Genomic DNA, 57,671 nt, shown 5'->3' on the forward strand with positions numbered 1-57,671 from the left:
GGACGGGCGCGGCCCACGCTGACCTGCAGCTGCGCGGCGCACCCCACGCCGACCTGCAGCTTCGTGCGGATGTCCAGCTGCGTGCCGCCGCGTTGGAGCTAGCCGATGTCGTCGGCGGCGCGCTGCTGGACGGGGAGGGATTCCCGGTGATCACCGAGCTTGCGCGGCAGCGCCGGTAGTCGAGACGCCCCCGCAGTCCTCGATCGTGTCGCACTCCACGGCGCCGAGAACGGCTCCGGTCACAACGGTGCCGGTCACGACCAGCTTCCCCGGCGCCGCCTGCACGGTCGCGCCGCCGGCGACGCCGCTGAAGTCGATGACCGCCTGGTCGAGCCGCAGCGCGTTGCCCGCGATGACGTTCACGCGGTCGTGCGTGTTCAGCATCAGAGTGAGCTGCGCGGTACAGCGGGAGTCGGGGCAGCGCTCCGTGAGGTAGAGCGTCTTGCCGATCACGTTGGTCGAACGCACCGGATCATCGAACACTGTCGAGGTGTCGACTGCGTTCACCGTCACGCCGGTACGGCCGTCCGTCTGGCCGAGTACGGACACCGAGATGTCGCCGTCGAGGACGACGTCGACCACGTCGATGTTGTTGAAAGTCTGCGAATTCGAGCTCGTGTGCCGGGTGACGTGCAGGACCACGTCGGTCGCGCCGCCGAAGATCGCCAAAATGATCAGCGTGGATGCGAGAGCGACTGCCGATCGCAGCAGGGCGCCGAACCATATTCGTGCCTTGCCGCTGGATCCGGTCATGAAGAAGCTGCCCTCCGAGTGGGTATCGGTGGAGGGCAGCCTACTCCAGTTGTGCCAGTCTCCTACTTCACCGAACGCAGCAGCAACTGCGAGACATCAACGACCTCCATCGATTCCGGCACCTCACCCGCCTGCTTACGCGCGGTGATCGAGTCGCCGAGCATCACCAGGCAGTAAGGACAAGCCGTGGAGATGACGTCAGGATTCGTGGACAGCGCCTCGTCGACGCGCTCGGTGTTGATGCGCTTGCCGATCCGCTCCTCCATCCACATCCGCGCGCCGCCCGCGCCGCAGCAGAAGCCCTTCTCCTTGCAGCGGTGCATCTCGGTGTTGCGCAGGCCCGGCACCTTCGCGATGATCTCGCGCGGCGGGGTGTAGACCTTGTTGTGCCGGCCGAGGTAGCACGGGTCGTGGTAGGTGATGTTCTGCTCGATCGGGGTGATCGGCGTCAGCCGGCCCTCGTCGACCAGAGTGTCTAGCAACTGCGTGTGGTGGATGACGTCGAAGTGGCCGCCGACCTGCGGGTACTCGTTCGCGAGCGAGTTGAAGCAGTGGGGGCAGGTGGCGACGATCTTCTTCACGGGCTTGTCCCCGAAGACCTCGTTGAGCATCTCCACGTTCGCCATCGCCTGCATCTGGAACAGGAATTCGTTGCCCAGCCGACGTGCCGGGTCGCCCGTGCAGGACTCCTCGCCGCCGAGGATCGCGAACTTGACCCCGGCGATGTGCAGCAGCTCGGCGAACGCCTTCGTGGTCTTCTTCGCCCGGTCCTCCAGGGATCCGGCGCAGCCGACCCAGTACAGGTACTCGACCTCGTCGAGGTTCTCGACGTCCTCGCCAAAGACCGGGACCGGGAAGTCCACCTCGGAGATCCAGTCCAGGCGCCTCTTCGCGGGCATGCCCCAGGGGTTGCCCTTGTTCTCGATGTTCTTGAGCATCGTGCCGGCCTCGGACGGGAACGCCGACTCGATCATCACCTGGTAGCGGCGCATGTCGACGATGTGGTCCACGTGCTCGATGTCCACCGGGCACTGCTCGACGCACGCGCCGCAGGTGGTGCAGGACCACAGCGCCTCGGCCGCGATCACCGCGTTCTCCTCCGGCGAGCCGACGAACGGCCGCGCGGCCTCGGCGAGCACGTCGTGCGGGACGCCCTTGAGCATCTCCTCGGTGGCCTTCTCCTCGCCGGCCATGTCCAGGCCGCCGCCCGCGAGCACGTACGGCGCCTTCGCGTGCGCGTTGTCCCGCAGCGCGAGCACCACCAGCTTCGGGCTCAGCGGCTTGCCGGTGTTCCACGCCGGGCACTGGTCCTGGCAGCGGCCGCACTCGGTGCACGTGGAGAAGTCCAGCAGGCCCTTCCAGCTGAAGTCCTCGACCTTCCCGACGCCGAAGACCGCGTCCTCGTCCGGGTCCTCGAAGTCGATCGGCACGCCGTTCGAGAGCATCGGGTTCAGCGCGCCGAGCGCGGTGGTGCCGTCTTCCTTCTTCTTGAACCAGATGTTGAAGAAGGCGAGGAAGCGGTGCCAGGCGACGCCCATGTTGGAGTTCAGCGAGATGGTGATCATCCAGGTGAAGGAGATCACGATCTTGAGTGCGGCGACGGCCCAGATCACGTTCTGCAGCGTGTCGACGGAGGCGTTCTTGAACAGCGCCTGGGCGATCGGTGCGGAGAAGAAGTACTCCATCGAGAACTTCGAGCCGTTCTCCAGCGCCGCCTCGGCTCCGCGCAGCGTCAGGATGCACAGCATCACGCCGAGGATCACGTACTCGACGAAGTACGCCTGCCACATCACCGAGCCGAAGAACCGCGACTTGCGGCCCTTCTTCGAGGGCAGGTTCCTCAGCCGCACGCCCATCAGGAACACGATCGCCAGCAGGCCCGCGACGGTGAAAAACTCGCTGACGAACTGGTACGGCCACCAGTGCCCGATCACCGGGAGCTGGAAGGTCGGCGAGAACAGCTGGCCGAACGCCGTCACCAGCGTCAGGAACAGCAGTCCGAACGACACCATGACCAGCCAGTGCGCGGCGCCGATCGAGCGCTTGCCCTTGCGCGCCAGCCGGGTGTGCGCACCGAACTCGATCACGAGGTTCCTGGTGCGCGCCCACGGGTTGCCGGTGCGCCCGGGCGCGGGCTGGCCCATCGTGATCGTCCGGTACATGCGGACGAGCACCTGGCCGAAGAGGGCGATGCCCACCGCGGCGATGCCCAGCGAGACGATGATCGCGGCGATCTGCATTTCGGTGCGGACTCCTTCGGGGACAGGTCTGCCCGGAGGCAGGTCTGCGTCGACGTCCGCAGTCTACTCACGAGTAACTTATTTGGCGACCATGGACTGAACGCTCATTCAGTCTGACTTATCGGACAGAATAGGACACCTCGCCACGCGGTGCCCTGGTCCGAACCGGTAGCCAGGGGCGATGCGGGGCGAGGTGTGACTAATGCCACTCGTGAGAGCGGCTGATATTCAGTTGTTCGAGCGGTCGCCGCCAGGTCGGCGGCGAGGATGCTCAGTTGCTCGGGAAGAAACCGAAGGCGTCGAGGACGACCTGCGCGGTGCCCGTGCCGCCGATGTACATGCCGAGGTCGTAGGAGTCGAAGTTCTTGTCCAGGACCGTGCCGGCGGAGACGACGGCGGTGTTCGGGATCGTCTGGCCCTTCACCCAGTTCAGCGTCGAGGTGCCCGGCAGGGCGGTCGCGCTGCTGTTGTACGGGTAGAGCTCGAGGTATCCGGCGCCGGTCGTGCTGGTGACCGTCGCGTTCAGCACGAACGCGGTCTCGCCCGTGTCGTAGGTGATCGGGAAGGGCACCGTCTTGCCGGCCGAGAGCGGGCCGTCGAAGACGCCGTTGCCCTTCACCCGCGAGTCGTAGAGCCGCGTGGGCTCGTACAGCGGGACGTAGGTGCTGCCGCCGTCGGCCGAGGGCAGGTAGTACCCGGACACGTCGGCGATCAGGTCGACGGTGCCGCCGCTGCTGTTGTACAGGGACAGCTCGCCGGTGCCGGTGCCCGAGGTGCCGAGCGGCACGATCGCGCTGTTCGCGACGGTCTGGCCGATGGCGTAGTTCACGTTGGACGTCGACGTCGGCGTGCCGTTGCCGGCGTACGCCGTGATGTTGCCGTTGTGCGTGCCGTTGGTGACGGTGATGTTCAGCTGGACGGCCGTCGCGGTGCTGGGCACGGTGCCGTCGCCGGCGACCTTCAGAGTCACCGTGCCATCGGAGGCGACCTTCGCGACCTTGCCGGTGCCGGTTCCCTTGCGGGTGTCCAGGATCCGCTTCGGGGTGACCGGCTTGTAGGTCGACGCCGCCGAGGTCGTGTAGTAGCCCTCGACGTCCGCGACCATCTGCGTCACGCCCGAGGAGTTGTTGTAGAGGTCGACCACGCCGTCCGCGCCGACCGGCACGACGACCAGGTTGGCGACCGTCTGGCCCTTGCCGAAGTTCAGGTTCGAGGTGGACGGCGCGGTGAGCGAGTAGCCGTCGGCGTCCTCGTCGTTGTACGCCGTGACCACGCCGCTGGCGGTCGGCTGGGTCGCGGTGACGTTGAGCACGACGGCGGTGATCCCGGCCGGGACCGTGTTGCCGGAGGTGCCCGCGCCGGTGACCTGGAGCTTCACCGTACCGTGCGCGGCGACCGCGCCCTTGGTCGCGCCGGTGCCGATCCGGGTGTCCAGGATCCGGACCGGACCGTACGGCGTGTACTCGGAAGCGGTCTGCACGAGGACGCTGTTCGTCGCGGTGTCGCCGCCCGAGCCGTCGTCCAGGGTGGCCGTGATGGTGTACGTGCCGACGGCGGAGTACGTGTAGGGCTCCTCCAGGCTCGTGGTGCCCTGGGCGACCGTGTAGGTCTTCGGCGTGCTGCCGTCGCCCCAGTTGACCGTCAGCGTCGCGCTTCCACTGTTCAGGCCGGAGATCCCGGCCACGAGCTCCATGCCGTAGGCACTCGTCTGAACGGCGCCGATGGCGATCGTCAGGTCCGGGTTCGTCGTCGCGGCCGTCGTGTTGGCCTTGATACCGCTGGACGACACGGCGTGCCGGGAGTAGACCGACTTGCTGGCGGGGCTGCTGAAGTTCAGGGCCCCGTTCTTGGATGCCGCCGAGCCGAAGACGCTCGAGGCGGCGGAGTGCGGCGTCGTGGACGCCGCGGCGAAGCTGGGCGCGAGGGCGATTCCGAAGGAACCGGCCAAGGCCAGCGGTACCAGAATTCTGCGGTGCTGCACCGCGTCCCTCCCCAGGGAACGGTCCTGCGCGACAGAAGCACAGGACAAGGAAACCAAGCAACTGACCATATCGCTCTTGAGCTCCCCTCACCACGAACTCATGTCACAGTTCCTCGACAGCCAGAGAACATATCGGCGCAGGTAAGACGCATGATTTCTCATGAATGCGAAGGGCGCCCGACCCCGAGGGGTCGAGCGCCCGGTGTTCACGGGTGGCGCGGCGGCGTCACTGGCTCTCGAAGACTCCGAAGAGGTCGAGGATCAGCTGGGCGGTGCCGTTGCCGCCGAGGTAGATGCCGAGGTCGTACGCGCCGAGCGAGGTGTCCTCGACCGTGCCGGGAGAGGCGAACGCCAGGTTCGGCACCGTCTCGCCCTTGAGGTAGTTGAGGTTCGACCCCGTCGGCAGCGCGGTCGGCTTGTTCGGGTTGTACGGGTACAGCGCCAGCACGCCGTTGCCGGTCGTCTGTGTCACCGTCGCGTTGAAGACGAACGCGGTCTCGGTGGCGACGTCGGTCAGACCGAGGTAGTACGCGAAGTCCGTGTACAGCGGGACGCTGCCCGTGCGGGTGTCGAGCAAGCGCTGCGGGCTGTCGAGCGGGAGGTACGCGGCCGCCTTGGTCGACGTCGTGGTGGAGCTGTAGTAGCCGTCCACGTCGGCGATCAGGTCGACCGGGCCGGCGCTGGTGTTGTGGAAGGTGACCTTGCCGCTGGACTGCAGCGGGACCACGGACATGTTCGCCACGGTCTCGCCTGCCGCGTAGTTGACGTTCGAGGCGGTCGGCATCGACTCGTCCGCGGGGTACGCGGTGATGTCGCCGATGTGCGTCGAGTTCACCACGGTCAGGTTCATCGCGACCGCGGTCACGCCGCTGGACGGGATCGTGCCGCCGTCGGAGCCGGCGACGCTCAGCGTGATGCTGCCGTTCGCCGGGATCTTCGCGACCTTGCCGGTGCCGATTCCCTTGCGGGTGTCGAGGATCCGGGCCGGGGTCACCGACACGTACTTGCTCGTGTTGGCGGTGGTGAAGTAGCCGGCGACGTCCGCCACGAGGTGCGTGGTGGCGGCCGCCTTCGCCGAGGAGTAGTAGAAGTCGACGACGCCGTTCGCGCCGACCGGGACGACCACCAGGTTCGGCACGGTCTGCCCGGCGCCGAAGTTGAGGTTCGAGGTGCTCGGCAGGCTCTCCGCCGCGCCGGAGGAATCCTCGTCGCCGTAGACCGAGACGTAACCGCTGCCGGTCGAGTCGGTCGAGGTCACGTTGAGCACGACGGCCGTGATGCCGCTCGGGATCGTGTTGCCGCTGGTTCCGGCACCGGTCACCTGGAGCTTGAGCGTGTGCTTGTTCGCCAGCGGGGCGGCGGACGAGGTGCCCTTGCCGATCCGGGTGTCCAGCAGGCGGGTCGGGCCGTACGCGGTGAACTCGGAGCCCGCGGTCTCGGCGCCGGTGATCGAGTTGGTGGCGATGTCGCCCTCGCCGTCGCTCACCGTCACGGAGATCGTGTAGGTACCGAGCTTGGAGTAGACGTGCGTCTCCGTCGGCGCGGTCTCGTTGTCGACGGTGGTCGTCTGGCTGTCACCCCAGTTGATGGTGACCGAGAGATCGCCGGTGCTGGACGTGTAGTTGCTGACCGTGGTGTCCAGTTCGACGCCGAACGCGGAGATGTCGCCGCCGGACAGCGAGACGCCGAGGTTCGGGTTCGGGGTCGCGATCTGGATGGCGCCGCGCGACTTGTAGCCGGAGTCGCCGTAGAAGTCCGTGGTCAGCTCGCCGGGAGCACTCAGGTTCGCCGAGTTGGCCGCCGGCGACGAGGACGAGGGCGCGGCCTGGATGTTCGCCGACTCGTTGTCGCGGATGTACACGCCGCCGAACGTCGTCGTGTCGTTCGTGTCATGCGTGCCCTGATTCGTCGCGGACTGGAAGCTCGCGACCGTGGAGTAGGTCGCCCCGCCCCAGGAATACGGTGCCGTGGCGGCGTCGGTGCTCGTGACGTCGAAGTCGTTGTAGTCGCTCACGGTCGACGCCGTCGACCCTGCGGCGACGGTGATGTCCGGCGACCAGGTCGAGCAGGTCGAAGGGTAGCCGCCCATCGCGTAGTCGAAGGACGCGTTGGTGTCCTCGAGCACGTTGTTATAGAGGTAGACGGCGGTCGACGAGCCCTCGACGTCGATGCCCGAGGCGCAGCCGCGCTGGATCGTGTTGCCGGTCACGTCGAGTCCGGCGACGCCGGTCGCGATGATGCTGGAGTCCGCTATCAGGTCGCTGGCCAGCGTCACGTTCTGCGCGCCGGAAGCGATTCGGACTGCGGCGTAATTCGCGCTCCAGCCGCCGGTGTCCACGTACGTCCGGCTGACCGTGACGTCATCGGAGGTGCCGTCGATCGTCACGCCGTCGTGGTTGCCGTAGGCGTATCCGCCCAGATAGTCGGAGTCGAGCGTGATGTTCGAGGAGTTCTCGATCGCCACGTCCGCCGAGTTCTGGGACGCGAGCATCATGTTCTTGATCGTCACGTTCGTGACGCCGTCGAGCGTGATCGCCGCCCCGGTCGTGTGCGCCAGCCAGGACTGCGTGCTGGTGCCCACGATGGTGAGGTCCGACGTGGTGATCGTCACCGGCGACTCCGAGAAGTACCCGACTGAGCCCTCGACGTCGATCGTGTCACCGGGCGAAGCGGCGTTGACCGCGTCCTGCAGAGCGCAGTACGGGTTCGCCGACGTTCCGGTGCCGGTGTCGGTGGAGCACGAGAAATCGCCGGTCGTCGCGTAGATCGTGGTGCCGGTCGAAGTCGCCGATGTGGCTTGGGCCGTGGCGGCCTTCTGCACACGGACGGACTTCTTCGCGGGCGAGCTGAAGGTCTTGAGCCCGGCCGCGTTCTCGGCCGCGGTCGAAGCGGAGTGAGTGGTCGTGAGGTGTGATCCGGTCGTCTGGGCCGGAGTCGCCGCCTGCGCGAGGGCAGGCGTGAATGCGATACCCAAGCTGCCCACCAAGGCCATGGGTGCCGCGAGTCGGCGGTGTCGCACCGCGTCCTCCCCTATGTGAACCCGCGCTCAGAGAGCGCTGAGCAACGTTGCAAGAAGGCGGACTCTACCGCTTGTGACAACGCCTCACAACGCTCTGGCGTCACGGTTCCACCACAGACGGGGGGCTTATCAGTTCAGGTAGTACCCGTGGTCCTCGTTGAGGGCCTCGTGCTCCTCGAGGCGGAGCTGGGTGCGGGCGGGCTCGGCGTCGGCGATGGCCTGGACCAGCAGGCCGGCGAGGACCATCGGGGCGGCGTGGGAGTCGAAGACGAGGCGGGAGCCGACGGGGGCGGCGAAGACGGCGTCGGCGTGCTCGGCCCAGGGGGCGAGGCGGGAGTCGGTGACGAGGGCGATCTTGAAGCCGCGGCGGCGGGCTTCGTCGAGGACTGTGATCGCCTCGGCGGCGTAGCGCGGGAGCATGAAGGCCAGCAGCCAGGTGCCGCCGGCCTGCCTCGCCTGGAGCAGCAGGTCGAAGGCGGCGGAGCCGGCGCTGTCGACGAAGCGCACGTCGGGGTGGATGCGCGCCGCGCTGTAGGTGAAGTAGTAGGCGACCGGGTCGGACATGCGCAGCCCGAGGACCGGCAGGCACGCGCTGGCGGCGAGTTCGCGGCCCACCGCGGCGATGCCCTCGGGGTCGGCGGCGAGGGCGTGCAGGGTCGCGAGGTTCTGCTCTTCGGCGGCGATGGCGGCCTGGAACTCGTTGCGGCGCACGTCCTGCGGGGTCTCGGCGACCGAGCCGAGGACGATGGGGCGCAGGGCCTCGCGCAGCGCCGGGTAGCCCTGGAAGCCGAGGGCGGTGGCGAAGCGGCTGACGGCGGGCTGGCTCACGCCGGCGCGCTCGGCGAGGTCGACGCTGTTGAGGAACGCGGCCTCGGACAGGTGGTCGATCAGGTACTGCGCGATGCGGCGCTGCGCCGGAGACAGCCGCCGCCCGTCGAGGAGGGCGAGCAGCTGCTCCGACGCCGCCTTCGTCTGTTCCATCGCAGGAACCTTAGCTGAGCGGACCGGTCACGGCCTCGACGGCGGCGAGCACCGAGCCGTCGCGCACGGCCTGCTCGGCGGCGCGCATCTCGACCGACAGGAAGCGGTCGGGGCCGGGGCCGCCGACGCCGCCGGCGCGCAGGACGGCGACGGCCGCGGCGGTGGCGGGGGCCGGGGTCAGCGGGGCGCGCAGGTCGAGGGCGCGGGCGGCCGTGAGCAGTTCGATGGAGAGGACCTTCGCGAGGTTCTCCAGCGAGTGGCGCAGCTTGCGCGCGGCGGACCAGCCCATCGACACGTGGTCCTCCTGCATCGCGGAGGACGGGATCGAGTCGACGCTCGCGGGCGCGGCGAGGCGCTTGGCCTCCGAGACCAGGGCGGCCTGCGTGTACTGGGCGATCATCAGGCCGCTGTCGACGCCCGGGTCGTCGGCGAGGAAGGGCGGCAGGCCGTGCGAGCGCGCGACATCGAGCATCCGGTCGGTGCGGCGCTCGGCGATGGAGGCGACGTCGGCCGCGGCGATGGCCAGGAAGTCCAGGACGTAGGCGACGGGCGCGCCGTGGAAGTTGCCGTTGGACTCGACGCGGCCCTCGTCGATGAGCACGACGGGGTTGTCGATGATCGAGGCGAGCTCGCGGCCGGCCACGGACGCGGCGTGCGCCACGGTGTCCCGCGCGGCGCCGGCGACCTGCGGCGAGCAGCGCAGCGAGTAAGCGTCCTGGACACGGTTGCAGGTGTCGGGCTCGCGGTGCGAGGCCATGATCGCGGAGTCGGCGAGTACGCGCATCAGGTTGTCGGCGGACGCGGCCTGGCCCGGGTGTGGCCTTATCGCGTGCAGTTCGGGCCGGAAGACGCGGTCGGTGCCGAGCTGCGCCTCGACGCTCATCGCGGCGCTGATATCGGCGATCTTGAGCAGCTTCTCGAAGTCGCGGATCGCCATGATCAGCATGCCGAGCATGCCGTCGGTGCCGTTGATCAGCGCCAGGCCCTCCTTCGGCGCGAGCTCGACCGGGGCGATGCCGTGCGCCGCGAGGACGGGGCCGGCCGCGGTCTCCCTGCCGTCCTCGCCGATGACCTCGCCTTCACCCATCAGGACGAGCGCGACATGGGAGAGCGGCGCCAGGTCACCCGAGCAGCCGAGCGAGCCGTACTCGCGCACGGCCGGGGTGATCCCGGCGTTGAGCAGCGCGGCCATCGTCTCGGCGACGATCGGGCGCACGCCGGTCTGCCCGCTGGCGAGCGTCTTGAGCCGCATCAGGATCAGCGCGCGGACGACCTCCGGCTCGACGATCGCGCCGAGGCCGGCGGCGTGCGAGCGGATCAGCGAGCGCTGCAGCGCGGCGCGCAGCTCCGGGTCGATGTGCCGGGTGGCCAGCGCGCCGAAGCCGGTGGAGATGCCGTAGGCGGGGGTCGGGGCGGCGGCCAGCTCGTCGACGAGGGCGCGGCCGCGGGCGAGCGCGTCCAGGGCCTCGGCGCCGAGTTCCACCTTCGCGCCGCCGCGGGCCACGGCCAGCACGTCGTCGAAGCTCAGCTCGCCCTTACCCAGAGTTACGACCGTCACGGGTCCTCCACTGCCGAAATGAATAGCTCCATGCGGTTGACCGCACCCATGAATGATTGCATAACATGACTGGTGGCTCCACCATCGATTCGGAACTCAGCAGAAGGCGAGCACTGCGCATGTACGGTCCCCGGCCCGTCGCCGCTCCGCGCGGCACCGACCTCAACACGCTCGGCTGGCAGCAGGAGGCCGCCTACCGGATGCTGCAGAACAACCTCGACCCCGAGGTCGCCGAGCACCCGGACAAGCTGGTCGTCTACGGAGGCACCGGCAAGGCCGCCCGCGACTGGGCCAGCTTCGAGGCGCTGCTGCGCACGCTCAAGACGCTGAAGGCCGACGAGACGATGCTCGTGCAGTCCGGAAAGCCGGTCGGCGTGATGCAGACGCACGAGTGGGCGCCGCGGGTGATCCTGGCGAACTCGAACCTGGTCGGCGACTGGGCGAACTGGGACGAGTTCCGCCGCCTCGACGCCCTGGGCCTGATGATGTACGGCCAGATGACGGCCGGATCGTGGATCTACATCGGCACGCAGGGCATTCTGCAGGGCACGTACGAGACCTTCGCGGCGGCCGCGGCCATGAAGTTCAACGGCACGCTGGCCGGGACCATCACGCTGACCGCGGGCCTCGGCGGCATGGGCGGCGCGCAGCCGCTCGCCGTGACGATGAACGACGGCGTCGCGATCTGCATCGACTGCGACCCGCGCGCGATCACCCGCCGGATCGAGCACCGCTACCTGGACGTGCAGGCCGATTCGCTGGACCACGCGCTGCGGCTGGCCGTCGAGGCGCGGGACGCGCGCCGCCCGCTGTCCATCGGAGTGCTGGGCAACGCGGCCGAGCTGGTTCCGCAGCTGCTCGCGATGAACGCGCCGATCGACATCGTCACCGACCAGACCTCGGCGCACGACCCGCTGTCCTACCTGCCGCTCGGCGTCGCGTTCGAGGACATGAAGTCGTACGCGGAGTCCGACCCGGCTGGCTTCACGGCGCGGGCGCGCGAGGCGATGGCCAAGCACGTCGAGGCGATGGTCGGCTTCCAGGACGCGGGCGCGGAGGTCTTCGACTACGGCAACTCGATCCGCGGCGAGGCGAAGCTGCACGGCTACGAGCGCGCCTTCGATTTCGCCGGGTTCGTGCCGAAGTACATCAGGCCGCTGTTCTGCGAGGGCAAGGGCCCGTTCCGCTGGGCCGCGCTCTCCGGAGACCCCAAGGACATCGCCGTCACCGACCAGGCCGTGCTCGACCTGTTCCCGGAGAACGAGTCGCTGGCGCGCTGGATCAAGATGGCCGGCGAGCGCGTGCACTACCAGGGCCTGCCGGCCCGGATCTGCTGGCTGGGCTACGGCGAGCGGGACAAGGCGGGCGTGCGCTTCAACGAGCTGGTCGCGAGCGGCGCCGTCCAGGCCCCGATCGTGATCGGCCGCGACCACCTGGACTGCGGCTCGGTCGCCTCGCCGTACCGGGAGACCGAGGCGATGCTCGACGGCTCGGACGCGATCGCCGACTGGCCGCTGCTGAACGCGATGATCAACGTCGCGTCGGGCGCGTCCTGGGTCTCGATCCACCACGGCGGCGGCGTCGGGATGGGCCGCTCCATCCACGCCGGGCAGGTCTCGGTGGCCGACGGCACGCCGCTGGCCGCGCAGAAGCTGGAGCGGGTGCTGGCCAACGACCCGGGCATGGGCGTGATCCGGCACGTGGACGCGGGCTACCCCCGGGCGATCGAGGTGGCGCAGGAGCGCGACGTGCGCGTCCCGATGCGCGAAGGGGCAGAGGGCTGAGCATGGAACTGCCGTCCACCGAGGAGATCGAGATCGACGAGCTGTGGCGCTCGCTGCTGCCGCTCGGATACCACGCGGCCAGCGGCGGCTACCGCCGCTTCGCCTGGAACCGGGCGGATCTCGCCTGCCGCGCCTGGTTCACCGCGCAGGCCGCCGATCGCGGCCTGGCCGTGCGCACCGACCGCAATGGAAACCAGTGGGCCTGGTGGGGCGCGGACCTGCCCGGCAAGGCCCTGGCGATCGGCTCGCACCTGGACTCGGTGCCGGACGGCGGCGCGTTCGACGGCCCGCTCGGGGTGGTCAGCTCGTTCGCGGCGGTGGACCTGCTGCGCGCGGCGGGCTGGGCGCCGGAGCGGCCGATCGCGATCGCCAACTTCGCCGACGAGGAGGGCGCGCGCTTCGGCGTGGCCTGCGCCGGCTCGCGACTGCTGACCGGGCAGCTGGCTCCGGAGCGTGCCCGGGAGCTGACCGACGCCGACGGCGTCACGATGGCCGCCGCGATGGAGGCCGCCGGCCGGGATCCCGACGCGATCGGCCGGGACGACGAGCTGCTCGACCGGATCGGCCAGTACGTCGAGCTGCACATCGAGCAGGGGCGCGCCCTCGTGGACCTCGACCGCCCGGTCGGCGTCGCGACCTCGATCTGGCCGCACGGCCGCTGGCGCTTCGAGTTCGGCGGCGAGGCGAACCACGCCGGCACCACCCGGCTCGAGGACCGGCGCGACCCGATGCTGACGTACGCGTACACCGTGCTCGCCGCGCGCAAGAAGGCGGCGGCGCACGGCGCGCTGGCCACCTTCGGCCGGATCCTCGTGGAGCCCAACGGAACCAACGCGATCCCGTCCAAGGTCAGCGCGTGGCTCGACGGCCGCGCGCCCGACGAGGCGACGCTGAGCGCGCTGCTCGGCGAGCTCGAAGAGGCCGCGCGGGAACGGGCCGGTCGGGACGGTGCGTCCTTGTCCGTCGTGAACGAGTCGCTGACCCCGATCGTCGAGTTCGACCACGTGCTGCGCGATCAGCTCGCGAAGTCGCTGGACGGGGCGCCGGTGCTGCCGACCGGGGCCGGGCACGACGCGGGCATCCTGGCCGCGCGCATCCCGACCGCGATGCTGTTCGTGCGCAACCCGACCGGCGTCTCGCACAGCCCGGCCGAGCACGCGGAGATTGCCGACTGCCGGGCCGGGGTAAGCGCCCTAGCCCGCGCGGTCTCCGATTTGGCCGGCGGATCGGCGCGACTGGGAGCGGCTTGGTGACCTCGTACCTCGCGGAATACGCGTTCGTGCACGGCGGTGTCGAGACGAACGTGCTGATCGAAACGGATCAAGGGTCGATCACCGGGCTGAGGACCGGCGTCGCGGACCCGCCGGCCGACGTCGTACGGCTGACCGGATTCACCGTGCCCGGCCTGGCGAACGCGCACTCGCACGCCTTCCACCGCGCGCTTCGCGGACGGACGCAGGTCGGCGAGGGCACGTTCTGGACGTGGCGCGAGCAGATGTACGCGGCCGTCGCCGGGCTGAATCCGGACACCTACCGCGAGCTCGCGACCGGCGTCTTCGCCGAGATGGCGCTGGCCGGGATCACGAACGTGGGCGAGTTCCACTATGTGCACCACGCGCCGGGCGGCGCGCCGTACGCCGACCCGAACGCGATGGGTCACGCGCTGATCGAAGCGGCGCGGGCGGCCGGAATCCGGATCACGCTGCTCGACACCTGCTACCTCGCCGGCGGCATAAGAACGCCGATGAATGAGACGCAGCGGCGTTTCTCGGACGGCGATGCGCAGGCCTGGGCTTCGCGCGTCGAGGCGCTGCGTGCCGCGTATGCGGGTGCGCCGGATGTGCTGGTGGGCACGGCGATCCACTCCGTGCGCGCGGTGCCGGTTGATCAACTGGCGACCGTCGCGAAGGCCGCCGACGAATGGTCGGCGCCCCTTCACGTGCACCTTTCCGAGCAGCGCGCGGAGAACGACGCCTGTCTCTCGGCGTATCACCGGACTCCGGCGCAGTTGCTCGAGCAGCACGGCGCGCTCGGCCCGCGGACCAGTGCCGTGCACGCGACGCACCTGTCGCAGGTGGACATCGACATCCTCGGTGACACCGCGACCAGCGTCTGCATGTGCCCGACCACGGAACGGGATCTCGCCGACGGCATCGGCGCGGCGCGCTGCATGTTCGAGGCCGGTTCGCCGATCACGCTCGGCTCGGACAGCCACGCGGTGATCGACCTGTTCGAGGAGGCTCGTGCGGTCGAGCTGGACGAACGGCTCAGCACCGAGCGGCGCGGCCATTGGCCCGCGACCGATCTGCTGACAGCCGCGACCTCCGCGGGCCACGCGAGCCTGGGCCGCGCGGACATCGGCACCATCGCCGTCGGGCAGGGCGCCGACTTCGTGACGGTGAACCTCGACTCGATCCGCCTTACCGGCACCGATCCGCGCAACGCCGTCGAATCCGTTCTCTACGCGGCGACGTCCTCCGATGTGCGGCATGTCGTCGTCGGCGGCCGGGTGATCGTCTGGGAGGGTGTCCATCTGCTCGTGGACTCCGCGCCGCAACGGCTCGGCGCGGCGGTGCGGCAGGTGATGGGATGAGCAGGAAATCGCTGCTGGTCACGGGGATCGGCGAGCTGACCGTCAACGATCCACAGGCTGTGGATAACTCCGCGGACCGGGCGGGACGACGCGAATCGAGGCCGGAGCCGGCCAGTAACACCGCCTTCGCCGTCGAGGACGGCAAGATCGCGTGGATCGGCCTGGCCATCGACGCCCCGGCGGCCGACGAAGTGCTCGATGTCGCAGGCCGCGCCGTCATTCCGGGCTTCGTGGACAGCCACGCGCACCTCGTGTTCGCGGGCGACCGAGCCGCCGAGTTCGCCGCCCGGATGACCGGAACCCCGTACTCCGCGGGCGGAATCCGCACGACCGTCGCCGCCACCCGGGCAGCCGACGACGTCCAGCTGCGCGCCAACGTGCGGCGTCTGGTGCACGAGATGGCGGCGCAGGGTACGACGACGGTCGAATGCAAGACCGGCTACGGCCTCACGATCGAGGACGAGCTGCGGGCGTTGAAGATCGCGAAGGAGGAGTGCGATGCCGCGACCTTCCTCGGCGCGCACGTCATCCCCGCCGAGTACGCCGATCGCCGCGCCGACTACGTGGACCTCGTCCGCGGCCCGATGCTCGACGCATGCGCCGAATACGCCGACTACGTGGATGTCTTCTGCGAGCGCGGCGCCTACGACGAGGCGGAGACGCGGCTGATCCTGGACGCGGCGAAGGCCCGCCGAATCCCGGTGCGCCTGCACGCCAACCAGCTCGGCCACGGCCCCGGCGTCCGGCTCGCCGTCGAGTACGGCGCCGCGAGCGCGGACCACTGCACGTACCTCGACGACAAGGACATCGAGGCCCTCGCGGGCTCCGAAACGGTCGCCACACTGCTGCCCGGAGTGGAGTTTTCCACAAGGTCTCCGTACCCGGACGCGCGGTCCCTGCTCGACGCCGGAGCGCGCGTGGCGATCGCGACGGACTGCAATCCAGGATCCTGCTACACGTCCTCGATGCCGTTCTGCCTCGCCCTCGCCGTCCGCGAGATGCGCATGTCCCCAGGTGAGGCGCTCATGGCCGCTACCCTCGGGGGAGCGCACGCGCTCGGCAGGACCGACATCGGGCACCTCGCCCTCGGCGCCAGGGCCGACTTCGCGGTCCTCGACGCGCCGAGCTATCTGCACCTCGCGTACCGTCCGGGCGTGCCACTTATCCACAGCGTGTGGAAGAACGGTCGCAAGTCTGTATCAACATGACGGAGCCCCGGCGGATTCACATCCGCCGGGGCCCCATCTGTCATTCGGCCGTCCGAAGACTCAGCGTCAGCTGGCGCTGAAGTATCCGGACAGGTCGACCACGAGCTGCACCGTGCCCGACGCGTTGTTGTAGAACGTCACGCCGCTGTTGGACTGGACGACCGCCATGTTCGGGATCGTCTGGCCCGTGCCGAAGTTGACGTTCGACACGTTCGGCAGGCTGCCGTTGAGCGGGTAGACACTCACGAATCCGCCGGAGGCCGGCTGGGTGACCGTCACGTTGGAGATGATCGCCTTGTAGGACGAGGGCAGAGCCAGGTTCAGCTTGCCCTTCGCGGCGATCGCACCGCTGGCGTTCTCGTTCTTGCGGGTGTCGACCACGCGCACCGGGCCGAGCGGGTGGTACACATCGCCGCTGGTACCGGCGGTGTAGTAGCCCGCGATGTCCGCGATCACGTCCACCGAACCCGAGATCCCGCCGTTGTAGAAGTCGACCGTGCCGTCCGAGCCCACCGGAACCATGACCATGTTCGCCACCGTCTGGCCGGTGGAGAAGTTCACGTTCGAAGACTGCGGCCGGGTGGTCAACGAGTTCGGGTACGCCTCGATGTAGCCGCCGCCGGTCGCGTTGGTGACGGTGACGTTCATCGCGATGCCGGTGATCCCCTTCGGGATCGAGAGCGTCGCCGTGCCGCCGATGGCGGTGATGGTCGTCGTCGACTTGGTCGGGTCGCTGACCAGGAGCTTGACGGTTCCGCCGGCGGCTACCTTGGCCTTCGCCACGCCGTTGCCGCCGACGCGCGTGTCCATCGCGCGGATCGGGGTGACCGGCGTGTAGCTGGAGCTGGTCACGCTGCTCACCGTCGTCGAGGTGGTGAAGTAGCCCTCGAGGTCCGCGATGAACTGCACGGTGCCGGTGGAGTTGTTCGTGATCTTCACGGCGCCGTCGCTGTTGAGCGGGACCACGACCAGGTTCGGCGTGGTCTGCCCCGCGGTCCAGTTCAGGTTCGAGGTCAGCGGCTCCGTCGAGGTGGCCGGGTAGACGGTCGCGTTGCCCGCGCCGCTCGGCTGGGTCACCGTCACGTTGAGCACGGCGGCCGTCGCGCCGGTCGGCACGCTGTTCTTGCCGGTGATCTGGACCGTCACGCTGGCGTTCTTCGCGATCGGACCGGTGACGCTGCCGACCTGGGTCTTCGCGCGCGTGTCCAGCAGCCGGGTCGGGCCGTCGGCCTGGTAGTAGCTCGGCGCCTGGCAGACGATCGAGACGACGCCCGCAGCCTTCGGGGTGCCCCAGCCGGTGGCCATGTCGTAGCCGGTGCCGGCGGAGTAGCCGTAGGTCGCGCCGTCGGCGGTGATCTTGTTGGTGCCCGTGGTCACGTCCGTCGCGAACGCCGACGAGGCGGTCGAGGAGAGCGTGCCGACGGTGTAGAGCTGGTTGTTGATGGAGCCGGCGCTGCCGCCCACCTTGCAGGTGGTGCTGGCGTCGGCGAGCGCGATGATCGCGGCCCACACCGGAGCGGCGCCGCTGGTGCCGCCGACGATGCCGTAGGACTCGCCGGGGGTGTCGGTCGCGATTCCGTCGTCGTAGTACTCCTCGACGACGTAGCCCTCGTTCGGGTCCGCGAGCGCGGAGACGTCCGGCACCTCACGGCAGCCGGTGCCGCCCTGAGAGACGGTCGAGGTGCACTCGGCCGAGTAGCCCGAGGCCTTCGCCTTGGACTGCCACGTGGGCAGCGGCCAGGTGTTCGACACGCCGCCGCCGGAGGCGCCGCAGTCGGCGTTGGTGCTCTGGCACTCGTTCCAGGTGGACGGCGTCGGGTTGCTCAGGCCGCTCATCGTGGTGCCGCCGACGGCTGTCACGTACGGCTGGCTGGCCGGGTCGTCCACCGAGAGGACGGTGTTGTCCGCGGTCACGCCGGCGCCGTAGCAGTCGGTCGAGCCGGTGTCGCCGGAGGCGACCAGGACCGTCTGGCCCTGGGTCGCGGCCGTCTCGAACAGCGTGTTCTCCGAGGCCTGGAAGGTGGAGTCGCTGCTCTTGGTCAGGACCTCGCACTCTCCCCAGCTGTCCGAGATGACCTTCGCCGTGTCCGCCGAGATCATCGCGTTGAACACGTCGAGCACCTGCGAGTCGGTGGCGGTCTTCGCGTCCGGACCCGCGTAGTCGATGATGCTGGCGCCGGGGGCCAGGTTGGCGATGTTCTCGATGTCGAGAGCCGACTCGACGCCGACGTTGTTGTACATGTTCGCCGCGGCCGTCGGACCGCCGTCCACAGTCTGCTCGGTGACCGAGGTCGTCGAGTGGCCGTAGCAGGAGTCGATGTCGGCGACACCGCTCGCGTCGTAGCCCTCGAGCTCGAACACGCCGACGGTCACGCCAGCACCGTCGTTGCCGTTGGTCAGCAGCGAGTTCAGGCCGTAGATGCTCGAGATCGAGTCATCCGTGTAGTAGTTCGTGCCGTTCGTGAGGCCGTACTGGCTGAACACCTGCGAGATGCTCGAGCACGAGTTCACTGTGTAGTTGCTGGTGACCTTCGAGCCCACCGACGAGGCCTTGACCACGTGGTGCGTCGTGCTCGTGCGCGGCAGCGCGTAGTCGACGTCGTCGAGGCCGAGGATGCCGCTAACGTCGCCCGCCACCGAGGCGGCCACGGTCGGCGCGGTCGTGTTCGCGTAGAAGGTGCGGCCGGCCGCCTTGTAGCCCTTGATGCTCACGTTGAATGCATGCTCGGACTGCGCGACGGTGCCGGTTGCCGAGATGAACATCCCGTTCGACGACACCGAGCCCACGGTCAGGCCCTGAGCCCTGAGCGAGGCCTCGACGGCGGCGATCTCCGACTTCGAGGCGCCGAAGTCGGCAGCGACCTGGCTCGGCGTCAGGTAGTGGTGGTAGTAGGCCGAGTTCTTGTCGCTCACGCCGGCGGCGTACGCCGACAGAGCGGCGGCGTGGCCCGTGTTGAGCTCGACGTCGAGAGTCAGCTTCTTGGACGCCGCGGGAGCGGCGGCCGAGACCGTGTTGTGCGGCAGCGCCGGGGCGTGGCCCACCGCCACGTTCCCCGTCTGGGTTGCTGCCGACTGGGTAGCCGCGAAGCTCGGCGCCGCGCCGGCCAGCTGGCCCGCGCCGAGCGCGATACTGAGCGCGGCCGCGGGCAGCCCGAGCCGCCGCAGCGCGCCTGGACGCGAGGACGGACGGCCTATGCCGTCCGTCCCGCGCCCGAGTTGATCATTGTCCACCTGGGTGTCCCCATCCCTTGTGCTTGGTTGCGGGGCGAGGGCATAGGGCACTCCCGTTGACCTTCCACGGTCGGCCCCCGTCCGGTTCCCCTCTGTGCAGCCGCGCCGTGGCCGACCGTGGAATCGATCCGATCGGCAGACGCGCAACGCGCCATCGTACGGAGCCGACCGGTTCCCTCAGGACGCTTTCATGTAGCAGTTCTGTACCAAGGCCGACCTGGGGCGCGCCGCTCGCGGGGCGCCGGCGCACGGTGGCGGCGCGGCGGCCCGGCGAGGCGACTTGAGTCCGATCCGCTCAACGCCTACAGTTGAGCCTGTCGGACTCAACCCCAGGGCCCGGCCGGCTAGAGAAACTCCACGAGTTGCACAGTCCTATCCAAGGAGTCCCACGATGGCACGTCCGGTCGGCATCGACCTCGGAACGACGAACTCCGTCGTCTCCGTCCTTGAAGGTGGCGAGCCCACCGTCATCACGAACGCCGAGGGTTCCCGGACCACCCCGTCCGTGGTCGCCTTCGCGAAGAACGGCGAGGTGCTGGTCGGCGAGGTCGCCAAGCGCCAGGCCGTGACCAACGTCGATCGCACGATCCGTTCGGTCAAGCGGCACATGGGCACCGACTGGAAGATCCAGATCGACGACAAGTCCTTCACCGCCCAGCAGATCAGCGCGTTCGTGCTGCAGAAGCTCAAGCGCGACGCCGAGGCCTACCTGGGCGAGAAGGTGACCGACGCGGTCATCACCGTCCCGGCCTACTTCTCCGACTCCGAGCGCCAGGCCACGAAGGAGGCCGGCGAGGTCGCCGGCTTCAACGTGCTGCGCATCATCAACGAGCCGACCTCCGCCGCGCTGGCCTACGGGCTCGACAAGGGCGAGGGCGAGCAGATGATCCTCGTCTTCGACCTCGGCGGCGGCACCTTCGACGTCTCCCTGCTCGAGGTGAGCAAGGACGAGGACGGCTTCTCCACCATCGAGGTGAAGGCCACCAACGGCGACAACCACCTCGGCGGCGACGACTGGGACCAGGCCGTCGTGGACTACCTGGTCAACCAGTTCCGCAACGCGCACGGCGTGGACCTGTCCAAGGACAAGATGGCCATGCAGCGCCTGCGCGAGGCGGGCGAGAAGGCGAAGATCGAGCTCTCCTCGTCCTCCGAGACCAACATCAACCTGCCCTACATCACGGCCTCGGCCGAGGGCCCGCTGCACCTCGACGAGAAGCTGACCCGGGCGCAGTTCCAGCAGCTGACCTCGTCGCTGCTCGAGCGCTGCAAGGCGCCGTTCCACTCGGTCATCAAGGACGCCGGCATCTCGGTGCGCGACATCGACCACGTGGTGCTCGTCGGCGGTTCGACCCGCATGCCGGCCGTGGCCGACCTGGTCCGCGAGCTGACCGGCGGCAAGGAGCCGAACAAGGGCGTGAACCCGGACGAGGTCGTCGCGGTCGGCGCCTCGCTGCAGGCGGGCGTGCTCAAGGGCGAGGTCAAGGACGTCCTGCTGCTCGACGTCACCCCGCTCTCCCTCGGCATCGAGACCAAGGGCGGCATCATGACCAAGCTGATCGAGCGGAACACGACGATCCCGACCAAGCGCTCGGAGATCTTCACCACCGCCGAGGACAACCAGCCCTCCGTGCAGATCCAGGTCTACCAGGGCGAGCGCGAGATCGCGGCGTACAACAAGCGCCTGGGCATGTTCGAGCTGACCGGCCTGCCGCCGGCCCCGCGCGGCGTCCCGCAGATCGAGGTCACCTTCGACATCGACGCCAACGGCATCGTGAACGTCTCGGCGAAGGACCTGGGCACCCAGAAGGTCCAGTCCATGGTCATCACCGGCGGCTCGGCGCTCTCGAAGGACGAGATCGACCGGATGCAGCGCGAGGCCGAGCAGTACGCGGAGGAGGACCACCGCCGCCGCGAGGAGGCGGAGATCCGCAACCAGGGCGAGGCGCTGGTCTACCAGACCGAGAAGTTCCTGCGGGACAACGACGACAAGGTCCCCGGCGACATCAAGTCCGAGGTCGAGACGGCGCTGACGGACGCGAAGGCCGCGCTCGGCGGCACCGACATCGAGGCCATCAAGGACGCGACCGAGAAGCTCGCGACCACCAGCCAGAAGCTGGGCACCGCGCTCTACGAGCAGGCTCAGGCGTCGCAGACCTCCGCCGGCGCGTCCGACGGCCCGCAGGACGCGGCGCCGAACGACGACGTGGTCGACGCGGAGATCGTGGACGACGGTAAGAACTGACCCGCAGTCGGCGATCCGGGAGCCGGCCGAGGCCGGCTGGCTTCCCGGTCGCCGACGTCCCGGCTCAGTGCCGCAGAACGCGTCGTTGAGCCCGGCGAAGCCGGACCTTAGAAGCCAGCCGCCACGAACCGCACGCATCGCAGGAGACCGACGTGAGTGAAGAGCCCTACCGCCCCGATGAGGACTACGAGCCCGAGTCCGCGGCGGCGGAGAACGGCGCGCAGCAGTACGACGAGGCGTCCTTCGCCGATCGCGTCAACGAGGCCATCGGCGAGGGTGTGGCCGACCTCGCGGTGGCCGACCTGATCCAGAAGGTGGCCGAGCGCACCAACGAGCTGCAGACCGCGCAGCACGAGCTGAGCGAGCGGACCGCCGACCTGCAGCGCCTGCAGGCCGAGTTCGTGAACTACAAGCGGCGGATCGAGCGCGACCGGCAGCAGGTCGTCGAGCTGGCCCAGGGCAAGGTGATCGGCGAGCTGCTCGGCGTGCTCGACGACATCGGCCGGGCCCGCGACCACGGCGAGCTGGAGGGCGGCTTCCGGCGGGTCGCCGAGTCGCTGGAGTCCGTGCTGACCAAGATGGGCCTCGAGCAGTTCGGCGCGACCGGCGAGCAGTTCGACCCGAACCTGCACGAGGCGCTGATGCACCAGTCCACCGACGAGCTCGAGCCCGACACGGTGGCCGCCGTGCTCCAGCCGGGGTACCGGTTCGGAGAGCGCGTGCTCCGGGTGGCGCGGGTCGCGGTGGCGCAACCCGGCGACTCGGATTGAGAAACCAGTGCGGCTGGCTGCGAAAGGCTGAGGCTTAAGCGATGAGCACCAAAGACTATGTGGAGAAGGACTACTACAAGGTGCTCGGCGTTGCCAAGGACGCGACGACCGCCGACATCAAGAAGGCGTACCGGAAGCTGGCCCGCCAGTACCACCCGGACGCCAACAAGGGCGACACGAAGGCCGAGGAGAAGTTCAAGGAGATCTCCGAGGCCTACGACGTCCTGTCCGACGACAAGCGCCGCAAGGAGTACGACGAGGCCAGGTCGCTGTTCGGCGGCGGCTTCCGCGCCCCGGGCGGCGGCGGGTTCCCGTTCGACCTCGGCGACCTGCTGAACAACCAGGGCGGCGGCGGGGCCGGCGGCCTCGGGGACATCCTCGGCGGCCTGTTCAACCGCGGCCGCACCCCCGGGCAGCCGGGCCCGACCGGCACGGCCGGCACCGGGCGCCGCGGCTCGGACATCGAGTCCGAGGCCTCGATCAGCTTCATGCAGTCGATCGACGGCGTGACCATCCCGCTCCGGATGACCAGCGAGCAGCCGTGCCGGGCCTGCTCCGGCACCGGCGCGAAGGCCGGCACCACCCCGCGGGTGTGCCCGACCTGCTCGGGCACCGGGCAGACCAGCACCAACCAGGGCGGCTTCGCCTTCTCCGAGCCCTGCCGCGAGTGCAAGGGCCGCGGCCTGGTGGTGGACACCCCCTGCCCGACCTGCCACGGCTCGGGCCGCGCGGCCTCCACCCACACGCTGCAGGCCCGCATCCCCTCCGGGGTCAAGGACGGCCAGCGGATCCGGCTCAAGGGCAAGGGCGCGCCGGGCGAGCGCGGCGGACCTTCCGGGGACCTCTACGTGGTGGTGCACGTGAAGCCGCATCCGGTCTTCGGGCGCGACGGCGACAACCTGACGGTGACCGTGCCGGTGACCTTCCCCGAGGCGGTGCTCGGCGCCGACATCAAGGTGCCGGTGCTCGGCGGGATGCCGGTGACCGTGAAACTGCCCGCGGGCAGCGCGAACGGGCGCACGATGCGGGTGCGCGGCAAGGGCGCGCCGCTGCGCGACGGCGGCCGTGGCGACCTGCTGGTCACCTTCGAGGTGGCCGTGCCGGTGCAGCTAAGCGAGGAGGCCACGGCGGCGCTGGAGTCCTTCCGGACCGCCACGGCGGACAACGACGTACGAGCCGATCTGCTGAAGCAGGCCAACCACGGAGGTGCGTGAGATGGACATCCACGACAACGGGCGCGGGATCCCGGACGAGGCGCCGATCTACGTGATCTCGATGGCGGCGGAGCTGTCCGGGCTGCACCCGCAGACCCTGCGGCAGTACGACCGGCTCGGCCTGGTCAGCCCGGACCGCGCGCCCGGCCGCGGCCGGCGCTACTCGGCCAGGGACATCGAGCGGCTGCGCGAGGTGCAGCGCCTGTCCCAGGACGAGGGCGTGAACCTGGCCGGCATCAAGCACATCAGGGGCCTGCAGGACGAGGTCTCCGGGCTGCGGGCGCGGGTGGCCGAGCTCGAGGCGGCGCTGGCCGCGGTGGCGGCGACCACGATCCCGGTCGCGGTCCCGGTCGCCGGCCAGTCCGCGCAGGTGCCGCAGCAGACGGCGGCCGTGCACCAGCATGTGCCCAACCCGCTGCTGCCCGCGCTGCCGGCCTTCGGCCGGTCCACCGCGCTCGTCGTCTGGCGTCCGAAGCAGCACTGAGAGGCCGCACGTGGAAGTCGATCAGCTGACCACAAAGGCAAGGCAGGCCCTGTCCGGCGCGATCCAGGACGCCGGCGTCTCCGGCAATCCCCAGGTGGAGTCTGCGCATCTGCTCAAGGCCCTGCTGGCGCAGCCGGACGGGACCGCCGCTCCGCTGCTCGAGGCGGTGGGCGCGGACCCGGCCGCGGTCGCGGCGGCGACCCGGGATCTGGTGTCCCGGCTGCCGATGGCCTCCGGATCCACGGTCGCCGAGCCCGCTTTGAGCCGCGGCATCCGCTCGGTGCTGAACACCGCGGAGGGCGAGGCGAAGCGTCTGGGCGACGAGTACATCTCCACCGAGCACCTGCTGGTGGGCATCGCGGGCGGCGCGGACGACGCGGCGAAGCTGCTGGTGCGGCTCGGCGCGACGGTCCAGGCGCTGCGCGAGGCCTTCGGCCAGGTGCGCGGCTCGACCCGGATCACGTCGCAGGACCCGGAATCCACGTACCAGGCGCTGGAGAAGTACGGCATCGACCTGACCGCGCAGGCCCGCGAGGGCAGGCTGGACCCGGTCATCGGCCGCGACGCCGAGATCCGCCGCGTCGTGCAGGTGCTCTCCCGGCGCACCAAGAACAACCCGGTCCTGATCGGCGAGCCCGGCGTGGGCAAGACCGCCGTCGTCGAGGGACTGGCCCAGCGCATCGTGGCCGGCGACGTGCCGGAGTCGCTGCGCAACAAGCGGCTGGTGTCGCTGGACCTCGGCGCGATGGTCGCGGGCGCCAAGTACCGCGGCGAGTTCGAGGAGCGGCTCAAGGCCGTGCTCTCCGAGATCAAGGAGAGCGACGGGCAGGTCGTCACCTTCATCGACGAGCTGCACACCGTCGTCGGGGCGGGTGCCAGCGGGGACTCCTCGATGGACGCGGGCAACATGCTCAAGCCGATGCTGGCGCGCGGCGAGCTGCGCATGGTCGGCGCCACCACGCTGGACGAGTACCGCGAGCGGATCGAGAAGGACCCGGCGCTGGAGCGGCGCTTCCAGCAGGTGCTGGTCGGCGAGCCGAGCGTCGAGGACACCGTCACGATCCTGCGCGGGCTCAAGGGCCGGTACGAGGCGCACCACCAGGTGCAGATCGCGGACGGCGCGCTGATCGCGGCCGCCGCGCTCTCGGACCGCTACATCACCTCGCGCTTCCTGCCGGACAAGGCGATCGACCTCGTCGACGAGGCGGCCTCCCGGCTGCGCATGGAGATCGACTCGCAGCCGGTCGAGATCGACGAGCTGCGCCGCGCCGTGGACCGCCTGCTGATGGAGGAGATGGAGCTCAGCAAGGCGAAGGACCCGGTCTCGCAGGAGCGCCTGGAGCGGCTGCGCCGCGAGCTGGCCGACAAGCAGGAGCAGCTGTCCGCGCTCACCGCGCGCTGGGAGCAGGAGAAGTCCGGGCTCAACCGGCTCGGCGAGCTCAAGAAGCGGCTCGACGACCTCAACGGCCAGGCCGAGCGGGCCAAGCGGGACGGCGACTTCGCGACCGCCTCCCGGCTGGAGTACGGCGAGGTGCCCGCCCTGCAGCGGGAGCTGGCCGAGGCCTCGCGGGCCGTGAACGAGCGGGACGCGATGGTCAAGGAGGAGGTCGGCGCCGACGACATCGCCGAGGTGGTCGCCGCCTGGACCGGGATCCCGGCCGGCCGGCTGCTCGAGGGCGAGTCGGAGAAGCTGCTCCGGATGGAGGACGAGCTCGGCCGCCGGCTGATCGGCCAGCGCACCGCCGTGCGCGCGGTCTCCGACGCGGTCCGCCGCGCCCGCGCCGGGATCGCCGACCCGGACCGGCCCACCGGCTCGTTCCTGTTCCTCGGCCCGACCGGCGTCGGCAAGACCGAGCTCGCCAAGTCCCTGGCGGACTTCCTGTTCGACGACGAGCGGGCGATGGTCCGCATCGACATGTCGGAGTACAGCGAGAAGCACTCGGTGGCCCGGCTCGTCGGCGCCCCGCCCGGGTACGTCGGCTACGACGAGGGCGGCCAGCTGACCGAGGCCGTGCGGCGGCGGCCGTACACGGTCGTGCTGCTCGACGAGGTAGAGAAGGCGCATCCCGAGGTCTTCGACATCCTGCTGCAGGTGCTCGACGACGGAAGGCTGACGGACGGCCAGGGCCGGACGGTCGACTTCCGCAACACGATCCTGATCCTCACCTCGAACCTGGGCAGCCAGTTCCTGGTCGATCCAGCGCTGAGCGAGCAGGCCAAGAAGGACCTCGTGATGCAGACCGTGCGCGCGTCGTTCAAGCCGGAGTTCCTCAACCGGCTCGACGACATCGTGCTCTTCGATCCGCTGGGCACCGACGAGCTCGGGCTGATCGTGCGTCAGCAGGTTGCCTCGCTGCAGAAGCGGCTGGCCGACCGGCGGCTCACGCTCCGGGTCACCGACGCCGCGCAGGAGTGGCTGGTGCTCACCGGCTACAGCACCGCGTACGGCGCGCGCCCGCTGCGCCGCCTGGTGCAGACCGCGATCGGCGACCAGCTGGCTAAGGAGATCCTGGGCGGCCAGGTCCCGGACGGCGCGACGGTCACCGTCGACGTCGACCAGGACCAGTCCGATCCGACCGCCGAGCACCTGGTGATCGGCGTCGAGGACTGACGCGGGGCCCGTGCTCCAGACGTACGGAGTGGTAGTCACTCCTTAGTGTGATCGGCTCCAGCGTGCCGTCATCGCGCTCCCCGATGCGTGTCCCCGTCCGTGACACAACGGATCGAGTACGCATCGGAGGCGCGAAGTGCTTGAGCTCGTCGTACCGTATCGCGATACCAGGGCCGCGGAACTCTGCTGGAGCCTGTCCCTGCCGGTCCAGCCCGCGCTCGCCGTGCGCAGCGTGGAGCTGGCCGGGCTGACCCTGGAAATCCGGCTGCTCGGTGCCTCGCACCAGGTGCTGGCCTGGGCCGAGGAGGGCACCGGGCTGCTGTTCACGGAGACGGTCGCCTGCCTGCCCGGGCGGGCCGGGCCGCTGCCGGAGCGGCACACGGTTCGGCTGCCCGGCGGCGGGTACACGGTGGAGTCGCAGACGCAGGTCCTGGACGGGCCCGCGTTCGAGCGCGCGGTGGAGCGGATCCGCCGCGCCGTGCAGGCCAATCGCGCCAGCCTGGCCGGGTGCTATCCCGGCGCACCGGGGGCGCTTACCGCGGTTCTGCCCGAGGCCGCGCCGAGCGGCGTACGCTGGACCACCTGGCACAGCTATCCGCAGGACGGGCGGCTGGTGCGCACCAGAACAGCGTTCCGGCGTACGCTGAGCCCGATGCAGCGAGGCAGGAGCGACCGCCGCGACGGTATCCGCTACGCGCGCGTAGACGGTGATGGGGAAGGCGTAGATGGCGTACGAAGCTACGGTGCCGGTTCACCGCCGGCTTCTGTGGTCTGCTGTCACCGACCCTGAGCGGCTTCTCGGCGCGGTGCCGAACCTCGTCGTGGAGGCCAGCACGGATCAGGGCGTGGCCGCCCGGTTCCGGCTGCGCGCCGGGGACCGCAGCATCACCTTCCGCGGCATCGCCCGGCTCGTCGAACTGGCCCCGGAGCAGCTGCGCGCGATCTTCGAGATCGAGGCCGTGCACGGCCGCTCGGACGGCGCGCTCGACGGCCGGGTGGAACTGCGCCTGATCGCCGCCGGCGGCGGGACGCGGGTGCTGATCACGCCGTCGCTGGAGCTGTCGGGCCGGGCGCCGACGATCCCGGCCGAGCGGCTGGCCGAGGCCGGGCAGCGGCTGATACCGCGCTGGTTCGAGCAGCTGGCGAGCACCGCGCCGGAGCCGCGGCAAGGTCCGGCGACGCTCACCGTCGTGCCGGACGCGGCGCCCGCGGCCGTTCCGCCGCAGCCGGTCCAGCCGGCGCAGCTCCCGGAGCCCGCGGTCGGCGGCCCGACCCCGCCGGCCGAGCCGCACGTGCCGACGCTCACGCTGATCACCGGCGACGCCGAGGACGCGGCGCCGAGCCCGAAGGCCCCGCTGCGCCTCGTCTCGGACTCGGACGAGGCGGCCGACGCGGAGCCCGCGGCCGAGGCGGACCTGTGGAGCCGCGGCCGCGGCCCGCTGCTCTCGATCCCGCTGTGGGTCTTCGGCGCCACCGCGCTGGGCCTGTTCGGCCTCGCCACGCTGCTGCTGCGCCGGCTGCTGCGCCGCCGCTGATCTGCGACGGAGCGGCGGACAGGCCACTGTCGGCCGGCTTTGTCCCAACGGCTGTAGCGCCCCTTGGCGCCGCTTGCCCTAAAGAGTGAGTCTTGTCATCGGATCGAGTGGTTGTCGGCTGAATCTCCGTCGAATGGCCGATTCTTCAGCTTAAGGTGAGCCGCATTCGCCGGATCTTCGACACCAGGAGCCGAAAGCCATGTACGTGGAAGGGTGGAACGCCCACCGAGTCGTCCGTCCCAGTCGGCTGGCCAACGCCGTGATCGAACGGCTGCTGCTGCGCATACTGGACGGCGAGTTCCAGCCCGGCGGCGACCTGCCGCCGGAGGCCGCCCTGGCGCAGGAGTTCGCGGTCAGCCGCACCATCCTCCGCGAGGCGCTCAAGGCGCTGGAGGAGAAGCGGGTGCTGCGCATCCGGCACGGACGGGGCACGACGGTCCGTGCGAAGAACGAGTGGAACATCCTCGACCCGATGGTGCTCAGCGTGCTGCTGGAGTACGGCGGCTCGGCGACCCTCGCGACCGAGCTCGAAGAGGTGCGCACCGCGCTGCAGAGCCTGATGGCCGACCTCGCCGCGAGCCGCATCACCCCGGAGCAGCGCCGCGATCTCGACCTGTGCCTGAGCCGGATGCGCTCCGCACTGCCCGCCGAGCCGGGACTCGGCGACCCGGTCGCCTACCGCGAGGCGGCGCACCTGTTCGCCCGCGTGCTCTCCGAGGCCGCCGGCAACGAGGTCGCGCGCTGCGTGGTGGAGACCATCGACGTGCCGCTGCCCGAGGACGACCCGGATCACGCCAGCGCCTCGATCGCGCGCACCCAGGAGTTCGCCGAGCGGCTCTACGCACGGATCACCGGACTGCCCATCCCGGCCCAGACGATCCCGGCCGACGAGTCGCTGGTCGACCTCGCCGAGCCGCAGGGCCCTAACGGCGGGGCCCCGGTCTCGCTGCCGAGCCAGCCCCCGGTGCTCACCACTCCGCTGCGCCGCCGGCCGATGGTCGCCGGGATCTCCCGCTGAGGGCTCCCTTGAAATTGCGCCGGAGGATCCTGACGGTCGTGTGAGCCGCATGACCGTTAGGATCTGAGGCCATGACCGTCAACTACCCGCAGCCCAGCGCCGAGCGTTCCGCCCTCCTCGAGCAGATCAAGGAGAAGGCGCTGTTCCGCGGCGAGTTCACGCTCAGCTCCGGCCTGAAGGCCGACTACTACGTGGACCTGCGCCGGATCAACCTGCGCGGCGCGACGGCCCCGCTGGTCGGCCGGGTGATGCTGGAGACGGTCGGGGACCTCGACTTCGACGCCGTCGGCGGGCTGACCATGGGCGCCGACCCGATGGCCACCGCGATCATGTACGCGGCGATCGCGCAGGGCCGGGACATGGACGCGTTCGTGGTCCGCAAGGCGGACAAGGCGCACGGCCTGCAGCGGCGGATCGAGGGCCCGGACGTGGCCGGACGCAGGGTGCTGATCGTGGAGGACGCCTCCACCACCGGGAACTCGCCGCTGGCCGCGGTCGAGGCGGCGCGCGAGGCGGGCGCCGAGGTGGTCGCCGTCGCGTGCATCATCGAGCGCGGCGCGGCCAAGGCGATCGAGGCGGCCGGACTGCCCTACTACGCGGCATACAGCGAGGCGGACCTCGGCGTCTGAGTAGCGCCTTAACATCGGCGGTCGAGCACGTATCAGCCGCGTCGCAATCCTGAAGTCCTCCTTCAGGAGGACGCGGCGCGCCCCGATTTCGCCTGTAGTCTGCTTCGGTGACCATCGAAGCGTTAAACGTCCTCAGCCCGGCGTCGCTGATCAGCACATTCGGTGTGGTCGGCGTCTGGGTCATCATCTTCGTGGAACTCGCCGTGATCGTCGGGTTCTTCCTGCCCGGTGACTCGCTGCTGTTCATCGCGGGTGTGGCGGCCTCCGGTGCGGCCAACACCCTGGTCGGCACGCACCTGAACTTCGCCGCGCTGCTGATCGGAACGCCGATCGTGGCCATCGTCGGCTCGCAGGTCGGCCACTTCACCGGCGCCAAGCTGGGCCGTCGGCTGTTCGACAAGCCTGACTCGCGCTTCTTCAAGCGCAAGTACGCCGTGCGCGCGGAGTTCTACTTCAACAAGTACGGCGCCGCGAAGGCCGTCGTGGTGAGCCGGTTCATCGTCGGCGTGCGCACCTTCGTCAACCCGCTCGCCGGCATGCTGGAGATGTCCTCGCGCACCTTCTTCCTCTGGAGCACCCTGGGCAACGTCTTCTGGGTCGAGCTGATGCTGGTGCTCGGCTACGAGCTCGGCGACAAGGTCAAGGGCAACATCGACAGCGTCATCCTGCCGATCGCGCTGGTCGTCGCCGTGATCACGCTGATCCCGCTGGCCCTGGAGATGCTCAAGGAGCGCAAGGCGGCCAAGCGCGGCGAGGAGACGGAGCTGCAGGTCTTCGAGCGTCAGCAGGAGGCCGAGTACCACGCCAGGGTCGGCGCGCAGGACGTCGCGGTGGCGGGGGTCTCGCCTGCTGGAGCGCGGCACCGGAAGTAGATTGTCTCTGCGAGGATAAAGACGCTACGCAGAGTCGCTTGGATAATTTGGAGTCCCCATGCCCATCGCAAGCCCTGAAGTCTACGCGGAGATGATCGACCGGGCGAAGGCCGGAGCCTTCGCGTACCCGGCGATCAACGTCACCTCCAGCCAGACGCTGAACGCCGCCATCCGCGGCTTCGCGGAGGCGGAGAGCGACGGCATCGTCCAGGTCTCGACCGGCGGCGCCGAATACCTCAGCGGCAGCCTGAAGGACATGGTCACCGGCGCCGTCGCGCTGGCCGAGTACGCCCACGTGGTCGCCGCCAAGTACGACGTGAACATCGCGCTGCACACGGACCACTGCCCGAAGGACAAGCTGGACGGCTACATGCGCCCGCTGGTCGCGCTCTCCCAGGAGCGCGTCGCCAAGGGCCTCGAGCCGCTGTTCCAGTCGCACATGTGGGACGGCTCCGCGGTGCCGCTCGACGAGAACCTGCGGATCGCGCAGGAGCTGATCGAGCAGTGCGCCAAGGCCCGGATCATCATGGAGCTGGAGATCGGCGTCGTCGGCGGCGAGGAGGACGGCGTCGCCAACGAGATCAACGAGAAGCTCTACACCACGCCCGAGGACGTCATCAAGACGGTCGAGGCGATCGGCCTCGGCGAGAAGGGCCGCTACCTGCTCGCCGCGACCTTCGGCAACGTGCACGGCGTCTACAAGCCGGGCAACGTGAAGCTGCGCCCGTCCATCCTCAAGGACATCCAGGACGCGGTCGCCGCCAAGTTCGGCAAGGGCCCCAAGCCCTTCGACCTGGTCTTCCACGGCGGCTCCGGCTCGCTGCTCGAGGAGATCCGCGAGGCGCTGGACTACGGCGTGGTGAAGATGAACGTCGACACCGACACCCAGTACGCGTTCACCCGGCCGATCGCCGACCACATGCTCCGCAACTACGACGGCGTGCTCAAGGTCGACGGCGAGGTGGGCAACAAGAAGCAGTACGACCCGCGCGCCTACGGCAAGTCCGCGGAGGCCGGCATGGCCGCCCGCGTGGTCACGGCCTGCCAGGACCTGCGGTCGGCTGGCACCCGCCTGAAGTAGCGGGTAAACTCACGTTGCAAGAGGCCCGGCGCGCTTGCGCTCCGGGCCTTAAATCTTTTGTAGTACCCGGAGGTGTACCCGGAATGCCGGCACTCGTGCTCGTCGGCGCCCAGTGGGGCGATGAGGGCAAGGGGAAGGCCACCGACCTTCTCGGTGGATCCGTCGACTACGTTGTTCGCTACCAGGGCGGCAACAACGCGGGCCACACCGTGGTCATCGGCGACCAGAAGTACGCCCTGCACCTGCTGCCGTCGGGCATCCTCAGCCCCGAGTGCGTGCCGGTGATCGGCAACGGCGTGGTGATCGACCCCGCCGTGCTCTTCCAGGAGCTCGACGCCCTGATCGACCGCGGCGTGGACGTGTCCAAGCTCGTCATCTCGGCGAACGCGCACCTGATCACGCCCTACCACCGGACCATCGACAAGGTCTCCGAGCGCTTCCTGGGCAAGAACCGCATCGGCACCACGGGCCGCGGCATCGGCCCGACCTACGCGGACAAGATCAACCGGATCGGCGTGCGGGTCCAGGACCTGTTCGACCCGGGGATCCTGGCGCAGAAGGTCGAGGGCGCGCTGCGCGACCGGAACCAGATGCTGGTGAAGATCTACAACCGCCGGGCCATCGCGGCCGAGGCGATCGTGGAGGAGTACCTGGGCTACGCCGAGCGGCTGCGGCCCTACGTCGCGGACACCTCGCTGCTGCTGAACAACGCGCTCGACGAGGGCAAGGTGGTGCTGCTCGAGGGCGGCCAGGGCACGCTGCTCGACGTGGACCACGGCACCTATCCGTTCGTGACCTCCTCGAACCCGACCGCGGGCGGCGCCTGCTCGGGCTCCGGGATCGGCCCGACCCGGATCACCCGGAGCATCGGCATCCTCAAGGCCTACACCACCCGGGTGGGCGCCGGGCCGTTCCCGACCGAGCTGTTCGACGAGGACGGCGAGGCGCTGCGCCGGATCGGCGGCGAGTACGGCGTGACCACCGGCCGGGACCGCCGCTGCGGCTGGTTCGACGCGCCGATCGCGCGGTACGCCGCTCGGGTCAACGGCCTCACGGACTTCTTCCTGACGAAGCTGGACGTGCTGACCGGCTGGAAGCAGATCCCGGTCTGCGTCGCGTACGAGGTGGACGGCGTCCGGCACGACGAGCTGCCGATGACGCAGACCGACTTCCACCACGCGAAGCCGGTCTACGAGTTCCTGCCCGGCTGGGACGAGGACATCAGCAAGGCGCGCGACTTCGCCGACCTGCCGGACACCGCGCAGGCCTACGTGCGCCGCCTCGAGGAGCTGTCCGGCGCGCCGATCTCCGCGATCGGCGTCGGCCAGGACCGGAACGCGACGATTCAGATCCGGTCGTTCCTCTGAGCAACCTGCCGTAATCGGGCCGTCCAGCCGTACAGAATGTCGGTTGGGCGGCCCGTTCGGGATTTCCTACTCTGGAAGCATGACCGACACCGCCCTGCCTGACATGCAGCACCTCCCGACCCCCGACCCCGACACGGGCAAGGCGGTGGCCGAACTCGACCGCGCCCACGTCTTCCACTCGTGGTCGGCCCAGGACCAGATCGCCCCGCTGCCGGTGGCCGGCGCCGCCGGGTCCCGCTTCTGGGACTACGAGGGCAACGTCTACCTGGACTTCGCCAGCCAGCTCGTCTACACCAACATCGGGCACCAGCACCCGAAGGTGGTCGCGGCGATCCAGGAGCAGGCCGCGAAGCTGTGCACCATCGCCCCCGGCTTCGGCAACGACGTGCGCGCCGAGGCGGCCGAGCTGATCACCGACCACGCGCCGGAGGGCCTGAACCGGGTCTTCTTCACCAACGGCGGCGCCGACGCGATCGAGAACGCCGTCCGGATGGCCCGGATCCACACCGGCCGCCCGAAGGTGCTCACCGCGTACCGCTCGTACCACGGCAACACCGCGACCGCGATCACCATGACCGGCGACCCGCGCCGCTGGGCGAACGAGGCCGCCGGGCACCACGACGGCAACGTGCACAAGTTCTTCGGCCCGTACCTCTACCGCTCGGCCTTCTACGCGACCACCGAGGCCGAGGAGTCCGAGCGCGCGCTGGCCCACCTCGAGCAGACGATCGTGCTGCAGGGTGCCACCACCATCGCGGCGATCGTGCTGGAGACCGTGGTCGGCACCAACGGCATCCTGGTCCCGCCGCCCGGCTACCTCGCGGGGGTCCGCGCGCTGTGCGACAAGTACGGCATCCTCTACATCGCGGACGAGGTGATGGCCGGGTTCGGCCGCACCGGCCGGTGGTTCGCGGTGGACAACTGGAACGTGACGCCGGACCTGATCGCCTTCGCCAAGGGCGTGAACTCGGGCTATGTCCCGCTCGGCGGCGTGATCATCTCGGACCACGTGCACGACACCTTCCGCAACAAGGCGTTCCCCGGCGGCCTGACGTACTCCGGCCACCCGCTCGCCTGCGCCGCGGCCGTCGCGACGATCAAGGCCATGCGCGAGGAGGGCATCGTCGAGCACGCGGCGTGGCTCGGTGAGAACGTCTTCGCCCCCGGCCTGGCCGCCCTGGCCGAGAAGCACCCGTCGGTCGGCGAGGTCCGCGGCCTCGGCGCGTTCTGGGCCCTGGAACTGGTCAAGAACCGCGAGACCCGCGAGATGTTCGTGCCCTACGCGGCCGCCGGCGCCGACGCGGCCCCGATGAACGCCGTGTTCGCGGAGGCCAAAAAGCACGGCGCGTGGCCGATGCCGCACTTCAACCGGCTGCAGCTGACCCCGCCGCTGATCCTCACCGAGGACGAGGCGCGCCAGGGCCTCGAGGCCGTCGACGCGGCGCTGACCGTGGCCGACTCGTACTACGAGGGCTGAGCACCGAACACGGGCGGCCGCTTCTCGTTGAAGGCCCTGATGCCTTCGGCGCGATCCGCGGAGAACGCGGCCGCCCGCCACGCCGAGTCCTCGACGTCGAGCCCCGCGGCGAGCGGCAGATCGACGCCGGTCCGCAGCGCCCGCTTGGCGTTGCGGACGGCGACGGGGGAGTTGGCCGCGATCCTGCGCGCCAGCTCCAGCGCGGCGGCGGGCGCGGTGCCGACCTCGTCCACCGGGCGATCGACGATGCCGAGCGCGCAGGCCTCGGCGAACCCGACGCGCCGTCCCGTGTAGAGCAGGTCGCCCGCACGCGACGGGCCGATCTTGCGGGCCAGCAGCTGGGTTCCGCCGCCTCCGGGCACCAGGCCGACCGTGACCTCGGGCAATCCGAATACCGCGGTCTCGTCGGCGGCGATCAGGTCGCAGCACAGAGCGAGTTCGAGGCCGCCGCCGAGCGCATAGCCGCCCACCGCGGCGATGATCGGCACCGGCAGGCCGAGGATCGATCCGAACAGCTCGCGGAACGCGATGCGCTGCGCGAGGAACTCGGCGTCGCTGAACCCGTTGCGCTCCTTGAGGTCCGCGCCCACGCAGAAGGCCTTCTCGCCGTTGGCGCGGAGCACGGCGGCACGCAGCGATCCGTCCGCCGCGAGCTCGCCCATCCGCGCGGCGAGTTCACCGGCGAACGCGGTACTGATCGCATTGAGCGCTTCCGGCCTGTTCAGGACGACTTCCGCGACGGCACCAGCCCTGCTCACCTCGATCATCGCCATGTGCCCAGTCTGCCAGCCGGTGTTGGCCGGAAGTACGATGCGCCCAGGCTCGAACGTACCTAACCTGTGTAACGTGAGGGTCCTTCGTCAATTACGCACGGCGATCTTCGGGCCGGGGCTTCGCCGGTTCCGGTTGCTGCTGGCCGTGCGGCTGATCGGCCAGTTCGGGGACGGCGCGTTCCAGGCCGCGCTGGCCACCTACGTCGTGTTCTCTCCGCAGAACGCGGCCACGCCGGGCAAGGTGGCGGAGGCCTTCGCGGTGCTGCTGCTGCCGTTCACCGTCGTCGGGCCGTTCGCCGGGGTCTTCCTCGACCGGTGGCGGCGCAGGCAGATGCTGGTCTGGGCGAATGTCGTGCGCGCCGGACTCGTGCTGGGCGTCGCGGCGTGCGCGGCGGCCGGGTCGACCGGCTTCCTGTTCTACCTGGCCGCGCTGGCCGGCTTCTCGGCGAACCGCTTCATCCTGGCCGGGCTCTCCGCCGGGCTCCCGCACACGGTCAACCGCTCCCAACTCGTCGCAGCCAACGCGGTCTCCCCCACACTCGGCACGTTGGCGACGACAGTCGGCGCCGGCGTGAGCGTCGTCGTGCACGCGGTGGTGGGGCACGGCCAGGGCTCGGTGAGCGGCGTACTCGTGTGCACGGCCTGCCTGTACGCGCTCAGCGCACTGGTCGCGCTGACCATGCCGGCCGACGGGCTCGGCCCCGCGACACCCTCCAGAACTGCCTGGCGCACCGCCCTGGCCAGCGTCGTGCACGGCGTGGCCGCCGGCGCCAAGCACGTGGTCGAACGGCCGGCCGCCCGGCGTCCGCTGGCCGCGATCGCGGTCAGCCGCTTCTGCTACGGCGCCGTGACGATCATGACGCTGCTGCTGTTCCGCAACGCCTTCAACGATCCGAAGGACACCAACGCGGGCCTGGCCGGCTTCGCCTTCGCGGTGGGCGTCTCCGGGGTCGGCTTCGGACTCGGCGCGCTGGCCACCCCGTTCGTCGCCCGCAAGATCAGCCTGCACCGCTGGATCCCGTTGTGCCTCGTGTCCGCCGGCGTCGCAGAGCTCGTCTTCGGCGCGCCGTTCCGCGAGCCGACGCTGCTGATCGGGGCGTTCCTGCTCGGCTTCTTCTCGCAGGGCCAGAAGGTCAGCACGGACACCCTCGTGCAGCGCAACGTGGACGACGACTACCGCGGCCGGGTGTTCGTGTTCTACGACATGCTCTACAACGGCTCGTTCGTGGTCGCCGCCGCGTTCGCCGCCGCGACACTGCCGATGGACGGCAGGTCGTTCGCCGTCCTCGGCATCGTGTGCGGCGCCTACATCCTGGCCGGTGTCTGGTACGCGCTCAGGACTCCGAAGGAGTCGGGCCCGGAGCCGCCTGCGCCGATTCCGGCTGGCGAGCCCACCACTCCCGCAATTCGCTGACCGCCCGGTCGTGCCCGAGCGGACCTTCATCAAGCCGCAGCTCCAGCAGGAATCTGTAGGCGCGTCCGATTACCGGGCCCGGGCCGATGCCGAGCAGCTCCATGACCTCGTTGCCGTCCAGGTCGGGGCGGATCGCGTCGAGCTTCTCCTGCTCCTGCAGCCGGGCGATGCGGACCTCGAGCTCGTCGTACGAGGCGGCCAGCGCGGCGGCCCGGCGCCGGTTGCGGGTCGTGCAGTCGGAGCGGGTCAGCTTGTGCAGGCGGCCGAGCAGCGGGCCGGCATCGCGCACGTAGCGGCGCACGGCCGAGTCCGTCCACTCGCCGTCGCCGTACCCGTGGAACCGCAGATGCAGCTCGACCAGCCGGGAGACGTCGTCGACGAAGTCCTTGGAGTACTTCAGCTCGCGCAGCCGCTTGCGGGTCATCTTCGCGCCGACGAGTTCGTGGTGGTGGAACGAGACGCCGCCGCCCGGCTCGAACCTGCGGGTGCGCGGCTTGCCGATGTCGTGCAGCAGCGCGGCCATCCGCAGCACCAGGTCCGGCCCGTCGTCCTCAAGCTCGATCGCCTGCTCGACGACGATCAGCGTGTGCTCGTAGACGTCCTTGTGCCGGTGATGCTCGTCGATCTCCAGCCGCAGTTTGGGAAGTTCCGGCAGGAACTGGTCGGCGAGAGCGGTGCCGACGAGCAGTCCGAGGCCGCGCCGCGGGTCCGCGGAGAGGAGAAGCTTGGAGAATTCCGCCTGAACGCGCTCGGCGGAGACGATGGACAGCCGGCCGGCCATCGAGCGCATCGCCGCCTCGACCTCCGGCGCCACCGTGAATCCGAGCTGCGCGGCGAACCGGGCCGCGCGCAGCATCCGCAGGGGGTCGTCGCCGAAGGAATCCTGCGGCGTGCCGGGCGTGCGCAGCACCTTGCGGGCCAGGTCCTCGAAACCCTGGTGCGGGTCCACGAACTGCATCGACGGCAGCTGCACGGCCATCGCGTTCACCGTGAAGTCGCGGCGCACCAGATCGCCCTCGAGGCTGTCGCCGAAGTCCACCACCGGCTTGCGCGACTCGCGGTCGTACGCCTCGCTGCGGTACGTGGTGATCTCGAGCTTCAGCCCGTCCTTCTGCACGCCGACGGTGCCGAAGGCGATGCCCACGTCCCAGACGGCCTCGCCCCAGGGACGCACCAGCCGCATGATCTCCTCGGGCCGCGCGTCCGTGGTGAAGTCGAGGTCGTCGCCGAGCCGGCCGAGCAGCGCGTCCCGCACCGAGCCGCCGACCAGCGCGAGGTCGTGTCCGGCGGCTGCGAACAGCTCTCCCAGCTCGAGCGCGACGGGGTTGAGCTGCAGCAGGGCGAGTACCGCCGCCTGCTTGGGATCCGGAACCGAGGTAGACACGTCAACCAAGGGTAAATGCACCGGCCCTGTGCCTGCGCATCCCAGTCCCGCCGTGCTCAGAAGACTGCTCACATCCCCATAGGATTTCCCCGTGACCCGGCCCCTCCCGCCACACCGCACCATCCGCGCCGTGCTCGCTCTGACGCTCGTCGCCGCCGCCGGACTGCTCGGCCTGGCCGGCGCGGAGCCGGCGACCGCGGCGCAGAAGGTGACGGTCAGCCTCAGCACGATGACGCCGACCGTCGCGACGTCGAGCTCGCAGGAGCTGACCATGACGGGAAACGTGACGATCCCGTCCGGCAGCACGCACACGGACGTCATAGTGCAGCTCGCCTACGCGGCCGTGAAGCACCGCTCCGAGATGACCGACACGCCGAACGACAGCAACGATCAGCCGCTCTACTCGGTGCAGGACCAGCTGGGCACGCTCTCCTCAGGCAGCCACGCGTGGAGCCTGAAGACCTCCGTCGGCGCGATGGGGCTGACCCCCGGCACCGTCTACGCGCTGGACGTGCAGGTCTACTCCGGCGGGGACCCGATCGGCGTGATGCGCACCTACCTGCCCTACGAGATCGCCTCGGCCTCGGCCGCCACCACGAAGCTGACGGTCCTGGCGCCGGTCACCGCGACGTCCTCGGCCGACGGATACGAGGAAGCGAGCAGCGGCAACGCGTCGTACCCCGAGCTGACCCAGGACACACTGGCCTCGGAGATGGGCAAGAACGGAAGCCTGTACGAGCTGCTGGAGGCGGGCTCGCAGCTGCCGAAGGGCACGATCTCCTGGGTGCTCGACCCGGACCTGCTCGACACCGCGATGCAGATCTCGGGCGGCTACGTGGTCGCGCGCGGCGGCACCGCCACCGACGACGTGGGTCCGGACTCGAGCAACGCGACCGCGTGGCTCGCCGAGGCCAAGACGGTCCTCGGCAGCACGGACGGCGAGCTGTGGCAGCTGCCCTCGACCGACCCCGACCTCGGCTCGCTCTCGAACGCCACGACGGCGCAGGCCGAGCAGTTCCTGTCCGAGGCGGCGCGCGAGTCCGCCACCGGCACCACGGTGAAGTCGGTGGTCGGCCGGGACGCGCAGGGCCTGCTGGCCTGGCCCGCCGACGGCCAGGTCAACTCGACCACGCTCAAGCTCGCCGACTCCATCGACCCGGCCGCGGTGGTCGTCGACTCGAACTCGATCGGCCTGTCCGTGCCGAACCAGGAGTACACGCCGACCGGCCGGGCCTCGGCGAACGGCAAGAGCGACCTCGCCGTCGGCGACACCGCCCTCGACGCGATCATGTCCGGCGACTCGGCCGACGCGGGGTACGTCTCGAACGGCTCAGACTCCTCGCTGCTCGCCGGCCAGCGGCTGCTCGCGCAGACCGCGCTGATCTCGCTGGAGGAGCCGAACCTCGCGCGCTCGGTGATGATGACGCTGCCGCGCAACGCGACCACCTCGGCCGCGGACATGGGCGTGCTCAAGGTGCTGCAGAGCGCGTCGTGGGTCTCCTCCGCCGGCCTGTCCTCCCTGCTCAAGGAGTCCGCCGACTCCTCCGCCTCGACCGGCACGCCGTCCCGCAGCTCGTCCTTCGCCTCGACCGACCTGACCGGCAGCCAGCTCTCCTCGGCGATCAGCCTTCAGTCGCAGCTCACGCTCTATCAGTCGATACTGACCAAGTCGGACACGACGACGGCCGGCCTCGCCGACGCGGTGCTGCGCACGGTCTCCAACAGCTGGCGCGGCAACGCGGCGGGCTGGAAGACGTTCGAGTCGGCGGTCTCCAGCCGGCTCACGTCGCAGACCGCGCTGGTCTACCTGATCCCCAAATCCGATCTGACGCTCTCCGGAACCAGCGGGTCCATCCCGTTCACAATCGTGAATCACCTGTCTCAGGATGTGAGACTCGGCCTCACGGTGGAGACCAGTCCGTCGGGGCTGAACGTGACGCAGATCCCGGCGCGCACCTTCCCGGCCGGCGGCAGCACCACCGTCGAGGTGAAGGTCTCGACCAAGGTGGCCTCCAGCACGTACCAGGTCACGGCGTTCCTGGTCACCGCGAGCGGCGCGCACTACGGCACGGCGAAGTCCGGCGGCTTGCAGTCCCTGCAGGTCACCGTGACCTCGATCGGCTTCGTCGCGCTGCTGCTGTTCGCGGGCTCGGCGGCATTGCTCGTGTTCGCTGTAGGGTTGCGTATCTACCGGGGTAGGAAGGGCTCGCGAAGCGAGCCGGAGACCCGCGAGGGTGACTGACCGACGGGAACGCACCACGCGGGACGCCGACCCTGGAGAATAAAGGCAAGGCGCTCGGAGCAAGTCCGCGCGCGACGGCTGTCGCGGGCCGTGCGGCACAGGAGGAAACCGAGCGATGTCTGGGTGGCGCCCCGAGGGCGACCGGTACCGGGGGCAGGAGTACGTGGCCGAATACCGGCCCGACTCCCCGTACGCCCAGAACCACGGCCCGGGGTCCTCGGGTGAGCACTACGTCGGCCAGACCGACGAGTGGTACCAGCAGACCCGGCACGAGACGCAGAGCCTCTGGTACCCCGAGATACCGCCGGACGAGGCGCCGGAGGCCAGGCAGGCCCGGCGCGCCGCCTACGCCGAGGCCGTCGACGCGACCCGGTTCAACATCCCGGCGATCAGCGCGGGCTTCCTGGACCCGACCTCGCTGCAGACGCTCATCCCGCCGCGCCGCGGACAGGTCCAGGGCCCCGGGACCCGGCCGGCCGACGAGACGGTCGTCGGCGACGCGGCGGTCGAGGCGCCGTCGGCCGAAGCCGCCAAGGCGAGCGTCTCGCGGGCCAGCCGGATCATGGCGATGGGCACCATCGTCTCCCGCGTCACCGGCATGGTGCGCTCCTCGATGCTGGTCGCCGCGCTGAGCACCGGACCGCTGGCCGACGCGTTCACCGTCGGCAACAACCTGCCGAACATGGTCTACATGATCGTGATCGGCGGCGCGGTCAACGCGATCTTCGTGCCGCAGCTGGTGCGTGCGATGAAGGACGACGCGGACGGCGGACGGGCCTTCATCGACCGGCTGCTGACCATGACGATCGTCTTCCTCGGCGGCCTGACCGCCGTCGCCGTCATCGCCGCGCCGCAGCTGGTGACCTTCTACGCGAGCAACGCGCACGGCGCCGACCGCACCGCGACGATCGTCTTCGCGCGCTACTGCCTGCCGCAGATCCTGTTCTACGGCCTGTCCGTGATGCTGGGCCAGATCCTCAACGCGAAGGACAGCTACGGCCCGGCGATGTGGACGCCGGTGCTGGCCAACGTGGTGCAGATCGCCACACTGGGCGCGTACATGTGGATCGTCGGCGGCACCTTCAACACCCCGCAGACCATCACGATCAACGAGCAGATACTGCTCGGCCTCGGCACCACGCTCGGCATCGTGCTGCAGACGGTGACCCTGCTGCCGTACCTACGCGGGGTGGGCGTGCGCTTCCGGCCGCGCTTCGACTGGCGCAACACCGGCCTGGGCAAGTCGATGACCCTGGCCAAGTGGACGCTGCTGACGGTCTTCATCGGCGCGGGCGTGAACTGGGCCGTGACCAACATGTCCACCACGATGGGCAATCGCTTCGCCAGCAACGGCGTCGGCTACTCGGCGTACTCGAACGCGGTCACGCTCTGGGTGCTGCCGCAGGCCGTCATCACGGTCTCGATCATCACTTCGCTGCTGCCGCGGATGAGCCGCTCGGCGCACGCCGGCGACCGCCGCGCGGTGGGCGACGCGATCTCCTACGGCCTGCGGTCGACCGGCGTGCTGATCGTGCCCTGCGCCTTCGCGTTCCTCGCCTTCGGCCAGCAGATCGTCTCGATCCTGCTCGGCCACGGCGGCATGACGCCGATCCAGTCGCACAACCTCGGGTACATGCTGATGGCGTTCAGTCTCGGACTGATCCCCTACTCGGCCCAGTTCGTGATGCTGCGCGGTTTCTACGCATACGAGGACACCAAGACGCCGTTCTTCATCGCCCTGTGGATCGGGGTCGCGAACGCGGCGCTCGCCTACGCCGCCTTCGTCGTGCTCGGAAGCACGCAGTGGGCGGTGGCCGGAATGTGCGCCGGCTACTCGATCTCGTATCTGATCGGAATGGTGCTCACCGCGCAGCGGCTGCACAAGCTCGTCGGAAGTTTCGACGGAAAGCGCGTGATGCGCGTGCACATCAAGCTGTGCGTCGCGGGCGCCCTGGCCGCCGCGATCGGCGGCCCGGTGGGCATCTACGTCACCGATATGCGGGGTGCCGGAACGGTCGGCGCAATCGCCGGTTTCGCCACCGGAGGCCTTCTGTTCATCGCGGTGTTCGTTCTCGCGGCGCGCAAAATGCGCGTCCAGGAGGTGAACTCCTTGTTGGGCACCCTGAAGGCGCGCCTCGGCCGTTAGCACTACCATGAGGCGGGAAAGGCTCATGCTCTTCAACCGCCGAACCGCCGCAAGGAAATCGAGGGAGGGCCGTGGCTGCCCTGGCCGAAAACCCCGCCGAGCAGAGCGAGGACGAGGACGTCACCGCGCCGCAGGGGCCGGAGACCGAGCCCACGGCACACGCCGTGCCCGAGAAGAAGGCAGAGGACGTAATCGAGGCCGCCGAGCCGGAATCCGACAGGGAGTCGGAAACCCCGGCGGCGGACGGCGAGGAGCCGGAGACCGTGGCCCTCGCCCAGGACGCGTCCGCCCCGAAGCCGGGAAGCGCGGAGAAGTCGGCGAAGCCGGAGAAGGGCGAGCGGCCCGCGCCGAAGGCGTCGAGTGCGTCCGCCGAGTCCGTCCCGCCCGCTGAGTCCGCAGAGTCCGCGAAGTCGCACGAGCCGGACGGGTCCGCGGAGTCCGGCGCCGAATCCCGTGCCGAGTCCGAGTCCGAGTCCGAGAAGGACGAGCCGGCTGCTTCCGCGACCGAGTCCGAGTCCGAGGCCTCGGTCGAGTCCGAGGCCGAGCCGGAGACCGTGCCCGTCGACCCGGTGTCGAACTGGGAGCCGGCCCGGCCGAAGATCGCGCGCGAGCTCGCCGTCGTCGGCCGCCGGCTCGGCAGCCGGTACCGGCTCGAGCGCATGGTGCGCGGCTTCGGCGGCGTCTTCTCGCCCGAGCCGCAGCTGTGGGTCGGCGTGGACGAGCTGCTCAACCGCCGCGTCGGTGTCGACCTCATAGCCACCGAACACCCCCTGGTCGAGCAGGTGGCCCGGGCCGCCCGCGACGCCGCGGCGGTCCCCGACGCGCGATTCGTCCAGGTCCTCGACGCGGTGCAGGACGAGGACCTGCTCTACATCGTCACCGAGTGGGTGCCGGGCGCCGAGCAACTGCAGGAGCGGCTGGCCGACGGCCCGCTCTCGCCCGCCCGCGCCACCCGCATGGTCCGCGACCTCGCCGAGGCGATGGTCCGCGCGCACGAGGCCGAGGTGGCGCACGGCGCGATGAACCCGGCCACGGTGATGATCACCCGCGCCGGCGAGGTCAAGCTCCGCGGGCTGCTCGTCGAGGCCACCCTGAGCGGCGCCGAGCCGGAGGCCGCCGATCCCGACGAGCGCTACGCGGCGGACGTTCTGGCGCTGGGTCAGATCTGGTACGCCGCGCTCACCGCGCGCTGGCCGGGCCCCGAGGCCGATTACGGGCTGGAAGCCGCACCGGCCGACGGCGGCGACCTCTACACCCCGGCGCAGATCCGCGCCGCCGTGCCCAAACAGGTGGACGCGACCGTCTGCCGCGCCCTGGGCATCGGCGGCCAGGAGGCCTTCACCACGGTCAAGGAGCTCTCGGACGCCATCCGCGCGCTGCCCAAGCTGCGCGAGGAGGCACCGGAGCCGGAGACGGTCGTCGTGCCGCCGCGCACCCGCAGCGCCAAGCCGGTCTCCGCCGCGAACTCCGCGAACGGCTCGGCCCGCGACGCCGTCCCGAACTGGTCCCCCGCGCCCGAGGAGGCCAAGCCGCTCTGGCGGCGCCGCGGCGCGCTGGCCGCCGCCGGGTGCGCGGTCATCGCGCTGGCCACGCTCGCCGCGTTCCAGCTCTCCGGGAACAACAAGACGGACACCACGACGGGCAGCATCAGCAACGCGACGCCGCACCCGTCCGTCGGCGGGCTGGTCAGCATCCCGGCCGGCACCTCGGGCAAGGCGCTGAAGATCTCGGACGACACCATCTGGGACAACGGCCCGAGCTCGGGCTCCGTGGCCACCAAGGCCGACGCCTACAACGGCTCGTCCAGCGGCTGGAAGATGACGACCCAGACGAACTCGAACTGGGCGAACAGCGGCGGCGGGATAGGGCTGATCTTCGACCTGGGCGCGGCGCACACCGTGGACCAGATCAAGTTCCAGATCTCCAACCCGGACGCCACGGTCGAGATCTTCACCGCGCCCGCGGGCAGCTCGACCGCCTGGAACGCGAACAGCATCACCTCCGACGGCTTCACCCTGCAGAAGACGCTCAGCGGCGCCGTCTCGGGGCAGACGATCACCGCGAGCTTCTCGCCGACCTCGGCCGAGTACGTGGCGGTCGTCTTCACCCAGCTGCAGTCGCAGAGCGGGCTCAGCGACGGCACGCCGGCCGGATACCGCAGCAACATCCTCGACGCGCAGGTGCTCGGCGAGTAGTCCGCGCCGGGCCCGGGGGGTCGCTGGGCCGGCCAGAGAACGCGAGGGAGAGCATGCGGGAGGCTGCGCGCGACGAGGCGGGCGACCTCGAACGCCTGCGCCGGCATCTGGCGGGGGACCGCGAGGCGTTCGGCGAGCTGCTCGCGCGGCACCGCGGCCGGATGTGGGCCGTGGCGCTGCGCACCGCGGGCAATCCCGAGGACGCGGCGGACGCGCTGCAGGACGCGGCGCTGTCCGCCTTCAAGGCGGCCGGCTCGTTCCGGCAGGACTCGGCGGTCGGCACCTGGCTCTACCGGATCACCGTGAACGCCTGCCTGGACCGGCTGCGCCGGCAGGCCGCACGGCCGACGGTGCACTATCCCGATCCCGAGTCGAGCGTCTGGCGGCAGGCCACCGAGGATCCGACCGACATGGCGGAGCAGCGGGAACTGCGGATGGTCCTGGAGCAGGCGCTGGCACAGCTGCCGGTGGACCAGCGCGCGGCCGTGGTGCTGGTCGACGTCCAGGGGCTGCCGGTGGACGAGGCGGCCGCGGTGCTCGGCGTGCCCGCCGGCACGATCAAGAGCCGCTGCGCGCGCGGCCGGGCCAAGCTGGCGACGGCGCTGCGCGATCTGCGGAACCCGGCGCCCGATTCCGACGTCTCAGTACAGATCGACCATCCAGCCACAGCCACACGTGACGAGAACCGGAAGCGGGGTGCCCGGTGACGGAGCCACAGGAGCCCCGTGGCGCGGCCGCCGCGCACCTGACGCCCGAAGAGTTGTCGGAGTGCGCGTTCAGCCCGGAGACCGCCCCTGCGGGCCTGCTCGAGCACGCGCAGGGCTGTCCGGAGTGCGCGGCTGAACTCTCCGGCCTACGCGTCTTGCTGAGCGAGCTGGCCGCGTTGCCCGAGCCGGAGGTCCCCGAGTCGGTCGTCATCCGGATGGACGCCGCGGTGCAGCGGGCGTGGCAGGAGGCCGACGCGGAGCAGGAGCGGGACAAGCAGCGGGACCGCGTCGGGACCGCGTCGGCGGCCCGGCCGGGCCGGTGGTCCTGGCGGAAGCTCGCGGTGCCGCTCGCCTCGCTCTCGCTGATCGCGATCGCGGGTATCGGCATCGGCGTGGCCGTGAGCCACAGCGGCTCGAACGCCAGCTCCACGGGAAGCGCATCGAGCGGCGTTTCCGTCCAGAACGCTCCGCGCAGCAATCAGGACCTCACGGATCCGGCGCTTGTCGCGTGGGTTCACAGCAGCCTGGCCGGCGGCCAGCCGAAGTCCTCACCGATGGTCGCGGAGGGGAACTGCGCCCAGGCGAGTGCGCCGAAGCGTTCCGGCTACACCGTTCTGACGACGGCTCACCGCGTGTTCGAGAACCAGGCTGCGACGCTGGTCGTGTACCAGAACGCGCAGGAGCCCGCGTCCTCGACCGTCTACGCGGTCGTGTACGCGGGCTCCTGCCCGAGCTCTGCGAGTGTGGTGCTCGCCCAGGGCTCCGTCAGCCGATGAAGTCCTCGAGGTCCTTGAGCAGCGCGCGCTTCGGCTTGGCGCCGACGATGGTCTTGGCGACCTCGCCCTTGACGTAGACGTTCAGCATCGGGATGTTCAGCACCCCGTAGCGCGTCGCCGTCTCCGGGTTCTCGTCGGTGTTCAGCTTGACGATCTCCAGCTTCTCGCCGTGCTCGGCGGCGATCTGCTCCAGGATCGGGGCGATCATGCGGCACGGCCCGCACCACTCGGCCCAGAAGTCGACCAGCACCGGCTTGCCGCTCTTGAGGACCTCCTCGTCGAACGTCGCGTCGGTGACCTGCTTGAGCGCCGACATGAAGCGGCCTCCTTCTTCTGAAAGCTTGCGTCTGTGGGTGGAACGTCAGGACTGCTTCGTTGATTCCGCGTGCTCGAGCGCGGCCAGGAAGCGCTCGGCGTCCAGCGCGGCGGCGCAACCGGTGCCGGCCGCGGTGATGGCCTGGCGGTAGGTGTGGTCGACGACGTCGCCGCACGCGAAGACGCCCTCGAGGTTGGTGCGCGTGCTCGGCGCGTCCACCGTCACGTAGCCCTCGTCGTCCAGGTCGATCTGCCCCTTGAACAGATCACTGCGCGGCTCGTGGCCGATCGCGATGAACAGGCCGTCGGCGTCGATCTCCCGCTCCTCGCCGGTGCGGGTGTCGCGCAGCCGGACGCCGGTCACCTTGTCCTCGCCGAGGATCGCGGAGACCTCGCTGTTCCATTCGAAGGAGATCTTCGGGTTGGCCATCGCGCGCTCCTGCATGATCTTGCTGGCGCGCAGTTCGCCGCGGCGGTGCACGATGGTGACGCTCTGGCCGAAGCGGGTCAGGAACGTCGCCTCCTCCATTGCCGTGTCGCCGCCGCCGACCACGAGGATCCGCTTCTCCCGGAAGAAGAAGCCGTCGCACGTGGCGCACCAGGAGACGCCGTGGCCGGAAAGCCGCTTCTCGTCCGGCAGGCCCAGCTCCCGGTAGCCGGAGCCGGTGGCGATGATGACGGTGCGCGCGTAGTGCACGTCGTCGTTGCCGTCCACGACGCGCTTGACCGGACCGCTCAGGTCGACCTCGATCACGTCGTCCGTGACGAGCTCGGCGCCGAAGCGCTCGGCCTGCTTGCGCAGCCCGTCCATCAGGTCCGGTCCCATGATGCCGTCCGGGAAGCCGGGGAAGTTCTCCACCTCGGTGGTGTTCATCAGCGCACCGCCGGCCGTCACCGAGCCCTCGAACAGCAGCGGCTTCAGACCGGCCCGAGCGGTGTAGATCCCGGCGGTGTATCCCGCGGGCCCGGAGCCGATGATGATGACGTTCCGGACTTCGGTTCCCTCTGCTTCAGGCACTGCCTACTGCTTTCTCTCGGTCTGCTGACTGCTGGGGGGTACTTCTACTGCCACTGCTGCTACTACTACTGCTGCCGCCGCGGCGGTCGTTCACGTGAACCGCGACGGAGGCGCCGCTATTCCGACGCGCGCACCCGCTCGCCGGGCGCCATCAGCTCGAGGATCCGGTCCAGGTCCTCGAGGGAGCCGAACTCCACGACGACCTTGCCGCGTCCGCCGAGCACGTTGACCGACACGCGCGTGTCGTACCGGTCGGAGAGCCGGTCGGCGAGATCGGTCACCGCGGGGGAGATGCGGCTGCCGGGACGCGGTTTGCGCGGCTTCTTGGACTTCTCCGGGTCGTGCAGCTGGACGATCTCCTCGACCGCGCGCACCGAGAGCAGCTCCTGCACGATGCGCTTGGCGAGCTGCTCCTGCGCCTCATGGTCGTCGACTCCGGCGAGCGCCTTCGCGTGCCCGGCCGAGATGGTGCCGGCGGCGATTTTCAGCTGCACCTCCGGCGACATCTTCAGCAGCCGGAGCGAGTTGGAGATGTAGGAGCGCGAGCGGCCGACGCGGCCGCCGAGCTCCTCGTGCGTGCACTCGAAGTCCTTGAGCAACTGGTCGAAGGCGGCGGCTTCTTCCAGCGGATTGAGCTGAGCGCGCTGCAGGTTCTCCAGCAGCGCGTCGAGCAGCATCCGGTTGTCCTCGGTCTGCCGCACGATCGCCGGGATCTCGGTCAGGCCGATCGCCTTGGAGGCGCGGAAGCGGCGCTCCCCCATGATGAGCTCGTAGTGCTCGTCGTCGACCTTGCGCACCACGATCGGCTGCAGCAGGCCGACCTCCTTGATGGAGGTCCCGAGGTCGCGCAGATCGTCCTCGTCGAAGTAATCGCGCGGCTGCCGCGGGTTCGGCACGATCGCGGACAACGGCAGTTCCGCGAAATACGCGCCGGCGACCATCGGCGGCTCGGCCGGGGCCGGGGACTGTTCCACGTGGAACTCGTCGGCATCGGGGCGATAGACCTCGCCCAGCGGAAGCCGCCGGGTGGGCACCGGGTTCGCGGTCGCCGCACCGGCGGCCGCGCTCGGGCTGCCGGGGATCGCCCCTTCCGGGGCCGTGGGAATCAGCGAGCCCAGGCCGCGGCCGAGCCCTCGCCGACGATCGTTCATCGTGCCACCTCTTCTGCGTCCGCGGGCAGCGCGCGCTGGCCGGGAACCTGTGCATAGCGCTCCACGATCTCCCGGGCCGCCTCGCGATAGGCGAGCGCGCCGGTCGACGCGGGATCGTAGGTCATCACCGTCTGGCTGTAGCTCGGCGCCTCCGAGATGCGCACCGAACGCGGCACCGCGGTGCCCAGCACCTCGTTCGGGAAGTGCATCCGCACCTCGTCGGCCACCTGGGAGGCGAGCCGCGTGCGCGCGTCATACATCGTGAGCAGAATCGTCGAGATCCGCAGATCGGTGTTCAGGTGCGCGCGCACCAACTCGATGTTGCGCAGCAGCTGGGTGAGCCCCTCGAGCGCGTAGTACTCGCACTGGATCGGGATCAGCACCTCCTTGCCGGCGACCATCGCGTTGACGGTCAGCAGCCCCAGCGAGGGCGGGCAGTCGATGAGGATGTAGTCCATCGTGTCGTGGTATACGGACAGCGCCCGCTGCAGCCGGCTCTCCCGGGCCACCATCGAGACGAGCTCGATCTCGGCGCCCGCGAGGTCGATCGTCGCCGGGGCGCAGTAGAGCCCGGGGATGTCCTCGACCGGCTGGACGATCTCCTCCATGCTGTACCGCTCGATCAGCACGTCGTAGATGGAGGGCACCTCGGAGTGGTGCTCGATGCCGAGCGCCGTGGAAGCGTTGCCCTGTGGGTCGAGGTCGACCACGAGTACCTTTGCGCCGAACTGGGCGAGCGAGGCGGCGATGTTCACCGTCGTCGTGGTCTTGCCCACGCCGCCCTTCTGGTTGGCCACCACCATCGTGCGGGTGCTCGCCGGGCGGGGCAGCGGTTGCTGGCTGCGCGCCATCGCCGCCACCGCCGCCTCAGCCTCCCGCGCTATCGGCGTATCCTCCGCCGGCGCGCGGCGACCGCCGTGCAACATGTCGGTGTCGACAGCGGCGGGCACCGGCTGCGGGCCGCCCGACCCGATCGGCTGGTCGTAGGGCATCGGCCAACTCTCTTCCTCCGTCGAGATGACGACGGCTCGTTCAGCGTCACGCGATTCAGTGCCGTGCCAGGTCCAGCTGAAGCCGTCCGGCGGCATGCTTTCCGCTTCCAGCGATTCTTCCAGGCGCCACCCACGAGGTAGTGGAACGCCGCTCGTTGATTGGTTGCCGCGTTGGCCACTTTCTGGGTGCCCGCGGCGATGGCCTTCGGACGGACCGGGCGCCACCATCGTGTCCCCTCGTCGCTTGAATCAGGAGATACACCTAGGTGCCGATGACCGCACCGCGAGAGGTTTCACGTGGAACCGGGGGAGTCTCGTGGAGTCGGGTTTCACGTGGAACAGAGGTCCGCTGGATCCGGTTTCACGTGAAACGCGCCTAGGGAGCAAGTCGTACTGTAGCTGGTCTCAGTTCGGTGTGCGTCGCGTGCGCGCGGAACGGACGTTTTTGGCCGGGCGAGCGGCCTTCGCGGGGCGGAAACCCTGGGCCCCCAAGTCAATCCGCACCACGCGGGTCGCGGCCTCGCCGAGCTCGGCCCCCACCGAGACCACTCCCCACTCCACGGCGCCCAGCGCCTTCAGGCTCGGCGCCACCCGCTCCAGTTCGGTCGCGGCCGCCTCGCCCTTGAGCGCGAGCATCCGACCCTTCGGCGCGAGCAGCGGCAGGCACCAGCCGACCAGCTTCTCCAGCGGGGCGACCGCGCGGGCGGTCACCAGATCCGCCCCGATCCGGCCGGCCCACTCCTCGGCCCGGCCGCGGCGCACCTCGACGTTGCGCAACCCGAGGGTCTCGACGCACTCGGAGAGGAAGACGGTCCGCCGCAGCAGCGGCTCCAGCAGGGTCATCCGGAGGTCGGGTCGGGCGATCGCCAGCACCAGGCCGGGCAGTCCGCCGCCCGAGCCGACGTCCACCACGTCAAGATCCGGAGCGATCAGCTCAGCCACGGCCCCGCAGTTGAGCAGGTGCCGCTCCCAGAGCCGCTCCACCTCGCGCGGCCCGATCAGCCCGCGCTCCACCCCCGGGCCCGCGAGCAGTTCCGCGTACCGGGTCATCGTCGGCAGGCTAGCGCCGAACAGGGTGCTCGCCTCTGCCGGCGGCAGGGGGAGCGTGCAGCCGGACAGATCCTGGGACATTCCTCCGCACCTCATGTTTCACGTGGAACCGGCCGCTGGACTCCATCGGATTGTGTGCACAGCCTAGCCAGTTCGCGACGGGTGAACCAAAAGAGGGCCCCGGCGGCGGCGCCGCCGGGGCCCTCTCCACTCACGCTCGACGAGTCCGCCGAGCGGACTGGTCGGATACTCAGATCTTTCAGGCCGGGTAGACGATCACACAGCGGTTGGGCTCCTCGCCCTCCGACTCGCTGCGCAGTCCGGCGGCGGCCACCGCGTCGTGCACGACCTTGCGCTCAAACGGGGACATCGGCGCCAGCCGGACGCCCTGCCCGGTGGACTTCGCCTGCTCCACCGCCTCGTTGCCGAGCTCGATCAGCGCGGCGCGCCGGGCGGCCCGGTGCCCGCCGATGTCCAGCATCAGCCGGGTGCGCTCGCCGGTCTCCCGGGTCACGGCCAGGCGGGTGAGCTCCTGCAGCGCCTCCAGCACCTCGCCGTTCTTGCCCACCAGGTTCGCCAGGCCGTCGCCGACGATGGACACCGAGGCGCGGTCGCCCTCGACGTCCATATCGATGTCGCCGTCGAAGTCCGCGATGTCGAGCAGGCCCTCCAGGTAGTCCGCCGCGATATCGCCCTCCTCCTCAAGCCGGGAAAGCCGGCTCTCGGTATCGGTCGCCTCGGCTTCGCCTTCGGCCGCCGGCTCCGTCACGGCGCTCTCGGACTGCGTCGTCACCGTCCCGTCCTCTCCTTCTTCTCGACCTCGGCGCGCTAGCGCTTGGTGCGCTGGCTCTTGGTGGTCCGCGTCGGCTGGTTGCGCTGCGGCTTGGGTCGGCCGGTCGAGGTCATGCTCGCCTCGGGGGCCGCGTCCTGCGGCTCGCTCTTCGGCGCGTCGGCCGGAGCGGGCTTGCCCTTCTTCTGCGCCTTGGCGGCCTTGCGCGCCAGGTGCTCCTCGTGCGCGAGCGAGCCGGGCGTCGGGTTGTTGCGCAGGACGTAGAACTGCTGCCCCATGGTCCACAGGTTCGAGGTCAGCATGTAGATCAACACGCCGATCGGGGCGATCAGATAGAACAGTCCCAGCATCAGCGGCATCACGTACATCAGCATCTTCTGCTGCTTGACCATCGGGTTGTCCGGCGCGCTGTTCTTCAGGATCATCTGCCGCTGCGTGATGAACTGGGTCAGCATGCAGATCAGGATCATCGCGCCCGCGACGGCCTTGACGTCCGCGGAGCTCGCGCCGTGCAGAGCGGCGCCGGAGCTATTGAAGTGCGTCGAGATCGGCGCGCCGAGGATGTGCGCGCTGTTGATGCTCGCGACCAGGGCGGTGGTCATGAACGCGAAGGTGGTGCCGTTCGCGACGTTGTAGAGCAGCCGGTAGAGCGAGGCCCAGAACGGGGACTGCGCCAGCACCGGGAGGCAGCTGGCGAAGGGGTTGGTGCCGTGCTCCTTGTACAGCGCCATCATCTCGCGCTGCTGCTTCTGCTGGAGATCGCGCTTCTTGACCGGGTCGAACTTGGCCCGCTCGATGTCCCGCTTGTACTTGTCCTGCAGCGCCTTGATCTCGGGCTGGATGACCTGCATCGCCCGCATCGACTTGATCTGCTTGACGAACAGCGGAATCAGCAGCACCCGGATCGACAGGGTGAGGAAGACGATGGCCAGGCCCCACGCCCAGCCGCTGTTCGGCTCGAACACCAGGCTGAACAGACGGTGGAACTGGACCACCAACCAGCTGATGACCCACATGATGGGCCACAACAGCGTGTCATACCAACTCACGATCAGGCTCCTCGCCTAAGGCCTGCCAGGTTCACTGCCCACAGCTCCACTCGTCTCGGCGTTCACTGCCGCCGTTGCCGTTGTCGGGTTGCTCCATCTTCCGCGCGGCGGCACCTCGTCGATGCCGCCCGAACTCCACGGGTTGCAGCGCAGGATCCGCCATGCGGTAAGTATTGTCCCCTTAGCGGCTCCGTGGACCGACATCGCCTCGTAGCCGTAGTGCGAACAGCTCGGGTAATAACGGCAGACCGGGCCCAGCAGCGGTGAGATGGTCCGCTGATAGATCCGGATGAGCCCCATGAGGAGGTATTTCACGGCCTCTCACCCCGCCGGTCGGCACGCGGGCGCCGCGCGGCGCCGCCGCCTGTCAGACGTTCGAGGGCCGCATCGAGTTCCCGGCCGAGCAGCGCGTAGTCCGCTTCGGCGGCCGGCGGCAGCGCCCGGACCACCAGGATCGAGCCCGGCGGCAGCGTGCCGAGCCGGGCCGCGCACAGATGCCGCAGCCGGCGGCGCACCCGGTTGCGGACGACCGCGTTGCCCACGGCCTTGCTCACGACGAAGCCCGCGCGGGCACCGGGACCCGTGCGGGCTTCGTCTGTCGCCTTCTCGGACTGTCCGTCCGCAGCGAGATACGCCACCAGATGGGCACGCCCGGATCGCCGTCCGGCGCGGATCGCCCGGGCGAACTCGTCACCGCGACGCACGCGGCTTTCGGAAGGCAGCACGCGCGACTCCGATGACGTCCGGACGACCCGGCGGGCTCACCGCCGGGCGCTGCCCGTCTTACGCGGACAGTTCGCGACGGCCCTTGGCGCGACGCGAGGAGAGGATGGCCCGGCCGGCCCGGGTGCGCATGCGCAGCCGGAAGCCGTGGGTCTTGGCGCGGCGCCGGTTGTTCGGCTGGAAGGTGCGCTTGCTCACTGGGGGCTCCAGACAGGTACTGGCTTGAGGACTCGGTCTTTCGGCGCGAGCGGCTCCGGGCAGCATTCAACACGGAGGTTTCGACTCGACCTGCTTACGGTACGCGGGAGGCCGCCACCGGGTCAAACCCGCTCGCACGCGGCTTCGTCCCCCGGCTGTGGACAACGAGTTGAACAGCAGGCCCGGGATGGCTACCGTCGTGTGGTCGCCCCGGGTCGGCCCGTGGCTCGTTCAGGGAATCCGCAGCGGGATCCACAAGTTGTCCACAGCACTTGTGGAAAACTTGGGCACGCACTCCTGCCGAGTGCCGCCGGGCACGCTGAGCCCGGCGCAGCCGGACCTCTGACACCCCGATTCACGATGAGTGGTAGCCGTGCCTGACGAGTACTCCAACGCCCCTTCGACCGGCGGCATGCCCCCGGTCGGCGACTTCGGCACGGTGTGGAAGCACTTCGTCGCGCAGCTCGAGGCGGAGGGCAGGCTCGGCCCCAAGGACCGCGCGTTCCTCATGCTCACCGTGCCGATCGCGCTGGTCGGCAACACCGTCGTGCTCGGCGTGCAGGACAACTACACCAAGGAGAAGCTCGAGGGCAGCCTGCGCGACCTGGTCGCCGGCGGCCTCGCCCAGCTCCTCGGCCACCAGGTGCACCTCGCCGTCACGGTCAACGCGCAGCCGCAGCCGCTCCCGCAGCCGCCGCAGCAGCAGATCCCGCGGCCGTTCAGCCCGCAGCCGCCGGTCGCCCCGCAGCTGCCTTCCTTCGAGGATCTGCGCGAGCAGGCCAGGCTGCCCTTCGCGCCGCGCCAGGACGAGCAGCCCGCCCCCGGCGTGACCGCGGGCCCGATCAGCCTGCCCCCGCAGCCGCCGAGCGCGCACTCGGCCCCGCCGCCGCTGCCCTTCGCGGCCCGGCCGCTCGACCACGCCGACGACCTGCCGTCCCAGCCTCCGGCCGTGGCGCTGCCCTTCGCCTCCGCGCCCGATCCGCTGCCCGAGCGCAGCTTCGGCGCGCCGGCCGACGCGATGGAGCGGGAGAAGGCGAAGCAGCCGGGCGGGGCGTCCGACGCTCCGGTGAAGGCCGAGGGCGAAGCCGGGCGGCTCAACCCCAAATACCTCTTCGAGACCTTCGTCATCGGCTCGAGCAACCGCTTCGCGCACGCGGCCGCCGTCGCGGTCGCGGAGGCCCCGGCCAAGGCGTACAACCCGCTGTTCATCTACGGCGAGTCCGGGCTCGGCAAGACGCACTTGCTGCACGCGATCGGGCACTACACCCGCTCGCTCTACCCGGGGACCCGGGTGCGGTACGTCAGCACCGAGGAGTTCACCAACGACTTCATCAACGCGATCCGCGACGGCAAGCAGGACCTGCTGCGGCGCCGGTACCGCGACATCGACATCCTGATGATCGACGACATCCAGTTCCTGGAGAACAAGGAAGGCACGCAGGAGGAGTTCTTCCACACCTTCAACGCGCTGCACAACTCCAACAAGCAGATCGTGATCTCCAGCGACCGGCCGCCCAAGCAGCTGGTCACCCTGGAGGACCGGCTGCGCTCGCGCTTCGAGTGGGGCCTGATCACCGACGTGCAGCCGCCGGAGCTGGAGACCCGCATCGCGATCCTGCGGAAGAAGGCCGCGCAGGAGCGGCTCAACGCCCCGCCCGAGGTGCTGGAGTTCATCGCCAGCAAGATCTCCACCAACATCCGCGAGCTCGAGGGCGCGCTGATCCGGGTGACGGCGTTCGCCTCGCTCAACCGCTCGCCGGTGGACTTCCCGCTGGCCGAGGCGGTCCTCAAGGACCTCTTCCCGGAGGCCGGCGGCACCGAGATCACGGCGTCGACCATCATGGCGCAGACGGCCGCCTACTTCGGACTGACCATAGAGGACATCTGCGGCACCTCGCGCAGCCGGGTGCTGGTCACGGCGCGCCAGATCGCCATGTACCTGTGCCGGGAGCTGACGGACATGTCGCTGCCCAAGATCGGCCAGCTGTTCGGCGGCCGCGACCACACGACCGTCATGCACGCCGACCGGAAGATCAGGAACCTGATGGCCGAGCGGCGCTCCACCTACAACCAGGTGACCGAGCTGACGAACCGCATCAAGTCCATGCGCGGCTAGTCTCCACCCTGAGTACACGTCAGGTTCATCTGTCAAATCGCGATTCAAAATCCTGGTTTTCCACCGGGATTATCCACAGCCCCCGCCGGGTACACAGGACAAAGAGCCTGGTCCCGTCGGGGGCTGTGTCGGTTGATGTGGAAACAGCGCCATCCCAATGCACAGCCTGTGGATACTTGTGGACAACTTCTGTGCATAAGCTACCGGGACGTTGGACGAGTCACCGATTCGAGTGAGAATCTTATCCCCAGGCTTCAAGATTTTTTTGGGGACAAGCTGTGCACAAACTGTGGACGTCTGTGGACGCGGTGTGGACAACGCGCGTTTCTCCACAGGGGAGTTCGAGTTCTCCCCAGGTTCTCCCCAGGGCCTGTGTACAAAAATTTCCGCGCCGACCTGCGGAAAGGGCGCTTTTCCACAGTATCCACACCCCCTACTACTACTACTCAAGAGATAACTCCATCTAGGCAAAAAGCTCGTGGGCTGCGCACAATTCTGTGGATAACCTCGCCGAGAGGTCTGACGTCCAATCTCCCTCTCTCCGAAAAAGCGCTATCCTCATCCGAGGCAGTCGACGGTCGGGGTGATGAGAATCCTGATCATGTCCGGACAGTGGAGGCGAGACCGGTGAAGTTTCGGGTAGAACGCGACGTCCTCGCCGAGGCGGTGGCCTGGACGGCCAAGTCGCTTCCGGCCCGCCCACCGGCGCCGGTGCTCGCCGGCCTGCTGCTCTCGGCCATAGGCGAGGAGCTGGTCATCAGCGGCTTCGACTACGAGGTCTCCTCGCGCTCGCAGCTGCCCGCGCAGGTCGAGGAGGCCGGCACGGTCCTGGTCTCCGGCAAGCTGCTCGCGGACATCGCCCGCGCCCTGCCGAACCGGCCGGTGGAGTTCTCCACCGACGGCCCCAAGGTCCAGCTGGTGTGCGGCAGCTCCCGCTTCACCCTGCAGACCATGCCGGTGGAGGAGTACCCGGCGCTGCCGGACATGCCCAAGGCGGCGGGCAGCATCGCGGCCGGCACCTTCGCCGCCGCCGTCGCCCAGGTCGCCGTCGCGGCCGGCAAGGACGACACCCTGCCGTTCCTGACCGGCGTCCGCGTCGAGATCAACGGGGACACGCTGCGGCTGGTGGCCACCGACCGCTACCGGCTGGCCGTGCGCGAGATCCTGTGGAAGCCGGAGATCGCCGACCTCGACGCCGTCGCGCTCGTCCCGGCCAAGACCCTGCACGAGATCGCCCGCTCGCTCACCGGCGGCGAATTCGTCACCCTCGCCCTGGCGGACACCGAGGCCGAGGCGGGCCAGGGCCTGATCGGCATCGAGGCCTCCGGCAAGCGCACCACCACCCGGCTGCTCGAGGGCGAGTTCATCAAGTACAACTCGATCTTCCCGGCCGAGTTCACCGGCGACGCGGTGATCGAGACCTCCGCGCTGATCGAAGCCGTCAAGCGCGTCGCGCTGGTGGCCGAGCGCAACACCCCGGTGCGCCTGAGCTTCTCCACCGGCCAGGTCACCCTCGAGGCCGGCACCGGCGACGAGGCCCGCGCCAGCGAGACCATGGACGCGGTCTTCGAGGGCGAGGACATCTCGCTCGCCTTCAACCCGGGCTATCTGCTCGAGGGCCTCGGCGCGCTGGAGGCCCCGTACACGCAGCTGTCGTACACCACCTCCACCAAGCCCGCGGTGCTCACCGGCCGTCCGGCCGCCGACGCCGACCACGACCCGGCCTACCGCTACCTGGTGATGCCGATCCGGCTCACCGGCTGACGCCCGCACGCGCGCGTTCTCCCGTCGCGATAACGTCTCCATGGAAGAGACAAGGACGTCACACAGGTAGACGACAGGAAGGTGGGCTCAGGATGGAGCTCGGACTCATCGGCCTCGGCAAGATGGGCGGAAACATGCGCGAGCGCATCCGCCGGGCCGGGCACACGGTGATCGGCTACGACCGCAACCCGGACCTCGCGGACGTCGGCTCGCTCAA

46 protein-coding genes (2 of these 46 running past the window's edge) are annotated in these 57,671 nt (G+C 69.8%); 27 read left to right on the forward strand and 19 right to left on the reverse strand.

The features are described 5' to 3' along the window. Nucleotides 1-179, forward strand: the 3' portion of a protein-coding gene (locus KDK95_RS00455; protein WP_212515912.1) for a hypothetical protein. Its footprint begins 775 nt before the window's first position; only the last 179 of its 954 coding nucleotides appear in the window; its start codon lies beyond the left edge, outside the window; it ends in the stop codon at nt 177-179. Here KDK95_RS00455 and KDK95_RS00460 read toward each other — a convergent pair. The 6 genes from KDK95_RS00460 to hutH form a co-directional block, all read right to left on the reverse strand. Continuing rightward, a complete protein-coding gene (locus KDK95_RS00460) occupies nt 151-753 on the reverse strand; it encodes a hypothetical protein (RefSeq protein ID WP_212515913.1) in 603 nt (200 codons plus the stop codon). The two genes, KDK95_RS00455 and KDK95_RS00460, sit on opposite strands and share 29 nt — an antisense overlap. Nucleotides 754-815: 62 nt before the next feature. Continuing rightward, the gene (locus KDK95_RS00465; RefSeq protein ID WP_212515914.1) at nt 816-2,993 is read right to left on the reverse strand and encodes a (Fe-S)-binding protein; all 2,178 of its coding nucleotides are present in this window, start codon (nt 2,991-2,993) and stop codon (nt 816-818) included. A 271-nt stretch (nt 2,994-3,264) separates the two neighbouring features. Next, nucleotides 3,265-4,974 (reverse strand): hypothetical protein, encoded by a 1,710-nt coding sequence (locus KDK95_RS00470; RefSeq protein ID WP_212515915.1) that lies wholly within the window; start codon nt 4,972-4,974, stop codon nt 3,265-3,267. Between the two features lie 226 nt (nt 4,975-5,200). After that, nucleotides 5,201-7,948, reverse strand: coding sequence for a beta strand repeat-containing protein (locus KDK95_RS00475; RefSeq protein ID WP_212515916.1), 2,748 nt, complete (start codon nt 7,946-7,948; stop codon nt 5,201-5,203). 174 nt (nt 7,949-8,122) lie between these two features. After that, entirely contained in the window at nt 8,123-8,974 is an 852-nt protein-coding gene (locus KDK95_RS00480) for a MurR/RpiR family transcriptional regulator (protein WP_212515917.1), read from the reverse strand. Between the two features lie 10 nt (nt 8,975-8,984). Beyond that, on the reverse strand, nt 8,985-10,532 hold the full coding sequence (gene hutH, locus KDK95_RS00485; protein WP_212515918.1) for a histidine ammonia-lyase: 1,548 nt from the start codon (nt 10,530-10,532) through the stop codon (nt 8,985-8,987). Nucleotides 10,533-10,651: 119 nt separating this feature from the next. Here hutH and hutU point away from each other — a divergent pair, with 119 nt between their 5' ends. Genes hutU through hutI form a run of 4 tightly spaced genes read left to right on the forward strand, consistent with a single transcriptional unit; the run spans nt 10,652 to nt 16,117 of the window. After that, a complete protein-coding gene (gene hutU / locus KDK95_RS00490; protein ID WP_212515919.1) occupies nt 10,652-12,316 on the forward strand; it encodes a urocanate hydratase in 1,665 nt (554 codons plus the stop codon). Between the two features lie 2 nt (nt 12,317-12,318). Beyond that, nucleotides 12,319-13,569: an allantoate amidohydrolase gene (locus tag KDK95_RS00495; RefSeq protein WP_212515920.1), complete on the forward strand. Its 1,251-nt coding sequence runs from the start codon at nt 12,319-12,321 to the stop codon at nt 13,567-13,569. After that, nucleotides 13,566-14,909 (forward strand): formimidoylglutamate deiminase, encoded by a 1,344-nt coding sequence (locus KDK95_RS00500; RefSeq protein WP_307844029.1) that lies wholly within the window; start codon nt 13,566-13,568, stop codon nt 14,907-14,909. The genes KDK95_RS00495 and KDK95_RS00500 overlap by 4 nt, the downstream gene beginning before the upstream one ends. Continuing rightward, on the forward strand, nt 14,906-16,117 hold the full coding sequence (gene hutI / locus KDK95_RS00505; RefSeq protein WP_212515921.1) for an imidazolonepropionase: 1,212 nt from the start codon (nt 14,906-14,908) through the stop codon (nt 16,115-16,117). Before KDK95_RS00500 ends, hutI begins: the two co-directional genes overlap by 4 nt. A gap of 66 nt (nt 16,118-16,183) precedes the next feature. Here the strand turns inward: hutI and KDK95_RS00510 are convergent, their stop codons facing one another. Continuing rightward, nucleotides 16,184-19,348, reverse strand: coding sequence for a S53 family peptidase (locus KDK95_RS00510; protein WP_212515922.1), 3,165 nt, complete (start codon nt 19,346-19,348; stop codon nt 16,184-16,186). A 391-nt stretch (nt 19,349-19,739) separates the two neighbouring features. Between KDK95_RS00510 and dnaK the strand changes: the two genes are divergently transcribed. The 13 genes from dnaK to KDK95_RS00575 all read left to right on the forward strand — a co-directional run bounded on the left by dnaK (nt 19,740) and on the right by KDK95_RS00575 (nt 34,651). Beyond that, on the forward strand, nt 19,740-21,593 hold the full coding sequence (dnaK, locus tag KDK95_RS00515; RefSeq protein ID WP_212515923.1) for a molecular chaperone DnaK: 1,854 nt from the start codon (nt 19,740-19,742) through the stop codon (nt 21,591-21,593). Between the two features lie 152 nt (nt 21,594-21,745). Beyond that, entirely contained in the window at nt 21,746-22,363 is a 618-nt protein-coding gene (grpE, locus tag KDK95_RS00520; RefSeq protein WP_307844031.1) for a nucleotide exchange factor GrpE, read from the forward strand. 41 nt (nt 22,364-22,404) lie between these two features. Further along, nucleotides 22,405-23,577 (forward strand): molecular chaperone DnaJ, encoded by a 1,173-nt coding sequence (gene dnaJ, locus KDK95_RS00525; RefSeq protein ID WP_212515924.1) that lies wholly within the window; start codon nt 22,405-22,407, stop codon nt 23,575-23,577. 1 nt (nt 23,578) lies between these two features. Beyond that, nucleotides 23,579-24,061 carry a heat shock protein transcriptional repressor HspR gene (locus tag KDK95_RS36600; RefSeq protein ID WP_212515925.1) on the forward strand — a complete coding sequence of 161 codons (483 nt, stop codon included), beginning with the start codon at nt 23,579-23,581 and terminating at the stop codon, nt 24,059-24,061. Nucleotides 24,062-24,071: 10 nt separating this feature from the next. Beyond that, nucleotides 24,072-26,672: an ATP-dependent chaperone ClpB gene (clpB, locus tag KDK95_RS00535; protein WP_307844032.1), complete on the forward strand. Its 2,601-nt coding sequence runs from the start codon at nt 24,072-24,074 to the stop codon at nt 26,670-26,672. A gap of 136 nt (nt 26,673-26,808) precedes the next feature. Continuing rightward, entirely contained in the window at nt 26,809-27,462 is a 654-nt protein-coding gene (locus KDK95_RS00540) for a DUF2617 family protein (RefSeq protein ID WP_212515927.1), read from the forward strand. Continuing rightward, on the forward strand, nt 27,398-28,207 hold the full coding sequence (locus tag KDK95_RS00545; protein WP_212515928.1) for an SRPBCC family protein: 810 nt from the start codon (nt 27,398-27,400) through the stop codon (nt 28,205-28,207). The genes KDK95_RS00540 and KDK95_RS00545 overlap by 65 nt, the downstream gene beginning before the upstream one ends. Before the next feature lie 199 nt (nt 28,208-28,406). Then, a complete protein-coding gene (locus KDK95_RS00550; protein WP_212515929.1) occupies nt 28,407-29,225 on the forward strand; it encodes a FadR/GntR family transcriptional regulator in 819 nt (272 codons plus the stop codon). 71 nt (nt 29,226-29,296) lie between these two features. Next, nucleotides 29,297-29,854: an orotate phosphoribosyltransferase gene (pyrE, locus tag KDK95_RS00555; RefSeq protein ID WP_212515930.1), complete on the forward strand. Its 558-nt coding sequence runs from the start codon at nt 29,297-29,299 to the stop codon at nt 29,852-29,854. A 107-nt stretch (nt 29,855-29,961) separates the two neighbouring features. Next, nucleotides 29,962-30,726: a DedA family protein gene (locus KDK95_RS00560; protein WP_212515931.1), complete on the forward strand. Its 765-nt coding sequence runs from the start codon at nt 29,962-29,964 to the stop codon at nt 30,724-30,726. Nucleotides 30,727-30,784: 58 nt separating this feature from the next. Further along, a complete protein-coding gene (fbaA, locus tag KDK95_RS00565) occupies nt 30,785-31,807 on the forward strand; it encodes a class II fructose-bisphosphate aldolase (protein ID WP_212515932.1) in 1,023 nt (340 codons plus the stop codon). 83 nt (nt 31,808-31,890) lie between these two features. Then, the gene (locus KDK95_RS00570) at nt 31,891-33,174 is read left to right on the forward strand and encodes an adenylosuccinate synthase (protein WP_212515933.1); all 1,284 of its coding nucleotides are present in this window, start codon (nt 31,891-31,893) and stop codon (nt 33,172-33,174) included. A gap of 79 nt (nt 33,175-33,253) precedes the next feature. Beyond that, the gene (locus tag KDK95_RS00575) at nt 33,254-34,651 is read left to right on the forward strand and encodes an aspartate aminotransferase family protein (RefSeq protein ID WP_249159945.1); all 1,398 of its coding nucleotides are present in this window, start codon (nt 33,254-33,256) and stop codon (nt 34,649-34,651) included. On the opposite strand, the gene KDK95_RS00580 is transcribed toward KDK95_RS00575, so the two are convergent. Next, a complete protein-coding gene (locus tag KDK95_RS00580; protein WP_212515934.1) occupies nt 34,639-35,424 on the reverse strand; it encodes an enoyl-CoA hydratase/isomerase family protein in 786 nt (261 codons plus the stop codon). The genes KDK95_RS00575 and KDK95_RS00580 overlap by 13 nt on opposite strands. Before the next feature lie 73 nt (nt 35,425-35,497). On the opposite strand from KDK95_RS00580, the gene KDK95_RS37550 reads away from it, so the two are divergent. Further along, a complete protein-coding gene (locus KDK95_RS37550) occupies nt 35,498-36,838 on the forward strand; it encodes an MFS transporter (RefSeq protein WP_212515935.1) in 1,341 nt (446 codons plus the stop codon). Here KDK95_RS37550 and KDK95_RS00590 read toward each other — a convergent pair. Then, entirely contained in the window at nt 36,759-38,222 is a 1,464-nt protein-coding gene (locus KDK95_RS00590; RefSeq protein ID WP_307844035.1) for a CCA tRNA nucleotidyltransferase, read from the reverse strand. The two genes, KDK95_RS37550 and KDK95_RS00590, sit on opposite strands and share 80 nt — an antisense overlap. Before the next feature lie 91 nt (nt 38,223-38,313). On the opposite strand from KDK95_RS00590, the gene KDK95_RS00595 reads away from it, so the two are divergent. The 5 genes from KDK95_RS00595 (at nt 38,314) to KDK95_RS00615 (ending at nt 46,288) form a co-directional block, all read left to right on the forward strand. Next, nucleotides 38,314-40,464 (forward strand): DUF6049 family protein, encoded by a 2,151-nt coding sequence (locus tag KDK95_RS00595; protein ID WP_212515937.1) that lies wholly within the window; start codon nt 38,314-38,316, stop codon nt 40,462-40,464. A gap of 115 nt (nt 40,465-40,579) precedes the next feature. Then, the gene (gene murJ, locus KDK95_RS00600; RefSeq protein WP_212515938.1) at nt 40,580-42,610 is read left to right on the forward strand and encodes a murein biosynthesis integral membrane protein MurJ; all 2,031 of its coding nucleotides are present in this window, start codon (nt 40,580-40,582) and stop codon (nt 42,608-42,610) included. Nucleotides 42,611-42,681: 71 nt separating this feature from the next. Then, complete coding sequence (locus KDK95_RS00605) at nt 42,682-44,805, forward strand: hypothetical protein (protein WP_212515939.1); 2,124 nt, start codon at nt 42,682-42,684, stop codon at nt 44,803-44,805. Between the two features lie 53 nt (nt 44,806-44,858). Further along, nucleotides 44,859-45,512: an RNA polymerase sigma factor SigM gene (sigM, locus tag KDK95_RS00610; protein WP_212515940.1), complete on the forward strand. Its 654-nt coding sequence runs from the start codon at nt 44,859-44,861 to the stop codon at nt 45,510-45,512. Continuing rightward, nucleotides 45,509-46,288 carry an anti-sigma factor gene (locus KDK95_RS00615; protein ID WP_212515941.1) on the forward strand — a complete coding sequence of 260 codons (780 nt, stop codon included), beginning with the start codon at nt 45,509-45,511 and terminating at the stop codon, nt 46,286-46,288. Before sigM ends, KDK95_RS00615 begins: the two co-directional genes overlap by 4 nt. On the opposite strand, the gene trxA is transcribed toward KDK95_RS00615, so the two are convergent. From trxA to rpmH, 10 genes are all read right to left on the reverse strand, one after another. After that, nucleotides 46,278-46,604, reverse strand: a complete 327-nt coding sequence (trxA, locus tag KDK95_RS00620) for a thioredoxin (protein WP_212515942.1) — start codon at nt 46,602-46,604, stop codon at nt 46,278-46,280. The two genes, KDK95_RS00615 and trxA, sit on opposite strands and share 11 nt — an antisense overlap. A gap of 45 nt (nt 46,605-46,649) precedes the next feature. Continuing rightward, nucleotides 46,650-47,621 carry a thioredoxin-disulfide reductase gene (gene trxB, locus KDK95_RS00625; RefSeq protein ID WP_212515943.1) on the reverse strand — a complete coding sequence of 324 codons (972 nt, stop codon included), beginning with the start codon at nt 47,619-47,621 and terminating at the stop codon, nt 46,650-46,652. A gap of 116 nt (nt 47,622-47,737) precedes the next feature. After that, nucleotides 47,738-48,772, reverse strand: coding sequence for a ParB/RepB/Spo0J family partition protein (locus KDK95_RS00630; RefSeq protein ID WP_212515944.1), 1,035 nt, complete (start codon nt 48,770-48,772; stop codon nt 47,738-47,740). Then, nucleotides 48,769-49,698 (reverse strand): ParA family protein, encoded by a 930-nt coding sequence (locus KDK95_RS00635; RefSeq protein ID WP_372463240.1) that lies wholly within the window; start codon nt 49,696-49,698, stop codon nt 48,769-48,771. Before KDK95_RS00635 ends, KDK95_RS00630 begins: the two co-directional genes overlap by 4 nt. Before the next feature lie 471 nt (nt 49,699-50,169). Next, nucleotides 50,170-50,895 carry a 16S rRNA (guanine(527)-N(7))-methyltransferase RsmG gene (gene rsmG / locus KDK95_RS00640; RefSeq protein WP_249159946.1) on the reverse strand — a complete coding sequence of 242 codons (726 nt, stop codon included), beginning with the start codon at nt 50,893-50,895 and terminating at the stop codon, nt 50,170-50,172. 178 nt (nt 50,896-51,073) lie between these two features. Beyond that, a complete protein-coding gene (locus tag KDK95_RS37320) occupies nt 51,074-51,583 on the reverse strand; it encodes a Jag family protein (RefSeq protein ID WP_307844048.1) in 510 nt (169 codons plus the stop codon). A gap of 59 nt (nt 51,584-51,642) precedes the next feature. After that, nucleotides 51,643-52,653, reverse strand: a complete 1,011-nt coding sequence (gene yidC / locus KDK95_RS00650) for a membrane protein insertase YidC (RefSeq protein ID WP_212515947.1) — start codon at nt 52,651-52,653, stop codon at nt 51,643-51,645. A 15-nt stretch (nt 52,654-52,668) separates the two neighbouring features. After that, nucleotides 52,669-52,968 carry a membrane protein insertion efficiency factor YidD gene (gene yidD, locus KDK95_RS00655; RefSeq protein WP_372463235.1) on the reverse strand — a complete coding sequence of 100 codons (300 nt, stop codon included), beginning with the start codon at nt 52,966-52,968 and terminating at the stop codon, nt 52,669-52,671. Next, nucleotides 52,965-53,378, reverse strand: a complete 414-nt coding sequence (gene rnpA, locus KDK95_RS00660; RefSeq protein WP_307844038.1) for a ribonuclease P protein component — start codon at nt 53,376-53,378, stop codon at nt 52,965-52,967. Before rnpA ends, yidD begins: the two co-directional genes overlap by 4 nt. A gap of 58 nt (nt 53,379-53,436) precedes the next feature. Continuing rightward, the gene (rpmH, locus tag KDK95_RS00665) at nt 53,437-53,574 is read right to left on the reverse strand and encodes a 50S ribosomal protein L34 (protein WP_212515948.1); all 138 of its coding nucleotides are present in this window, start codon (nt 53,572-53,574) and stop codon (nt 53,437-53,439) included. Nucleotides 53,575-53,947: 373 nt separating this feature from the next. Between rpmH and dnaA the strand changes: the two genes are divergently transcribed. From dnaA to gnd, 3 genes are all read left to right on the forward strand, one after another. After that, nucleotides 53,948-55,690: a chromosomal replication initiator protein DnaA gene (gene dnaA / locus KDK95_RS00670; RefSeq protein WP_307844039.1), complete on the forward strand. Its 1,743-nt coding sequence runs from the start codon at nt 53,948-53,950 to the stop codon at nt 55,688-55,690. A 627-nt stretch (nt 55,691-56,317) separates the two neighbouring features. After that, nucleotides 56,318-57,454, forward strand: a complete 1,137-nt coding sequence (gene dnaN, locus KDK95_RS00675) for a DNA polymerase III subunit beta (protein WP_212515949.1) — start codon at nt 56,318-56,320, stop codon at nt 57,452-57,454. Nucleotides 57,455-57,546: 92 nt separating this feature from the next. Next, on the forward strand, nt 57,547-57,671 hold the 5' end (the start) of the coding sequence (gnd, locus tag KDK95_RS00680) for a phosphogluconate dehydrogenase (NAD(+)-dependent, decarboxylating) (protein WP_212515950.1). The gene runs 790 nt beyond the window's last position; 125 of the gene's 915 nt are visible here — the first part of the coding sequence; its start codon is at nt 57,547-57,549; the stop codon falls past the right edge of the window.

Source organism: Actinospica acidithermotolerans (assembly GCF_018139625.1).
GTDB lineage: Bacteria > Actinomycetota > Actinomycetes > Streptomycetales > Catenulisporaceae > Actinospica > Actinospica acidithermotolerans.

Bases quoted from the DNA above. Each gene is read 5' to 3' on its own strand.
- KDK95_RS00460 (WP_212515913.1), bottom strand. From the start codon at position 753: ATGACCGGATCCAGCGGCAAGGCACGAATATGGTTCGGCGCCCTGCTG.
- KDK95_RS00465 (WP_212515914.1), bottom strand. From the start codon at position 2,993: ATGCAGATCGCCGCGATCATCGTCTCGCTGGGCATCGCCGCGGTGGGC.
- KDK95_RS00480 (WP_212515917.1), bottom strand. From the start codon at position 8,974: ATGGAACAGACGAAGGCGGCGTCGGAGCAGCTGCTCGCCCTCCTCGAC.
- hutU (WP_212515919.1), top strand. From the start codon at position 10,652: ATGTACGGTCCCCGGCCCGTCGCCGCTCCGCGCGGCACCGACCTCAAC.
- KDK95_RS00495 (WP_212515920.1), top strand. From the start codon at position 12,319: ATGGAACTGCCGTCCACCGAGGAGATCGAGATCGACGAGCTGTGGCGC.
- hutI (WP_212515921.1), top strand. From the start codon at position 14,906: ATGAGCAGGAAATCGCTGCTGGTCACGGGGATCGGCGAGCTGACCGTC.
- dnaK (WP_212515923.1), top strand. From the start codon at position 19,740: ATGGCACGTCCGGTCGGCATCGACCTCGGAACGACGAACTCCGTCGTC.
- dnaJ (WP_212515924.1), top strand. From the start codon at position 22,405: ATGAGCACCAAAGACTATGTGGAGAAGGACTACTACAAGGTGCTCGGC.
- KDK95_RS36600 (WP_212515925.1), top strand. From the start codon at position 23,579: ATGGACATCCACGACAACGGGCGCGGGATCCCGGACGAGGCGCCGATC.
- KDK95_RS00545 (WP_212515928.1), top strand. From the start codon at position 27,398: ATGGCGTACGAAGCTACGGTGCCGGTTCACCGCCGGCTTCTGTGGTCT.
- KDK95_RS00550 (WP_212515929.1), top strand. From the start codon at position 28,407: ATGTACGTGGAAGGGTGGAACGCCCACCGAGTCGTCCGTCCCAGTCGG.
- pyrE (WP_212515930.1), top strand. From the start codon at position 29,297: ATGACCGTCAACTACCCGCAGCCCAGCGCCGAGCGTTCCGCCCTCCTC.
- fbaA (WP_212515932.1), top strand. From the start codon at position 30,785: ATGCCCATCGCAAGCCCTGAAGTCTACGCGGAGATGATCGACCGGGCG.
- KDK95_RS00570 (WP_212515933.1), top strand. From the start codon at position 31,891: ATGCCGGCACTCGTGCTCGTCGGCGCCCAGTGGGGCGATGAGGGCAAG.
- KDK95_RS00575 (WP_249159945.1), top strand. From the start codon at position 33,254: ATGACCGACACCGCCCTGCCTGACATGCAGCACCTCCCGACCCCCGAC.
- KDK95_RS00580 (WP_212515934.1), bottom strand. From the start codon at position 35,424: ATGGCGATGATCGAGGTGAGCAGGGCTGGTGCCGTCGCGGAAGTCGTC.
- murJ (WP_212515938.1), top strand. From the start codon at position 40,580: ATGTCTGGGTGGCGCCCCGAGGGCGACCGGTACCGGGGGCAGGAGTAC.
- sigM (WP_212515940.1), top strand. From the start codon at position 44,859: ATGCGGGAGGCTGCGCGCGACGAGGCGGGCGACCTCGAACGCCTGCGC.
- trxA (WP_212515942.1), bottom strand. From the start codon at position 46,604: ATGTCGGCGCTCAAGCAGGTCACCGACGCGACGTTCGACGAGGAGGTC.
- KDK95_RS00630 (WP_212515944.1), bottom strand. From the start codon at position 48,772: ATGAACGATCGTCGGCGAGGGCTCGGCCGCGGCCTGGGCTCGCTGATT.
- KDK95_RS00635 (WP_372463240.1), bottom strand. From the start codon at position 49,698: ATGTTGCACGGCGGTCGCCGCGCGCCGGCGGAGGATACGCCGATAGCG.
- rsmG (WP_249159946.1), bottom strand. From the start codon at position 50,895: ATGTCCCAGGATCTGTCCGGCTGCACGCTCCCCCTGCCGCCGGCAGAG.